The following is a 56393-nucleotide window of genomic DNA, read 5'->3' on the forward strand; positions in this document are numbered from 1 at the left end:
TCACGATGCCGGTCGAACTGCAATACGAGATCCTGGCCGCCGCGTTCGACACGCTGCGGCCGGGCGGGGTCTTCCTGCAGTACACCTACGGCCTGGCCGGTCCGCTGGACGAGACGGTGTGCGAGCGACTCCGCCTGCGCTGCGAGCGGATCGGATCGGCCTGGCGCAACCTGCCGCCCGCGCGGGTGTTCGCCTATTCGCGGCGCTGAGGCGATCCGGATCTTCCGGGCGTTGCCGCTCCTGCGGCATTCGGCATAGATGCTTGGATTGTGCCGGGGCGGCGGCGATAATCAGCGTTTCCCCAAGGCGCCTTCGCAATGACCGAGAAGACCGTACTCAACGACACCCATCGCGCGCTGGGCGCCCGCATGGTCGACTTCGGCGGCTGGGACATGCCGATCAACTACGGTTCGCAGATCGAGGAGCACCACGCCGTCCGGCGCGACGCGGGCATGTTCGACGTCTCCCACATGACGGTGGTCGACCTGCACGGTGCGCGCACCCGCGAATTCCTCCGCCATCTGCTGGCCAACAACGTCGACAAGCTGAAGGTGCAGGGCAAGGCGCTGTACTCGTGCATGCTCAACGAGCAGGGCGGGGTGATCGACGACCTGATCGTGTACTTCTTCGACGAGGCGCATTTCCGCCTGGTGGTGAACGCGGCCACCCGCGCGAAGGACCTGGCCTGGATCGAGCGGCAGGCTAAGGCGTTCGGCGTGGAAGCGAAGGAGCGCCCGGACTTCGCGATGATCGCGGTGCAGGGCCCCAATGCGCGCGCCAAGGTGATCGGCCTGCTGCACGAGGTGGACCGCCCGCGCATCGAGAAGCTCGGCAAGTTCGTGGCCGCCGCGGCGCAGGGGCCGCACGGCATGCCGCTGTTCATCGCGCGCACCGGCTACACCGGCGAGGACGGCTTCGAGATCATCGTGCCGGCCGAGCACGCGGTCGCCCTGTGGAATGCGCTGGCCGCCGCCGGCGTCGCGCCGGCCGGCCTCGGCGCGCGCGACACCCTGCGGCTGGAGGCGGGCATGAATCTTTACGGGCAGGACATGGACGAGACCGTGCTGCCCTGGGAAGCCAACCTCGGCTGGACGATCTCGCTGGACGAAGGCCGCGACTTCATCGGCCGCGCCGCGCTGGAGGCGCAGAAGGCGGCCGGCGTGCCGCGCGTGATGGTCGGCCTGGTGCTGGACGAAAAGGGCGTGCTGCGGCACGGCCAGAAAGTGCTGACCGCCAACGGCGAGGGCGAGATCCTGTCCGGCAGCTTCGCGCCCACCCTGAACAAGGCGGTGGCGTTCGCGCGCATCCCGGCGGGCGAGCCGGGCGAGGTGCGCGTGGACATCCGCGGGCGCGAGGTGCCGGTGCGCCTGGTGAAGTATCCGTTCGTGCGCGACGGCAAGGCCTGCGAAGGCATCTGAGGCCGCTTCGCCGCACGCCGCACGGAAGTGCCCCGCATACGAAGTGCCCGTACGACCGGAAGCGGTTAGAATCGCCGCTTCCACCCTTGCCGCTTCCACCCTTGGCTGATCCTACCTTGGCCGAACCCAACGACGACTGGACCCGATCATGAGCGAGATTCCCGGCGATCTGAAATTTCTCAAGTCCCACGAGTGGGCCCGCGTCGAAGACGACGGCCTGGTCCGCGTGGGTATCTCCGACCATGCCCAGGGCCAGCTCGGCGACCTGGTGTACGTCGAGCTGCCGGAAATCGGCGCCAGCGTGCAGGCCGGCCACGGCGCGGCCGTGGTCGAGTCGGTCAAGGCCGCTTCCGACATCTATTCGCCGGTTTCCGGCGAGGTCGTCGAGGTCAACGAGGTGCTGAACGACAAGCCGGAGACGATCAACGAGGACGCCTACGGCGACGGCTGGATCTTCGCCGTCCGTGCCAGCAACCGCGACGAGCTGAACGACCTGCTCGACGCGGATGCCTATGCCGAACGGATCGAGAACGACGACCACTGATCGCCGGAATCCCGTCGCATCGAAAAGCACCGGCCGCGCAAGCGGCCGGTGCTTTTTTTGGATTGCGGCCCGGCGGTGCCGGGCGCGTTTGCAGCGCGATAAATGGACGTCCAAACGCCGACGACGGATGGCCGCGGCGTTTCTCCGCGAGTGCGGCCGGCGTCTCCCGACTGCGTCGTCGAAGAGGTGGCCCGGTCGGGCGGACGACTTCCGCGGGCCTCTCTTCCAGGACGGCGGAGGGGGCATGCGGGGCGCTCCGCGTGAAATTTTTTTGGCCGCGAATCGTCGTTCCAGTCGATCCCCGTTCATCCGCCGGAAGTCGCCGCGAAGGGGGCGTGGCTTGCGCTCCTTGCCTGCATGTGCATCGCAGCGAATCGCGCGGGTTTTGCGCCGTTGTGTCGCAAAAGCCTTGTGGGATGCGGCTTTTGGCACGACTTGCGATTTTGTCGGCCGATTATGATTGGACGTATGGATGTCTATATATGATTTTAATGGATGGCCTTCCGGGCCTTGGTGGACGGGGGTTTGGAGGCTGAAGCGGGCGGGTGATCCGGCTTGATTTCATGGTTAAAATCAATTGACAGCCGAAATCTTCAGGAATAGCTTTCGCTCCAGATAACGGGAACGGGTTCCATAGCAATGTCGAAATTCATCAAGCCTTATATCGAGCACGGCGAAAAGGCCGGTGCGGTGCGCAAGATCACCGTATCGATTCCGCTGCATGTGCTGCGTCCGCTTTCGGATGAGCGCACCCGTCGTCAAGTCAACAATCTTCGGCACGCCACCAACAGCGACCTGCTGGTGGAGGCGTTCCTGCACGCTTTTACTGGGCAACCACTGCCAACTGATGAGGAGCTGAGACGAACCATGGCCACTGCCAAGAAAACCGCTGCAAAGAAGCCGGCCGCCAAGAAGGCGGTCAAGAAAGCTGCCGTGAAGAAGGTCGCCGCGAAGAAGTCGGCCGCCAAGAAGCCGGTAGCGAAGAAGCCGGCCGCCAAGAAGGCTGCCGTGAAGAAGGTCGCCAAGAAGGCTGCCGCCAAGAAGCCGGCTGCCGCCAAGAAGGCCGCCGTCAAGAAAGTTGCCGTGAAGAAGGTCGCTGCGAAGAAGGCAGCGCCGAAGAAGGCCGCCGTCAAGAAGGCTGCGCCGGCCAAGGTGGTGAAGGCCACCAAGACGTCCAAGTCCAAGAAGTAAGCCAAACAATAATAGTTGTATCGACTTCATCTCCCTGCGGTGCCCAGCGCAGGGAGATACTTCGAAAGCGATTCGTCCCGGCCCCGGCCGGGACGCTTCGTTTCGGGGTCGGGATTCCCGGCCGGCCCGCCTTCCCGGCGAACCCACCTAGACCAATTCGCACCGCGTCGCCGTGAAGCCATGCGCGATTTGCCGTGGTGCCCCAATACGGTTACCTTTCGCACATCCGCGCCGCGGCGGGCCTGAGGGGGACCGTCGCTCCTGGATCTACAGGGGGAAAAAGCGCGGGTATCTGACGCCACGCAGTGAGAGTCCATGGATACCCGAAACCGTCGTAATGCGCGCGCACGGGCGCGCGGGGCCGTCCGGCCCGTCACCGTCGCCGTGCTCGCCGTGCTTGCCCTGCTCGCCATCGCGGCATGGTTCCTGATCATCCAGCCGCACCAGCAACTGGTGATGCAGGATGCCGGCGGGCATCCTTCCTCGCCGGTCTCCGCCGGGCGCGCCGCCGCGCCGCCGGCGAACGTCGAGGCGATGGACCTCAACCAGCTCCTGTCCGAGGCGCGCAAGGCGATGAACGAACAGCGCCTGCTGGCGCCGGCGGGCAACAACGCGTACGAGTTCTACCTGAAGGCGCTGGAGAAGCAGCCGGGCAATTCGGTGGCTACCGACGCGCTGCGCGAGACGTTCCCGTTTGCCGCGACGTCGGCCGAGCAGACCATCAACCAGCGCGATTTCAACGAAGCCCAGCGCCAGATCGACCTGCTGGCCAAGGCCGACCCGGCCAACTACACGCTGACCATCCTGCGCTCGAAGCTCGACGCCCAGCGCAAGCTGCTCGACAAGGAGCAGCAGCTCGCCCTCGACCAGCAGAAGCAGGCGCAGTTGGCCGCGCAGAAGGCGGCGAACGACAAGGTCGAGGCCGACAAGCTGGCCGAGCAGCAGAAGGCGCAACTGGCGGCGCAGCAGAAGGCCGAGCAGGCGCGCGCCGAACAGCAGCGCCTGCAGGCGCAGCAGCAGGCCACGGCCGCGGCCAACCCGGCCCAGGACACGGCCGCCGTGGGCGCCTCCAGCCCCGCCATCCTGATCAAGAACGTGCTGCCGCGCTATCCCACCCAGGCGAAGCGCGCGAACCAGGAAGGCTGGGTGGACGTGGAGTACACCATCACCGTCGAGGGCGACGTCAGCGACGTGAAGGTGACCGGCTCGCAGCCGCGCCACGTGTTCGAGCGCGAGGCGACCGACGCGGTGGAGCGCTGGAAGTTCAAGCCGGCCATGCGCGACGGCACGCCGGTGGCGAGCCGCGGACAGAAGCGGATCCTCTTCAAGCTCAAGGAATGAGGCGGCGCGCCCAGGCGAAAAAAAGGCGGCGCATGCGCCGCCTTTTTTTGTCTGCCGCACCAGCGGCGACGCTCAGTGGCGCCGCCGCGAAGCCTTGGTGGCGCGACGGGGCTTGGCCTTCTTCGCCTTGGCCGGTGCGGCGCGCTTGGCCGCCGGCGCGCTTTCCACGTTCGCCCAATCCACATGGTTCAGGCCGAGCAGGCTGTCGAAGACCATCGGCATCAACCCCGAAGGCATCGGGCCGGTGGAGTTCCACAGGGTGACCACGCCGGCATGGTATTTCGGGAAGAAGCCGATCATCGTGCGGTAACCCTCGACCGCACCGGCGTGGTACACCAGCGTCTCGCCGCCGTACTCGAAGACGCGCCAGCCCAACGCGTAGTGCGCCGCCGTGAGGCGGGCCCGCCGCCACAGCGTGGAATGCAGTTCGACCGGCGTGGCGACGCCCGGCTTGTGCAGGGTGTCGAGCACGGATTGCGGCAGCACGTCCGGCCGGCCGCCCATCTGCGCGATCAGCCATTGCTCCATGTCGCGCACGCTGGCGTTGACGCCGGCCGCGGGGGCCACGCGGTAGTAGTTCTCCTTGGGCTCGAACGGCAGCCAGCCGTGGCCGTAGGCGCGATGCGGCCGCGCCCAGCTCTTGCTGGACTCCAGCGCGTCGCGGCCGTAGCTGGCGGTCTTCATGCCGAGCGGAAAGAAGAGCCGCTTGTCGACCAGGCGGTAGAAGAAGTCGCCGGTCATCGCGTAGACCACGTCGCCGATCAGGCTGAAGGCGACGTTCTGGTAGCCGTAGCACTGGCCCACGCCGCAGGTCATGTCGACCTCGTCCAGCTTGCGCACCAGCTCCTCGTAGGGAATGTCGTCCTCGAGCATGTTGTCGTAGGTGTTGCGCGGCAGGCCGATCCGCTGGCCGAGGATGTCGCCCACGGTGGCCTGCTCGGTGTCCGGCACGCTCTTGAGCTTGAAGAACGGCAGCACGTTGACCAGGCGGGTATCCCAACTGAGCTTGCCGTCGTGCACCAGCACGCCGGTGAGTGCGGTGGCGAAGGCCTTGGACAGGGAGGCCAGGCGGAACACCGTATCCGGCGTCACCGTTTCCTTGGTGGCGGCGTTGGCGTAGCCTAGGGTGTGCTCGAACACGACCTTGTCGTCGATCACCACCGCGGTCGCCAGGCCGGCCACGGCGTGGTGCTGGTCGAGCTGGTCCAGCCACTGCCGGTAGGCGGCGAGCGTTTCCTTGACGCGCTCGGCGGGCAGTTCCGCGCGCGGTGCGCCGGCCTGGGCGGAGCGGGCGGCTGCGGCCGCGGGAGCCGCCGGCAGCGACGGGCAGGCCAGGCCGAGCAGGCCTGCGATCAACAAGGGGAGTGTGCGAAACGGCATGCTTCTCAACGGTTCCGGCGTGGCGGCACGCCACGGTGGTGGAGCGCCGGCGGCGCGGGAGCGTCATCCATGACCGACCGATTGTCTTGCACTTTGCAGTACGCGACAACGAGGCGCGGCCGGTGTCGGGCGACAGGACTGGGACACGGCCGGGCGGCATGCGTTCACTGGAAGGGAGGTTTTCCTGGCGATCGCCATGCCGGCCGCCACGGTAGCCGGGACGCCGGCTGCGCATGCTAGGCTTGCCGCGCCCCATGCCGGATGCCCCCGTGAGCACGCGTCGCTATGCCTTAACCGTCGAAGGCGCCGCCCCGGCCCTGTCCGCGCTGGCCTTCTTCTTCATGATGGTCGCGTACTACATCATCCGCCCGGTGCGCGACCAGTTGATCGGCGCCCTCGGTTCGCAGTCGCTGCCGCTGTTCTACGGCGTGGTGTTCGTGGTGATGCTGCTGCTCATGCCGGTGTTCGGCATGCTGGTGGCGCATTTCCGGCGCCGCAAGCTGCTGGGCTGGAGCTACAGCTTCTTCATCCTGTGCCTGCTCGCCTTCGTGCCCGCGTTCGTGGCGCAGGACCGCATCGGCGCGCGCGAGCTGGGCGTGGTGTTCTTCGTCTGGGTCAGCGTGTTCAACCTGTTCGTGGTGTCGCTGTTCTGGAGCTTCATGGCGGACATCTTTTCCAGCGGCCAGGCGCGCCGGGTGTTTTCGCTGATCGCGCTGGGCGGCATGGCCGGCGCGATCTTCGGCCCGCTGGTGACCAAGCTGCTGGTGCAGGTGATCGGGGTGGCGCCGCTGTTGCTGGTGTCGGCGCTGGCGCTGAGCCTGTCGCTGGCCTTGCTGCTGCGCCTGTCCGACCGGAACGAGCGCGGCCCGGGCAACCGCGGCGACGAGGCGATCGGCGGTTCGCTGTGGGCCGGCGTCAAGGAGCTGTGGTCGCGTCCCTTCCTGCGCTACATGGCCTTGCTGATGCTGTTCGGCGACGGCATCGGCACGCTGGCCTACGCGCTGGTGGCCGACTACGCCAAGGCGAATTTCGCCGATACCGTGGCGCGCACGTCGTTCTACAACGACCTCGACCTCGCCACCAACCTGCTCGGCGCGGTATTGCAGCTCAGCGTGACGCCGTGGCTGCTGGTGCGCCACGGCGCCGGCTGGGGGCTGGTGCTGCCGTCGCTGGTCAACCTGGCCCTGCTGCTCGGGGTGGCGCTGCTGGGCGGCGGCAGTGTCACGTTCTTCGGCCTCGGCATGCCGCCGCTGCTGGCGGTGATGCTGGTCATCACGCGCGGTTTCGCCTTCGGCATGACCAAGCCCGCGGTGGACGCGCTGTACACCCGGGTGCCGCGCGAGACGCGCTACAAGGGAAAGAACTTCATCGAAACGGCGGTCTGGCGCTTCGGCGACCTGGTGATCACCAACGTGGTGAGCGGACTGCGCGCGCTGGGCTGGGGCGTCAGCGGGCTGGCCCTGCTCGGTGCCGGCGTGGCCGCACTGGCGGCGGTCGTATCCCGGCGCGCCGGCTGGTCGTCCGACCTGGTGCCCGAAGGACAGGCGCGCGCCGGCAACGGCGAGACGCCCCCGGCCTGAATCCGGTTTTACGCTTTCCCGAATCCCGAATCCCGAATCCCGAATCCCGAATCCCGAATCCCGAATCCCGCCCTAGCTGGTGATATAGCGCTGCAACTGCTCGATCTGCTCGGCCTGCGAATCGATCACCGCCTTGACCAGATCGCCGATCGAGATCACACCGATCACCGATTCGCCGTCCACCACCGGCAGGTGGCGCACGCGGCTGTCGGTGCACAGGCGCATGCAGTCGAAGACGTCGGTGTCGGCCGAGACGGTCAGCGCCGGGCTGCTCATGATCTCGGCGACGGCCGTCTGCGCCGAGGCGCGGCCCTGCAGGATCACCTTGCGCGCGTAGTCGCGCTCCGAAACGATGCCGACCAGCCGTTCGCCGCGCATCACCAGCAGCGCGCCGACCCGGCGTTCGGCCATGTGCTTGATGGCTTCCAGCACCGGCGCTTCCGGTGCGATCGCGTAGATCTCGCTGCCCTTGCTTTCCAGCAGATGCTTTACCTGGCGCATGTCGGCCTCCCGTGGCGACCGCGAACTGGCCGCGTGGAGCGAGTCTAGCGCCGCCGCGCGGGCGCCGTGTAGCCGTGGCGTGAAGCGCCGGCAGGGCTCAGGGCGAGCCGCGCGGCGGCTTCTGCTCGTCCACGAAATACAGCGGGCGCTGCTTGCTCTCGGCGTAGTTGCGGCCGAGGTATTCGCCGATCACGCCGAGCGCCAGCAACTGCACGCCGCCGAGGAACAGGATCACCAGGATCAGCGTGGGATAGCCGCGCACGGGGTCGCCGTACAGCAGCGCCTTGACCAGTACCCACAGGCCGTAGCCGAAGGCCAGCATCGCCGAGGCGAGCCCGGTCCAGGTCGCCAGCCGCAGCGGCGCGGTGGAGAACGAGGTGATGCCCTCGATCGCCAGTTGGGTCAGACGCCAGTAGTTCCACTTGCTGCGGCCGGCCTGCCGCGGTTCGCGCTGGTAGCACACGGCGGCCTGGCGGTAGCCGATCCAGGCGAACAGCCCCTTCATGAAGCGCTGGCGCTCGCGCAGTTGGGAAAGCGCGTCGAGCGCGCGGCGCGAGAGCAGGCGGAAGTCGCCGGTGTCGCGCGGGATCGCCGTGTCCGACAGCCTTTCCATGCCGCGGTAGAACGCCGCCGCGGTGAACCGCTTGAAGCGGCTCTCGCCGGCGCGCTCGCTGCGGGTGGCGTAGACCACGTCGTACCCGGCCTGCCATTGGGCGACCAGCTCGGGAATCAGCTCGGGCGGGTCCTGCAGGTCGGCGTCGATCAGCACCGCGGCGCCGGCCTGCACGTGGTCGAGCCCGGCGGTCATCGCCGCCTCCTTGCCGAAGTTGCGCGACAGGCGCAGCGCGCCGACGCGCGGGTCGCGCGCGCGCAGCGCCTCGATGACCGCCCAACTGTCGTCGCCGCTGCCGTCGTCCACGTACAGCACAGCGCACTCCAGCGGCAGGCCGTCCAGCACGGCGGCGAGCCGCCGGTGGAAGGCATCCAGCACCACGGCTTCGTTGTAGGCGGGAATGACGACGGTAAGCTGTGCCATGGCCGTGCCGGGAAGGGAGTCCACGCATGCTAGCGGACCGCCCGCGCCGCGGCGAGCGCCCCTCAGCGGCGGCCCGTGCGCGCGGGCGCGCGGCCTTGCAGGTAGCCCGGGCCGCCGAGCTGGCCCATCTGCCGCTGGATCCAGTCCGTGCGGCGCTGCACGTAGGCGCTCGGGCGGTCGGCGTGCAGGCGCCGCGGGCTGGGCAGCACGGCGGCCAGGCGCGCTGCCTGGGCCGGGCCGAGGCGTGCCGGCACGGTATGGAAATATGCTTCGCTGGCCGCGCCCACGCCATAAACGCCGTCGCCCAGCTCGGCGATGTTCGCGTAGACCTCCAGGATGCGCTGCTTCGGCCAGGTCAGCTCGATCAGCACGGTGAAGTAGGCTTCCAGCCCTTTGCGCACGAAGCTGCGGCCGTTCCACAGGAACAGGTTCTTCGCGGTCTGCTGGCTGATCGTGCTGGCGCCGCGCAGGCGCTTGCCGTCGTCGGCGTCGTCCATCGCGTCCTGGATGGAATCGAAGTCGAAGCCGTGGTGGAACGGGAATTTCTGGTCCTCGCCGGCGACCATCGCCAGCGGCACCGAGGGTGCCATCTCGTCCCACGGCACCCAGTGGTGGCGCAGCTGGAAATCGCGCTCGCCGTGCACCAGGGCGCCGAGGCGCCGCTCCATCATCACCGCCGAGGTCCACGGCGGCACGAAGCGCAGCACCAGCACCACCCACCAGCTCAGCGCCAGCCAGGCGACCGCGAGGATCGCCAGGGGCCGCAGCAGGCGGGCGAGCGGGCGTGGGCGCGTAGGGGACATGGTTGCCGCCGGATCGGGATCGCCGAAGTATAAAGGGCACGGGCCGGGCGTATTGCCCTGCCGGGGAGCCGCCCCCATCTGTGGGGCCTGTCCAGAGAGGTTGGCATTTCGTGGAAACCGTACTCGTCGAAGATGTGCTGCACCGGTTCCTGCTCGAACGCGCCGGCGTGCGCGGCGTACTGGTACGGCTGGGCCCGGCCTGGCGCGAAGTGGCCGGGCGGGCCGACTATCCGGCGCCGTTGCGCGCGCTGCTCGGCCAGTCGCTGGCGGCCAGCGCCCTGTTGACCGGCAACATCAAGCTCGACGGCGCCCTGTCGCTCGAACTCAAGAGCAGCGGGCCGCTGCGCCTGCTGTTCGCCGAATGCACGGAGCAGGGCCGCCTGCGCGGGCTGGCGCGCTGGACCGAGCCGCTGCCGGCCTCGCTGGAACTGTCCGCGCTGCCGGACGCGGTGATGGCGATCACCATCGGCCACGCCGAGCGGGGCCAGCGCTACCAGGGGCTGGTCGATCTCCGGCACGCGGATCTTCCGGCAGCGCTGGAAAACTACTTCACCCAGTCCGAGCAGCTTCCGGCGCGCATCCTGCTGGCGGCCGACGGCGAGCAGGCGGTCGGCCTGATGCTGCAGAAGCTGCCCGACCAGGGCGGCCATGCCGCGGCCGGCGACGCGGACGGCTGGGACCGGGTGCTGCACCTGACCGCGACCATGGGCGCGGCCGAGCTGCTGTCCACCGCGCCGGAACAGTTGCTGTACCGGCTGTACCACGAGGAAACCGTGCGCCTGTTCGAGCCGCGCCCACTGGCGTTCGGCTGCAGTTGCTCGCGCGAGCGGGTGGAGTCGATGCTGCGCTCGCTGGGCCGCGAGGAGGTCGAGGCGGCGCTGCATGCGCGCGGCGGCGAGGCCGAGGTGATCTGCGAGTTCTGCGCACAGCGCTACACTTTCGACCGCATCGACGCGGAGCACCTGCTCAGCGCGAGCGGCGTGACCGGCGCCCCGACCACGGCGCAGTAGGCGCGCGCCGGGCGGCTAGAGCGGGACGGTCGCGGGCCTGGCCGACGCGCCCGCCGGCAGCCAGGCGCTGGCGGCCTTCGGCACCGCGAACAGGAAACCCTGGCCGTAGCGGCAGCCGACCCGCAGCAGCGCCTGGCGCTGGGTCTCCAGCTCGATGCCCTCGGCGATCACCCGCATCTGCAGCGAGTCGGCCAGCACCTGGATCGCGCGGATGACGGCCAGGCCCTGGTTCTCGCCCTCGTCCGGCAGCTCGGTGATGAAGGAGCGGTCGATCTTCAGCGTCTCGAACGGGTACTGGTGCAGGTAGCTCAGCGAGGAGTAGCCGGTGCCGAAGTCGTCGAGCGCGATGCCGACGCCGTGGCCGCGCAGGTTGCCCAACATGCGCTTGACCTGTGCCGGGTTCTCCAGCAGCGCGCGCTCGGTCACCTCGATGCGGATGCACGGCGGCGGCACGCGGTGCTGCTCCAGCAGGGCGAGCAGGCGGGTGTCCAGGTCCGGCGAGCGGAAATGGCGGCCGGACACGTTGATGCTGATGAAGCCGTCGTCGCCGGCCAGTTGCGTGGCCTGGGCGAAGACCTGCTCGAAGATCTGCCAGTCGATGCTTTCGGCGCAGCCGCTTTCCTCGGCCACCACCAGGAAGTCGCCGGGCAGCAGCAGGCCGCGCTCCGGGTGGTGCCAGCGCAGCAGGGCTTCGTAGCCGACGATGCGGCCGTCGGCGAGCGCCACGATCGGCTGGTAGAACGGCACGAACTCGTTGCGGCTCAGCGCGCGCCGCAGGTCGCCCTCCATCTCCAGCAGCGACAGCGCCTCGCGGCGCAGGCGGTCGTCGAACAGCGCGGCGCGGTGCCGGCCGGCGTCCTTGGCGCAGTACATCGCCGCGTCGGCGTCGCGCAACAACTCCTCGGGCTTCTGGTAGTGCGGGCCGGCCAGGGCGATGCCGATCGAGGCGGAGGTGAAGATTTCCTTGGCGCCGAGCCGGAACGGCGCCTGCAGCTCGCCGATGATGCGCTCGGCGATCTGCACCGCCTTGTGCCCGTCGGTGATGCCGTCGAGCATCACCGCGAACTCGTCGCCGCCCAGCCGCGCCACCACGTCGCGGGTCTTCAGGCAGGCGCGGATGCGGCCGCCGACCTGGAACAGCAGATCGTCGCCGATCAGGTGGCCGACCGAATCGTTGATCACCTTGAAGCGGTCCAGGTCGATGAACAGCACCGCGAACAGTTCCTGCGGATTGGCGTGGTAGCGCTGCAGCGACTGTTCCAGCCGCTGCAGCAGCAGGGTGCGGTTCGGCAGGCCGGTGAGCGAGTCGTGCAGCGTCTCGTACTTGAGCCTGCGCTCGACCCGCTCGCGCTCGGCGATCTGCTCGCGCAGGTCGCGGTTGGCCAGCGCCAGCGCGCGGGTGCGTTCGGTGACCCGGCGCTCCAGCCCGGCGTAGGCCTGCTTCAGCGATTCGGCCGAGTGCTTGCGCTGCAGCGCGTTGGCGATGTGGTAGCTGACGAAGGTGAGCAGCTCCTGGTCGCGCTCGTTGTAGGTGTGCTCGGGGTTGTAGCTCTGCACCACCAGCACGCCCATCACCTGTTCGCCCCACACCAGCGGCACGCCCAGCCAGCACACCGAGCGGGCGCCGGTCTGGCTGATCTCGCCCAGGGCGACGAGCCGGCCCATCTCGCGCGGGTCGGCCAGCAGCGGCTTGCCGCTGCGCAGCACGTATTCGGTGGCGCCGCGGCCGTGCGAGCGGGGCGGGCGCACGTTGTCGATCTCGTCCACCGAATAGGGGAAGCGCAGTTGCCCGCTCTCCTCGTCGACCAGCGCGATGTAGAAATTGCGCGCATACAGCAGGCCGCCGATCACCCGGTGCACGGCGGCGTAGAAGTTGTCCAGGCCGTCGCTGGCGTTGGCCAGCTCGGCGATGCGGAACAGCGCGGCCTGCAGCCGTTCGCCGCGCTGGCGCTGCAGCACCTGCTGGCGCAGCACCCGGTTGGCCTCGCGCAGCGCCGCGGTGCGGTCGGCGACGCGCCGCTCCAGCTCGGCGTGGGCCTCGCGCCGTTCCAGCGCGGCCTGCACGTGCTGGGCCACGTAGCCGAGCAGCTCGCGGTCGTGCTGGGTGTAGTGGGTGTCCGGCCGGTAGCTCTGCATCACGATGCCGCCGACCACGCGGCCTTCGCGCACCAGCGGCACGCCGAGCCAGTGCTCGCAGTGCGGGCCGAGCGGGACGAAGCGCTCGTGCAGCAGCGCGGCCAGCTCGTCGATCGAGCCCATCAGCGGCTTGCCTTCCCACAGCAGCAGGTTCCAGGTCAGGCTGTGGCGGAGCTCCTCCAGCGGAATGCTGCGGTCGGGCGGCGGCGGGTCCTGGTCGACGGTGTCGACGTAGTAGGGAAAGCGCACGCTGCCGGTGGCCGGGTCGTACAGCACGATGTAGAAGTTTTCCGCGTACATCAGGCTGCCGACGATGGCGTGCAGCGAGCGCATCATCTCGGTCATGTTGTGCCCGGTGCCGGCCTGCTCTGCGATCGCATAGAGCGCGCGTTGCAGGCGTTCGGCGAGGGCGAGCCGGGAGATCGCCTCGTACAGCCGGGTCGTCTCGGCCTGCTGGCGCAGCCGCACCGTCGCCATCCGGCCCAGCCAGCCCAGCAGCGCCTGCTGCGTCGCGCTCAGCGGCGCATGGGCGTGTTCCAGCACCAGGGCGCGCAGGCCCTGCGGGTCCTCGGCCAGCTCGACCCGCCCGGTGGGCGGAGTCCCGGAATCGGCGCCTGCGGGCGTCCCCCAGGCCAGCCGGCCCTCGATCCCGCAGAGGGCCAGGATGGATTCGCAGCCCTCCATCACGCTGGCCGCGTCCGGAGCGCTGAACAACTGCTCGATCGCCCCGTGCAACTGCGCAAGATCCTCCGTCGCCTGGGCGGGCGGTGGAACGCGCGTGGGTGAGACGAAGCTCATCGAGGTCTGTCCGTCCGGCAGGCAGAGTGGCGGGGCCGACTATAGCTCGCGGCAATGTCGCATGGTTGCCGCCTGCCGGGGTGGAACCTGGGACATCGACCGGGGTCTGAACAGGCGGGATCTGTGGCCTGAGCCGCCTTTTCGGGCCAGTTCGGGGTGTTAGATAAAAGTAAAACGAGGTATGCTAGGGCCCGCATGCTCCCTGAGGGGGGAGCCCGAGCCTGTGTTCTCACCGGGGACGACTGTTCACCATGCGCCGCCTGCTTTCATTGCTGACCATGCTTATGCCGCTCGCCGCGGCAGGGCAGTCGCTGGGCGGTGACACGCATGCCATGGCGCAACGCCTGCTGAACCAGGCGCCGGACCAGGTGACCGAGGTCAGCCCGGGCGTGGTGGTGCCGCTGTGGCGCGGCGCCGACGGGCAGTGGCTGGCGCTCCGGGCCGACGAACAGACGCCGGCGTCCGCGCAGCGCAAGGACGCCCCGCTGTCGTTCCACGTGGTCGATGCGAGCAGCGTGGTCTCCACCGGCCTGAACTACGGGCTGGATCCGCACCTGCAATTGCATGCCGACGTGAGCCAGCGTTCGTGGATCAACCGCTCGCCGCGCGTCGTCGGCAGCGAGGTGGGCGCCACCTACAACAGCGGCCGCTACAGCCTGGGCCTCAGCGTGGGCGCGGCCAGCACGCCGAACAACAGCACGCTGCCGCGCGTGCTCCCCGGCGCGGCGCCAGGCGTCAACGGCCTGTACGACTTCGACAGCAGCGCCCATCTCAATGCGCGCGGCAGGCTGGCGCTGGACAGCAAGAGCGGGATCGACCTGGGCGCCAGCGTGGGCCGGATCCACCTGCTGCCCGGCAACGTGCTCGGCATCAACACACTGGACCAGAAGGCGCTGAGCTTCGGCGTCGACCATGGCCCGCTCAGCGGCTCGATCGTCGGCCGCACCATGCAGCCGACCATCCCGGGCGGCCTCAACGCGGACAAGCGCTGGACCAGCATCGACCTGGGCGTCACCTGGCGGCTGCCGTGGCAGGGCGAGCTGAGCATCGGTGCGCAGAACGTGTGGTCTTCCGGCAGCGGTGCGGTGAATACGCCGGCCGGCCCGGAGCCGGACCAGTCGCGCACGCCCTACGTGCAGTACCACCAGGATCTCTGAGAGCCTGTTCAGAGTCTCCCTGCCGGATTGGAATCCCCTTCACGCTTCCCTCGTCATCCCTGCGGCCTTCAACGGACGCACGGTTGGTCAAGCGGGGGCGCTTTTCAAAGCCGTGGGGCTGGTCATCCAGCGACTTTCCCCCCAGAACCCTTGGAGGCACTGGATCCCAGCTTTCGCTGGGATGACGCTTCGTAGGGGGATACCTGGGAGACTGGAATCTCCCTCACGTTCCCCGCTCGTCATTCCTGCGAAAGCAGGAATCCAGCGGCTTTCCCTTTCCCCCAAAGCCTAGAGGCACTGGATGACCAGCCCTACGGCTTTGAAAAGCGCCTCCTGCTTGACCGGCCCTGCGGCCGTTGAAAGCCGCTGGGATGACGCTTCATGGAGGGCACCTGGGAGGCTTTGAACAGGTTCTGACGGCGGTTCGCCGTTCGCCCGGATGAAAACGAAGACGCCGTCGCTATGCGATGGCGTCTTGCTTTCCGGGCCGGCGTTGCCCCTTGCCGGCAGGGCCGCTCAATCCTGCTTGCGCAGCCGCAGGTTGCCGCTGAAGGTCTCGATGTGGATCTTGCCGCGGCCGTCGCCGGCCTGGACGTCCAGCTCGCTGCCCGGGCCGTGCTCGTTCTTGCTCGGCGAGCCGAAATCGCTGCGCAGGTCGCCGCTGAACGTGCTGGCGTGGATGGCCGCGGAAGTCGCGGACGGCAACTGCAACTGCACGTCGCCGCTCATGTTGTCGATGGTGATGCTGCCCTCGGGGGCGAGGCCGCCGTTGAGCTGGACGTTGCCGGAGACAGAGCTGATGCTCAGTTTGCGCCAGGGGCCGCCGGTGGCCTGGATCCGCCCCGACACCGTCTGCAGCTCCGCTTCGCGGCCCAGGACGGGCGCCAGGATGTCGCCGCTGACGGTCTGCAGGTTGGCGCGTTCCGCGTGGCCGGCAAGCTCGACGCTGCCGCTGACGCTTTCGACGTCGAGCGAGGGCGTGCGCGCGTTGATGCGGGCGCGGCCGCTGACCGAGTTCACCTCGATGGTGCCGCCGTCGGTGCCGTCGATGCCGAGGGTCGCGCTGACCACGTCGACGTCGAGCGAGGCGGCCTTGGGCACGCGCAGTTCCAGCGCGCTGGCGCCCATCGCGTTGTCGCTGCCCCAGTTGAGCCAGCCGGACCTGCCCTGCGCCTCCACCTTGATCGACAGGTCGCCCTTGTCGCCGACGATCTCCAGCGGCTTGGCGCCGTCGCCGAGCCGGCCGGTGACCTGGACCTCGTTGCGGTCCCATGCGGTGATCGTGACCGATCCCTTGATGTTGCTCACGCTGACGTGCGCGTTGGGCGTCGCGTCGTGGCGCAGGTTGATCGGCGTGTCGGCCAGCGCCTGGCCGATGCACAGGCTGAGCAGCAGCGGGAGATAGCGGGCGGTTTTCATCGTGTTTCCTCGGGTGTTCAGCCGGCCTGGTCGAGACGGCGCAGATAGGATTGCTGCTGTTCGTTGCGGTTGAGAAGGCGCTGCAGCGCGCCGGAGTGGGGCGCCTGCTGAAGGGCCTGCTGCAGCTCCATGCGGGCGGCGTCCAGTTCGATGGCGGCGCCGGCCAGGCGCGGGTCTTCCGGCTTCCACGGCGGCACGCCCGCCGGAGCGGTGTTGGCGACCGGGGCGGAAGGCGCATGGCGGGTCTGCTGCAGCGAGAGTCCCAGCGCGAGCAGGGTCAGTCCCGCGAAGCCGGCGGCGAGCAGCCACGGCGACCGGTTGGAGGCGGGGCGGCGGGCGATGGGCGCGGCGGCGGGCGCCGGTTCGGCATCCAGCGCGGCTTCGATCTGCGGCCACAGGTCGCGGCGGGGCGCGACGGGGGCATGCAGGTCGCGCAGCTGGCGGCGCCACTCGAATTCGTTCATGAGCGTTCTCCAAGAATCTTGCGCAGCAGGCCGCGGGCGCGATGCAGCTGCGCCTTCGACGTACCCGTTGCCATGTCCAGCTCGGCGGCGATTTCCTCGTGCCGCCAGCCTTCGACGTCGTGCAGCACCAGCACCGCGCGCGCCCGCGGCGGCAGCCGGGCGATGGCGCGTTCCAGCTCCTCGCGCTCGGCCGCGCAGAAGGGGACTTCGCCCTGTTCCGGCAGGCTGTCCTCGTCCACGAAGCCGACCGGGTGGGCGTTGCGGGCGCGGATGTCCATCAGCGCCACGTTCACCGCGAGGCGATACAGCCAGGTGCCGAACGCGCTCTCGTGGCGGAATTCGCCGAGCTTCTGCCAGGCGCGCACGAAGGCGTCCTGGGTGAGGTCCTCGGCGCGCGCGTGGTCGTAGCCGGCCAGGCGGTAGAGCGCCCCGTAGATACGGTCGACGTGCAGCCGGTAGAGCCGCTGGAAGGCATGCCGGTCGCCGCCGGCGGCGGCACGGACGTCGTCGGTATCCGTGGGCAGCGCGTCGGGCGCTGGCGACATGGCGTTTCCGGTGGCTAGGCAGGCGCTGATCATCTTGCCAGCTTGGATGCCTTGGCAACCGGAAAGGTTTGAAACGGCGAAGCCGGTGGCGGGCCACCGGCTTCGCGTGCGCTGCGTCCGCGTTCAGGCCGTGGCGGCGCGCGGCTCGGCGGTGGCGGCCAGTGCGGCGGCGACCCGCTGCTGTTCCTGGCGCAGGCGCTCGGGCAGGCGCGGCGAGAAGCTTTCCAGGTACTCGCCGATGGCGTCCAGCTCGGAACGCCAGTTGGCCGTGTCGACTTCCAGCAGCTCGTCCAGCGCGCCCGGCGGCAGGTCGAGGCCGTCCAGCTTCAGCTCGCCGGCCGCGGGCAGGGTACCGATCGGCGTCTGCACGCCGCTGGCCTTGCCTTCGACGCGGCCGATCATCCACTCCAGCACGCGCAGGTTGTCGCCGAAGCCCGGCCACAGGAATTTGCCGTCCTTGCCCTTGCGGAACCAGTTGACGTGGAAGACCTTCGGCAGCTTCGAGCCCGGTTTGTCGAACGACAGCCAGTGCGCGAAGTAGTCGCCGTAGTGGTAGCCGGCGAACGGCTTCATCGCCATCGGGTCGCGGCGCAGCACGCCGACCGCGCCGGTGGCCGCGGCGGTGGTTTCCGAGCCCATCGCGGCGCCCATCAGCACGCCGTGCGCCCAGTCGCGCGCTTCCATCACCAGCGGCAGCAGCGAGGGGCGGCGGCCGCCGAACACGATCGCGCTGATCGGCACGCCCTGCGCGTCCTCGGCCTTCTCCGACCAGGTGGGGCACTGCCTGGCGCTCACCGTGAAGCGCGAGTTGGGATGCGCGGCCGGGCCGTTGGCCGGGTCGTAGGGCCGGCCCTGCCAGTCGGTGACCGGCGTGCCGGGCAGGCCTTCCCACCAGGGCTGGTTGTCGGCGGTGACGGCGACGTTGGTGAAGATGGTGTCGCGGGCGATGCTCTTGAGCGCGTTCGAGTTGGTCGCCGTGCTGGTGCCCGGCGCCACGCCGAAGAAGCCGGCTTCCGGGTTGATCGCGTACAGGCGGCCGTCGGCGCCGGGACGCATCCAGCAGATGTCGTCGCCCACCGTCCACACCTTCCAGCCGTCGCGGCGGTAGCCTTCCGGCGGGATCAGCATGGCCAGGTTGGTCTTGCCGCAGGCGGACGGGAAAGCGGCGGCGATGTAGTGCGTTTCGCCCTGCGGGTTCTCGATGCCCACGATCAGCATGTGCTCGGCCAGCCAGCCCTCGGTGCGGGCCTGGTGCGAGGCGATGCGCAGCGCATGGCACTTCTTGCCGAGCAGGGCGTTGCCGCCGTAGCCGGAGCCGTAGGACTGGATCGTCAGCTCCTCGGGGAAGTGCATGATGAAGCGGCGCTCCGGGTCCAGCTCGCCGGTGGAGTGCAGGCCCTTCACGAACACGCCGTCCGAGAGCAGGCCCTCGCGCTCGATGCGCTCCTGCGCGGCCTTGCCCATGCGGGTCATGATCTTCATGTTGGCGACCACGTAGGGGCTGTCGGTGATCTCCACGCCACAGCGCGACAGCGGCGAGTCGATCGGGCCCATGCAGTACGGGATCACGTACATGGTGCGGCCTTCCATGCAGCCGTCGAACAGCGCGTCCATCTTGGCGTGCGCTTCGGCCGGGTCCATCCAGTGGTTGTTCGGGCCGGCGTCGTCGCGGTTCCCGTGGCAGACGAAGGTGAGGTGCTCGACCCGGGCCACGTCCGAAGGGCTGGAACGATGCAGGTAGCAGCCCGGATGGGTCTGCTGGTTAAGCTCGATCAGGTCGCCGGTACCCAGCATCTGCTGCACGAGCTGCCGGTATTCGGCCTCGGAGCCGTCGCACCAGTGGACCTGCGCGGGGCGTGTCAGTGCCGCTACCTCGTTCACCCATCGCTCGAGCGCTTCCAGCTTGCTGGTCATTGTGTCCTCGTAAGGTCTTAGGAAAAAAAGTATCTGGAACGGTAATTTGCGTGCACTGGTATTGCAAGTCTGCATGCAGCAGAAAACGGCGCCGGATGGCGCCGCTGCAAGGTGTGCGCAGGGGAGCGGTTCCACGCGCGCCGCGGTTCGCGGAGCGCGCGGACAGGGGGCCTCAGGCCGGGATCAGGGTCGCGATCATGTGTTCCACGTAGGCGTCGAAGTCCTCGTGGCTGATCCGCGGCAGGCCCAGGGTGAAGTTCAATTGCAGGAAGCCGACGTAGGCGGCATAGGTGAGCCGGGCCCGGTTGACGGCCTCGGCCGGCGGCAGCCCGGCCTCGCGGAACGCGACGGTGAGGAACTCGGTGCGCCGCTGCGATACGCGCGCCATCACCGGCACCACCTGCGGGTGGTCCAGCGCCTTCAGCAGCGCGGCGTAGACGCGGTGCGGCTGCAGCTCGTGGGCGACCCGGCGGAACAGCTCGGGCAGGCGCACGCGCGGATCGGGGATCGATTCGATCTGGCTGATCACCTCGCGCTCGCCGTACTGCTCCCAGCGTTCCAGGGCGGCCTGCAGCAGCGCCTCGCGGGTGCGGAAGTGCCAGTAGAAGCTGCCCTTGGTCACGCCCAGCCGGCGGGCCAGGGCCTCGACGGCCAGGGCGCCCACGCCTTGCTCGGCGATCAGGACGAGGGCGGCGTCTTCCCAATCCTCGGCGGACAGGCGCGTGCGTTCCGGTTTGCTGCTGGCGTTCATTCGGCAATGGTAGCCCCAGTCCCCGGCTTTGCAATGCGAGCCGCCCCGGCCGGCCGGTTCCCCGCTCGATCGGGACAGGAGCGCAGAGCCGGGCAGGTCGTATTGACGGAGGCGGACGGCGCAATCCATACTCAAGCGTATGGTATCCTCGACATCCGCCAGTGCCTCCCTGGAAACGTATGCCCATGCCGCGGCCGACGGCCTGCCGCTGGCCGTCGAACTGCGCGGGCCGCAAGGTTCGCCCACGCTGCTGTTCGCGCACGGCTTCGGCCAGACCCGCGGCGCCTGGAGCGCTTGCGCCGCGGCGATGGCGGCGCGCGGCTGCCGCTGCGTGAGCTTCGACAGCCGCGGCCATGGCGAGAGCGGGCGCGTGCCCGGCGGCGGGTACCACATCGAACAGTTCGCCGGCGACCTGCTGCAACTGGCCCAGGCCCAGCCCGAGCCGCCGATCCTGGTGGGTGCCTCGATGGGCGGCCTGCTCGGCCTGGCGGTGGCGGGCGAGACGCGGCCGGCGCCGTTCCGCGCGATGGTGCTGGTCGACATCACGCCGCGCTGGGAGACGGCCGGGGTGGAGCGCATCCTCGCCTTCATGCAGGCGCATCCGGACGGTTTCGCCGACTATGCCGAGGCCGCCGAGCGGATCGCCGCCTACCTCCCGCAGCGGCGCGAGCGCAAGCGCGAGGAGCAACTGCGCCCGTTGCTGCGCGAAGGCGCCGACGGCCGCCTGCGCTGGCACTGGGACCCGGCCCTGCTCGGCGGCGTGGTGAGCGAGAGCGAGCGCTACCAGCCGCGCCTGCTCGCCGCCGCCGCCAAGGTGGACGTGCCGGTGCTGCTGCTTTCCGGCGAGCGCAGCGACGTGGTCTCGCAGGCCACGGTCAATGAGTTCCTGGCGCTGGTGCCGCATGCGCGCCACGTCGAGGTCGCGGGCGCCACGCACATGCTGGCGGGCGATGCGAACGACGCGTTCACGCGCGAGATCGCAGCGTTCGTCGGGTCGCTGGGCCTGGGATCGCCAGGACTGGCCCGCTCCAACCATGCCGGCGTCCCGCAGGACGCCGGTGTCGTGTAACCGCAACGAGGTGTCGAGATGTCCGTACTGCTGACCCTGCTGGCCGCGCTGATCGCGAGCGGCGCCTGTGCCTACCACCGCACCAGCCTGCGTACCTGGGCGATCGCGACGGTGGCGGCCACCCTGGTGGTGGGCCTGCTCGCGCATGCGCCGGTGACGATGGCGATCCTGCTGGTGATCGAGCTGGCCGTCGCGGTGCCGCTGCTGCTGGTGGACTTCCGCCGCAGGCAGATCAGCGCGCCGCTGCTCAAACTGTTCGCCAAGGTGACGCCGAAGCTGTCCGACACCGAGCAGACCGCGCTGGAGGCCGGCACGGTCGGCTTCGAGGGCGAGCTGTTCTCCGGCAAGCCGGACTGGCACGAACTGCTGAAGCAGCCCAGGCCCGAGCTGAGCGTGGAGGAGCAGGCCTTCCTCGACGGTCCGGTGGAAGAGCTCTGCGCGATGATCGACGACTGGCAGATCACCCACGAGCTGGCCGACCTGCCGCCGGCCGTGTGGGAGTTCGTCAAGAAGAACAGGTTCTTCGGCATGATCATCCCGAAGCAGTACGGCGGCCTGCAGTTCTCCGCGCTGGCGCATTCGGCGGTGCTGCAGAAGCTGTCCACGGTGTCGGCCACCCTGTCCTCCACCGTCGCCGTGCCCAATTCGCTCGGCCCGGCCGAGCTGCTGCTGCACTACGGCAGCGACGAGCAGAAGAACCACTACCTGCCGCGCCTGGCGGTGGGCGAGGAGATCCCCTGCTTCGCGCTCACCGGCCCGTACGCCGGTTCCGACGCCACTTCGATCCCGGACTACGGCATCGTCTGCAAGCAGGTGGTGGACGGCGTGGAGACGCTGGGCATCCGGCTCACCTTCGACAAGCGCTACATCACCCTGGCGCCGATCGCCACCGTGGTCGGCCTGGCCTTCCGCATGTACGACCCGGAGCACCTGCTGGGCGACAAGGACGACCTGGGCATCACCCTGGCCCTGCTGCCGCGCTCCACGCCGGGGCTGGAGATCGGGCGCCGCCATTTCCCGCTCAACATCCCGTTCCAGAACGGCCCGATCCACGGCAAGGACGTGTTCGCGCCGCTGTCCACGCTGATCGGCGGGCCGCAGATGGCCGGCCACGGCTGGCGCATGCTGGTGGAGTGCCTGTCGGTGGGCCGCGCGATCTCGCTGCCTTCCAACGCCACCGGCGCGATGCGCGGCTCGGCCGCGGCGACCGGCGCGTACGCGCGCATGCGCAAGCAGTTCGGCCTGGCGATCGCCCGCTTCGAGGGCGTCGAGGAGGCGCTGGCACGCATCGGCGGGCTCACCTACGCCACCGCCGCGCTGTCGCGCGCCACCGCGGCCGCGGTGGACCGCGGCGAGAAGCCGTCGGTGCCGTCGGCCATCGCCAAGTACCACGCCACCGAATGGGCGCGCCAGGTCGCCAGCGACACCATGGACGTGCACGGCGGCAAGGCGGTGCAGCTCGGCCCGAAGAACTACGCCGGGCGCGGCTGGTCTAGCGTGCCGATCGCGATCACGGTGGAAGGCGCCAACATCATGACGCGCAGCCTGATGATCTTCGGCCAGGGCGCGATCCGCTGCCATCCCTACGTGCTGAAGGAAATGCAGGCGCTGTCCATCGCCGACTACGGCGAGCGGCTGAAGAGCTTCGACCGCGCGTTGTTCGGCCACATCGGCTTCGGCTTCTCCAACGCGGTGCGCAGCTTCGCCATGGGCGTGTCCGGCTCGCGCCTCGGCGACAGCGCGGGCGACGCCTACACGCGCCGCTACTACCGCAAGCTCAACCGCTACTCCGCCGCGCTGGCGCTGTGCGCCGACGTGTTCATGGGCGTGCTCGGCGGCAAGCTGAAGTTCAAGGAGAAGCTGTCCGCGCGCCTCGGCGACGTGCTCAGCTACCTGTACATCGCCAGCAGCATGCTCAAGCGCTACGAGGACACCGGCCGCCCCGAGGCGGACCGCCCGTTCCTCGCCTGGGGCTTCCACGAGTGCATGTGGCTGACCCAGAACGCGCTGGACGGCGCGATCCGCAACTTCCCGGTGCGCCCGGTGGCGTGGCTGCTGCGCGCGCTGGTGTTCCCATTCGGCCGTCGCGAGGTGCCGCCGTCGGACCGCCTGGGCCGCCGCGTCGCCGCGCTGCTCACCGCGCCGAACGAGGCGCGCGCGCGCCTCACCGAATGGGTCTACCTGACCCCGTCGGCGAACAACACGGTGGGCCGCATGAACGCGCTGCTGCCTGACGTGATCGCCGCCGAGCCGGTCGAGCGCAAGTTCGGCAAGGCGCAGAAGGCCGGCCAGTTCAAGGCGCACGACTACCTCGGCCAACTCGGCGAGGCCGTGCAGGCGGGGGTGATCAGCCAGGCCGAGTTCGACCTGCTCGAGCGCGTGCGCAAGGGCGTGTTCGAGTTCATCTCGGTGGACGATTTCGACCCGTCCGAACTGGGCGCGGCGAGCGCCCGCGACGGCAAGGGCAAGCTCGCCGACGCGGCATAGGGCCGGCCATGGACGGCGAGACCCTGGTCCTGCTGGGCGGCGTGCACAGCCTGGGTTTCGCCGTTTTCCACATGGCGTTCTGGAAGCTGTTCGATTGGCCGCGGGCGCTGGCCTCGACCAGCGTGGCGACCCGCGCGGTGGCGCAGATCCTCAATCTTCGCCTGATCTACGTGTTCCTCGGCATGGCGGCGCTGTGCTTCTGCCTGTCCGGCGAGCTGCTGGGCACGCGGCTCGGCCACGCGCTGCTGGCCGGCATGTCGCTGTTCTGGGTCGGCCGCACCGTCGAGCAGTTCGTGTTCCTGCGCTACAACAAGGTTCTTGTCCACGTCCTGACCGTGCTGTTCGTTATCGGTGCGTTGCTGTTCGCCGCACCGCTGCTGCGGACCTGAAGCGGGGCGGCAGGGGCTGGCAGCGACGGATGCGACAAGTTTCCGCCGGCAGCGTCGCGGGCCGCATCGGCCGGTGTCCGGACCTTCAGGTAGGCGTGTCGGGCGCGTCGATGGTCAGCACGCAGCGGTTCTTGCCGGCGTTCTTGGCCTGGTACAGCGCGCGGTCGGCGGCCTGGATCAACTGCTCGTCGCTCTGCGCGTCGCCGCTCCACAGCGCGATGCCGATGCTGGCGCTGATCCGCGCCACGAAATCGCCCTGGCGGCTGTCCAGCGGGTAGGGCAGCGCGAGCATGTCGCACAGGTGCTGGCAGCGTTCCAGCAGCGCCGGCACTTCCACGATGTCTTCCAGGATCAGCGCGAACTCGTCGCCGCCCAGGCGGGCGACCGTGTCGTTGGCGCGCACGTGGCTGCGCAGCCGGGCGGCGATCGACTGCAGCAGCGCGTCGCCGGCGGGATGGCCGTAGTTGTCGTTGACCGCCTTGAAGCCGTCGATGTCGAGCAGGGCCAGCGCGAAGCCGTTGTCGCGGCGCGGCGCGCGCTGCATCGCGCCGTGCAGGCGGTCGTGGAACAGCGCGCGGTTGGGCAGGCCGGTGAGCATGTCGTGGGTGGCCTGGTGGCGCACCTGCGCCTCGATGCGCTCGCGTTCGGCGATCTCCTCCTGCAACTGGCGGTTGCGCCGGGACAGTTCGCCGAGCGCCTGCTGCAGTTGCATGCGCGCGTTGTAGAGGTCGAGGAACACGCGCACCTTCGACTGCAAAATGGTGTCGTTGACCGGCTTGGCGATGTAGTCGACCGCGCCGGAACGGTAGCCCTTGAGCCGGTTGAGGTCGTCCGCGTAGGCGGCGGTGACGAAGATGATCGGGGTGTCGCGCAATTGCTCGGCCTCGCCCAGCAGGGTGGCGACCTCGAAGCCGTCCATGTCCGGCATGTTCACGTCGAGCAGGATCAGCGCGAACTGGTGGTCCAGGCACAGCGCCAGCGCCTCGTTGCCGCTGGCGGCCTCGACGAGTTCGGCGCCGGCGTCCACCAGCAGGCGGCGCATCGCGACGAGGTTGGCGCGGGTGTCGTCGACGATCAGGATTTTCGGGAGCGCTTCGTTCATGGCAGGCACAGGCGGTTGAGCAGGGGCGCGATCGCTTCGAGCGTCACGCAGTGGTCGGCGCCGGCCCGGTCAAGCGCGGCCTGCGGCATGGCCGGCGCCTCGGCATCGGACGGCGACTGCACCACCGCGCAGCCGCCGAGCCGGCGCAACTGGCGCAGGCCGTCGGCGCCGTCGGCGTTGGCGCCGGTGAGCACCACGCCGACCAGCGCATCGCGCCAGACTTCTGCGGCCGACGTGAACAGCACGTCGATCGACGGGCGGGCGTGGCACACGCGCGGGTCGACCGACAGCGCGAAATGGCGGTCGGCCTCGACCAGCAGATGGTAGCCGGACGGTGCCAGTTGCACGGCGCCGCCGCGCACCGGCTGCCGCTCGAGCGCCTCGAACACCGGCAGCGGGCAGGCGCGCCCGAGCAGTTCGCACAACAGCTCGACGCTGTCCGATCCGCTGTGGCAGCAGACCAGCACCGCCTGCGGCAGTGCCGGGTCGAGGCCGCCGAGCAGGATCTTCAGGGCATCCAGCCCGCCGGCCGAACAGCCGACCACGACAGCCTGCGGCGCCGTCATGGCCGCCTCCACTCGCCGCCGGTCCGCCGGTAGATGCGCCGGGCCGCGTCGACCGGCGCGAAGTCGGTCGACGCGGCGGCGGCATCGATGCTCTCGCGCAGGCCGAGGCAGAGGAAGCCGCCGCGCACCAGGCTGTCGTGGAACAGTTGCAGGCAGTGGTCCTGCAAGGGGTTGGAGAAATAGATCAGCACGTTGCGGCACAGCACCAGGTGCGCCTCGCAGAACACCCGGTCGGAAACCAGGTTGTGCTGGGCGAAGGTGACGTGGCGGCGCAGCCGCTGGTCGAGCTTGAGCAGGCCGTAGCGCGCGCTGTAGTAGTCGGCCAGCGAGCGGCTGCCGCCGGCGGCCTGGTAGTTGCGCGACCACTGCTGCGCCTCGCGCACCGGGAAGATGCCTTCGCGCGCGTGCTGCAGCGCGCGCGTGCTGAGGTCGGTGGCGAAGATCTGGCTGCGCTCGTACAGGCCGGCCTCCTCCAGCAGGATCGCCAGCGAGTAGACCTCCTCGCCGTGCGCGCAGCCGGCCTGCCAGATGTTGATCTGCGGGTAGGAGGCCAGCACCGGCAGCACCTGCTCGCGCAGCACACGGAACACGGCCGGGTCGCGGAACATGTCCGACACCGGCACCGACAGCCCTTCCAGCAGCTTCGGCAGCAGCCCCGCGTCGTGCAGCGCGCGGCCGGTCAGCGCGCTGATCGTGCCGCAGTCCAGTTGCGTGGCGAGCTGGCGCACGCGGCGCTTCAGCGAGGCCGGCGCGTACTGGCTGAAGTCGTAGCCGTGCCGGCGCTGCATGGCGCGCACGAACAGTTCCAGCTCGATCTCCTCGATGCCCGGGTCGGCTGCGGCCGGTTCGGTCGCCTCGTGGCTCATGGCGGGCTCATCGGCGCAGCCAGACGCGGATCATCGACGCCAGCTTGTCGATGTCGACCGGCTTGGACAGGTAGTCGCTGGCGCCCGCCTCCAGGCATTTCTCGCGGTCGCCGCGCATCGCCTTGGCGGTCAGCGCGATGATCGGCAACTGGGCGTGCGCGGGCTGGGCGCGGATCGCGCGGATCGTCTCGTAGCCGTCCATGCCCGGCATCATGATGTCCATCAGCACCAGTTCCAGCGCGGCGTCCTCGGCCAGCATGGCCAGTGCCTTGTGGCCGTCCTGCGCCAGGCTCACCTGCAGCCCCCAGTCGCGCAGCACCTTGGACAGCGCAAACAGGTTGCGCATGTCGTCGTCCACCAGCAGCAGCCTGTGCCCCTGCAACTCGTCGTGCGCGCCGGGCGACGCCTGCAGGCGCGGCGCGGTGGGCCGGATGCTGTGCAGGAACAGGCTCACCTCGTCCAGCAGGCGGTCGGGCGAACGGGCGCCCTTGATCACGATGCTGTCGGTGTACTGGCGGATCTTCAGGTTTTCCTCGCGGCTCAGCTCGCGCCCGGAATAGACCACCACCGGCGGGATGCTGCCGCCGTCGGCCAGTTGCTCCAGCAGTTCCAGGCCGGACATGCCGGGCAGGCCCAGGTCGAGCACGATGCAGTCGTAGCCGGTGCGGCCGATCTGCTGCAGCGCCTGTTCGGCCGAGCCGGCCTCGTCGATCGCCACGTCGTCGCCCTGGTCGAGCAGGGCGCGCACCGCGCGGCGCGCGGCGGCATCGTCGTCCACCACCAGCAGGCGTCGGGTGCGGCCGGCGGCGAAGTGCAGCAGCCGCTCGAACGCCTCGTCGATCGCCTCGCGGCTGACCGGCTTGGTCAGGAAGCCCACCGCGCCCAGCTCGCGGCCGCGGCCGGCGTCGTCGTTGGCGGAGAGGAAGTGCACCGGGATGTGCCGGGTCGCCGGGTCGGACTTCAGCCGGTCGATCACCGCCCAGCCGTCGATGCCGGGCAGCATCACGTCGAGCAGGATGCCGAGCGGCCGGTAGCGCCGCGCCAGCGCCAGCCCGTTCTCGCCGTTCGCCGCGAGCAGGACGCGATGGCCCTTCTGGCGCACCATGTCGGCCAGGATGCGGGCGAAGGCCGGGTCGTCCTCGACGATCAGGATGGCGGTGTCGCCGGCGCCGATCCGCTCGCGGTCGTCCGACTGGTCGCCCGGCAGCAGGGCGGGCGCGACGACGGGGCGCGGGGCAGGGATCGCGGTCGTGGTCGCGGCGCCGTTCTCGGCGACGGCGGGACGCTCGGGCAGCAGCAGGGTGAATTCGCTGCCGCGGCCGCTTTCGCTGCGCAGCACGATGTCGCCGCCGAGCAGCTCGGCCATCCGCCGCGAGATGCTCAGGCCCAGGCCGGTGCCGCCGAACTGCCGGCTGGTGCTGGCGTCGACCTGCTCGAAGGCGTTGAAGACGCGCTCAAGCTTGTCGGCCGGGATGCCGATGCCGCTGTCGCGCACGCAGATCGCCAGCAGCGGCCGCCCGAGCAGGCGCTCGGGCAACGGCAGATCGCCGGCGGGGCGGCCGATGGTCACCTCCACCGAGCCGTGCAGGGTGAACTTGAATGCGTTGCCGAGCAGGTTGTTGACGATCTGCTCGAGCCGCACCGGGTCGGTGCGGATCCGCTCCGGCAGCCCGGGGGCGGCCGTCACGCGGTATTCCAGCCGCTTGTCGCGCGCGACGTGGTCGAAGTTGCGGCGCAGGCTGCGGGCGAGGTCCTCCAGCGGGTAGTCGTGCAGCGACAGCTCCATCTTGCCGGCCTCGATCTTGGACAGGTCGAGGATGTCGTTGATCAACCGCAGCAGGCTGCTGCCGGCATCGTGGATGATCCGCGCCGACTCGACCTGGTCGCCGTCGAGGTTGCCTTCGCGGTTCTCCGCCAGGCTGCGCGAGAGGATCAGCAGGCTGTTCAGCGGTGTGCGCAGCTCGTGCGACATGTTGGCGAGGAACTCGCTCTTGTACTGGCTGGCGCGGGCCAGCTCCTGGGCCTTTTCCTCGGTGTCGCGCTGCAGTTCCTGCAAGGTCTGCTTCTGCTCGTGCAGGGTGTCGGTCTTCAGCCGCAGTTCCTCGTTGGAGGCCTGCAACTCCTCGGCCTGCACGCGCAGTTCCTCTTCCGAGGCGAGCAGGCGCTGCGACTGCTCCTCCAGCTCCAGGGTCTTGTCCTGCAGGGTCTGGTTGCTCTGGCGCAAGGCTTCCTGCTGCTGGCGCAGGGTGATGCTGCTCAGGCGCAGTTCGTCGGCCTGCTCGCGGGTCTGTTCGAGCAGGTCCTGCGTGTTGACGGCGCGGTTGAGGTTTTCCAGGGTCAGCGCCACCAGCGGCATCAGCTCGTCGAGCAGTTGCCGCTGCAGCGGCGACAGCGGCCGGAAGCCGGCCAGCTCCAGCACGCCCAGCAACTGGTCGCGCAGCAGTAGCGGCAGGATCGTGATGCTGCGCGGCAGCGCCTCGCCGCTGCCCGATTCGATATGCAGATAGTCGTCCGGCACCTGGTCGAGCAGGATCGGCTGGCGCGACTGCGCGCACTGGCCGACCAGCCCTTCGCCCGGCACGTAGCGTTCCGCCGCGTGGCGGCCCAGGCGCAGGCCGTAGCTGCCGAGCAGGTCGAGCCGCTGGCTCGCCGCGTCGTAGCCGTAGAACATGCCCACCCCGGCCTGCAGCAGCGGCATCAGGGAGGCGGTCAGCCGCTCGGCGAATTCGCGGTGGCTGGTGGCCTGCTGCAACTGCTGCGAGAACGCGGTGAGCTGGCCCTTCAGCCAGGAGCGCTCGCGCGTCTCGATCGCCATCTGCTTGAACACCTGCAGCGCGCGGGCGATCTCGCCGATCTCGTCGCGCCGTTCCAGCCCGCGCACCTCGATGGCGTGGTCGTGGGCGGCCAGCCGGGTCATCAGGTCGGTCATGCGGCGGATCGGCCGGCTGACCAGGCGCGTGGTCAGCGAGATCACCAGCAGGCCCAGCAGCAGGCCGGCCAGGGCCAGGACCGCGTTGATCGCGCGGGTCATGTCGAGGTTGCGCTGCAGCCGCTGGCTGCGCTCCTGCAGCAACTGGCGCTCGGCCGCCGCCATCTGGTCGAGCACGGCGGTGATGTCCTCCACGCGCGCGGTGCGGTGCGACAGGTAGTTGAGCTGGATGCGCTTGATGTCGGGCGCCACCAGGATCGGATCGGCGTCCTGCAGCCGGCGCACCGGGTCCAGCGCAAGCGCCGTCACCTCGCGCTGCCACTGCTCGAACAGGGCCTGGATGCGGTCCAGCCGCGCCTGCTGCAGCGGGCTGTCCAGGGTCTGCTGGCGCAAGTGGGTGAGCGCGGCCTGCAGGGTGCGCTTCCCGGCCTCGAAATTGTCCAGTTCTTCCTTGCGCTGGCCCAGCATGTAGCCGCGCAGGCCGATCTGGCTGGTCTGTGCAGCGCGCTGCACCTGGTCCAGTTCGAGCAGCACGCTGTAGGTATGGTCGGCCCAGTGGCGGCTGTCGTCCTGCTTGCGCAGGGCGCTCAGCGTGACCACGCTGGTGAGCAGGAACAGGCCGAGCAGCAGGCCGATAGCCAGCAGGATCTTCCGCGAGATCGGCTGGTGGGCCAGCCAGGAGTAACGCCTGGGTTGGGGGTTTGCTTGAACGGCGGCCATGCGGAATCCCGGCGGGCAGGGGAGCGATCGTGCCGGGCGCGGACGTCCGGCGCGGGCAGCCGCGCCAGATTAGCCGGCCGCCGTCGGCGGCGGTAGCCGCCGGCGCGGCTTCACGCCACCCGGCGACGGTGCGAGGCGGGCACCATGCTGCCGCTGCGCAAGGCCCGGACCAGCAGGGCCAGCGTGCACAGCGAGCACAGGCCGAGCGCGATCACCGAGGCCTCGGCGCCGAACACGCCGCCGCTGAGCCAGTCCGGGCCGCTGCGCGTGGACACCAGCCAGCCGTCGGCGGACGTGCCAGACACCGGAATGCCGTACACCGTGCCCTGCATGAAATTCCAGGCGGCATGCACGCCCATGCACAGGTAGAGCGAGCGGGTGACGTGGTAGAGCAGGCCGAACAGCAGGCCGGCCTCGATCGCGATGGCCGCCGAGCTCCACAGCGTGGCGCCCGGGTTGGCGACGTGCGCGGCGCCGAAGAACAGCGCCGAGATGCCCAGCGCCCACCAGGTGCCCAGGCCTTCCTCGACGATGCGGAACAGCACGCCGCGGCAGATGATCTCCTCGCCGATGCCGGCGCCCAGCCCCACCGCCAGCAGCGCGGGCAGCCATGCCGCGTGCGGGTTGGTGCCGGTGACGTGGTAGCTGCCCAGCAGCCAAAGCACGCCCACCACCGCGCTGAACAGCAGGGCGCCGGCGAGCAGGCCGGCGATGCCCTGCGGCAGCAGACGGCGCGGCGACAGCTCGCTCACCGGCCGGCGCTCGACCAGCCGCACCAGCAGCAGGTAGGCCAGCAGCGCGGGCAAGGCGCGCAGGAGCAGTTGCGCCAGCGCATGCGACAGCGGCGGCGCGCCCTTGGCAGTCATGCCCGCCGCCGTCAGCGCGGTACCCGTGGCGAAGCTGAAGGCCGCGAGAAGCACGGCGAAGATCGCGATGCGCGCCAGCGGCGAATAGACCAGCAGGCGCTTCCAGCGCGGCTCGGCGGCGGGCGTGACGAAGGCGAGCGGCGTATCGGGCATGGCGATGGCTCCCCGTTGGAAAGCCCGCACGCTAGCAGTGCGCCGGGGTGGCGCCTAGTGGCGTGTGGCGGTTCGATTTTGTCTCGAGCCCTTTGCGCGCATGTAATGGCGTATCGGACGAGGTCGCAGGAGAAAGCCGTAGGCGGGCCCGTGGCTGGTACGGCGGAATGTTGCGAAACGAAGGTATGCGGCGCGGTCGCGCCGACAAGGGGTTCGAGCATCTGGTCGGCTGGCTTTCCGGAAGAAGCCGACAGGCCAGAGCCCTACCTGTCTTACGGTTCAGGGAATGCGTTCGGCCCTGGCGAATACGCCCAGGTAGTCGAACTCGACGTGGTTTTCGTCGAGCCAGAAGACGGGAATGCAGTTATCGCTTTGCAGGGTCGCTACCTTGGCCGGGAGCCGGGCGGCTTCAGGGCGGGCGCCGGCCTGTTCGTCCAGAAAGGATGCCGATTCGATCTCGCCTACCCTGAAGCCGGTATGCGCCGTGCAGCCCCATCGGTCGAGGTTCAAGCTCATCTCCGCAGCGGATACGGTCAGTACCTTGCCCATCAGCTGCTTGCCTAGCGGCTCGCCGCCGCCCATGTCGGCGTAGCCGACGACAGCGGCCACTTTCCATTGGCCGTGGAAGTCGTCGGCTGACACCGGCGGTTTCTGGGCATGACAACCAACGGTAGCGAACGCTGTCGCCAAGGTCAGCAGCATCTTGCATGAAATCATGGCGTGCCCCGGACGAAGGGGGCCGATTCGCGCGTGCGTCGATTGACCAGGCCTGGATTGATTCGCCCCGGGCCGATCCGATGGCCTTGTGGATCGCGTGGAATGACCATGACATTGCGCATCATGGCCCGTGCCGTACCAGCCAGGTCGCCACGATCCGCTGGAGCGAGTGCGGCCTGTACGTTCACGGTACGGGAGTTGTAGGCAAACGATACCGCTGCATCGAATTGCGCCTGGGCCAGCGCCTGGTTCCGCACGGATGCTTTCACGATGCGCTCCGCTTCACGGACCCTTGCATCCAGGATCGCATTGACCTGCGCGGGAGTCACCGTGCGTTGCAGCTCTTCGGCAGTGCATGGGCCGTAATGCTCCAGCGTGCCCACTCCCCATGTGCAGTTTCCGTTGACGCGGGCGTCATGGTAGCAGCCCATCACGACGCCTTCGTTGCGCCGAAGCGCGGCGTAGCCAGTGGCGCTCAGGTGCATGTCCTCGTTTGCCATGGCGACCTTTCCTTGGTCTGCGGCGACTGGCTGACCATAACGTGCCGAACCATGGTTCCATCATGACGGAATTCACCAAATGGCGAGCCAACTGGATCAGGTTCACCGCCTTGGTTCGCCGCACAACCCTACGTCGGACCGCCAGATTGCGATCTTTCTCGATTGCGGCTGCGCTGAGCCGTACGGCGAGAGCGTGTCCCCGATGAGAGCGGGGACGGCCAAGGTCGGACCTACAGCTCCACCGACGCCGCATGCTCGCGGGTGGCCGAGAAGCGCACCTGGGGCCAGCGTTCCTGCGCCAGTTGCAGGTTGACCCGCGTCGGCGCGATGTAGACCAGTTCGCCGGCGGCGTCCAGGGCGAGGTTCATCGCGTTCTTCTCGCGGAATTCCTCGAACTTCTTCGGGTCGTCGCAGTGCACCCAGCGCGCGGTGGTCACGGTGACCGGCTCGAAGCTGGCGTCGACGTTGTATTCGTCCTTGAGGCGGTACGCCACCACGTCGAACTGCAGCACGCCGACCGCGCCCAGGATCAGGTCGTTCGACATCAGCGGGCGGAAGAACTGGGTGGCGCCTTCCTCGCTGAGCTGGGCCAGGCCCTTCTGCAGCGCCTTCATCTTCAGCGGGTCGCGCAGGCGCGCGCGGCGGAACAGCTCCGGCGCGAAGTTGGGGATGCCGGTGAAGCTCACCGGCTCGCCTTCGGTGAAGGTGTCGCCGATGGTGATGGTGCCGTGGTTGTGCAGGCCGATCACGTCACCGGGGTAGGCGGTCTCGACGATCTCGCGGTCGCTGGCCATGAAGGTGAGCGCGTTGGCGATGCGCACCTCCTTGCCGGTGCGCGTCTGGATCATCTTCATGCCGGCGGTATAGGTGCCCGAGCACACGCGCATGAAGGCCACGCGGTCGCGGTGCGCCGGGTCCATGTTGGCCTGGATCTTGAACACGAAGCCGCTGAGCTTCTCCTCCTCCGGCTGCACCTCGCGGGTGAGCGTGGCGCGCGGTCGCGGCGAGGGCGCGTGTTCTACGAAGAAGTCCAGCAGCAACTGCACGCCGAAGTTGTTCACCGCCGAGCCGAAGAACACCGGCGTCAGCCTGCCGGCCAGGTATTCGTCCAGGTCGAACGGATGCGAGGCGCCCTGCACCAGCTCCAGCTCGTCGCGCAGCTCCTGCATCGCCTCCGCGCCGACCGCCTGGGCCAGGCCGGGCGCGTCCAGGCCCTTGAAGATGGTCGAATCCTGGCGGGTGAAGTTCTTGCCCGGCTCGAAGATGTGCACTTCGTCGAGCAGCAGGTGGTACACGCCCTTCAGCCGCTTGCCCATGCCGATCGGCCAGGTCAGCGGCGCGCAGGCGATGCCCAGCACCGACTCCACCTCGTCCAGCAGCTCGATCGGCGAGCGGCCCTCGCGGTCGAGCTTGTTGACGAAGGTCATGATCGGCGTGTCGCGCAGGCGGCACACCTCCATCAGCTTGATCGTGCGCTCCTCCACGCCCTTGGCGCAGTCGATCACCATCAGTGCCGAGTCCACCGCGGTGAGCACGCGGTAGGTGTCCTCGGAGAAGTCGGCGTGGCCCGGGGTGTCGAGCAGGTTGACGATCTTGCCCTCGTACGGGAACTGCATCACCGACGAGGTGACCGAGATGCCGCGCTCCTTCTCCAGCGCCATCCAGTCGGAGGTGGCGTGGCGTGCCGCCTTGCGGCCCTTCACCGAGCCGGCCATCTGGATCGCGCCGCCGAACAGCAGCAGCTTCTCGGTCAGCGTGGTCTTGCCCGCGTCGGGGTGGCTGACGATGGCGAAGGTGCGGCGGCGACGGGTTTCTTGGAGGTGGGCGGACATGGAGAGGGGCGGTAGCGGCGCGAACCGGCAATTGTAGCGTGAATTGGTGCATGGCCTTTCCGCCGGTTGCTTTGCGTGTCTGTTCAGGCCGGTGGGAATCACTGGCAGGTAGGCCAGTCCTGTCGTGGAATGTGGGCGTTATGCATTGATTGCCGGCAATTCGGCATGCCGGGATTATCGAAATTGCTTGCCCTTGACAGCGTTGCGGGTCGAGGATGAACATCTGTCTTATATTTGCTGGGTCGCGCTGCTGGTTGGGCTTGTCGGACAGTACGCGACAAGGCGATCCATGAATGCGTATGCCATCCATCGTCACTGCTTTGCACAACGCGTCACAGTAGATAAATCGAATACCGCCATAGTTCTCCTATATCGAAATACTCGTCGGCAGGCCCGTGATGGCTTTACTTCTGGCGTGCCGCGGATGGAAGTGCCTCTATTCATGCTTCGGTGCGGCTAGGAAGATGCGTTGCATGTGCGCCTCGTCATGCAATGTCTGCTGAGAAAACGAGGCCAACGTGTATCTGTACAGGAAGGACAGACGACCATGAAAAATACCATTCGCGGCCTCCTCGCCATGTTGGTGCTTGCCAGTACCAGTGTGTTCGCGGATTCCATCGGCAATGAGGCGATTAAGGCATTGTCGGTGTGGACCAATCAGAACGGTTCCACTTTATACATCGACTCGATATCGGATGCGGGGCAGATATCGGGACGTTACATCAATCGCGCGACTGGTTATAATTGCCGGGATATTGCATATCCGGTGGTTGGATGGATTTATGGAACGGCAATATCCTTTGCAACTTTGTGGCAGAGTCAGACTGAATCGTGCAACTCAATCACCTCGTGGACTGGATTTTATTATAAAGGCCAAATATCCACCCTTTGGCAACTGACTATCAATGGTTCGACCAGCCCCAAGCAGATACTGAAGGGGAGCGATATATTCAAGCAGGCGGCAAAGAGTGACAAGAAATCCCTGGTTCGGTAAAAACTAAAGCCGGGGCTGTCAATTTGTGTGGCCGGGAGTGTCGTGCGTCGTTGCTGCGGCACTCTCGGTCGCCGCTCGTATATAAACTTGCCGGCTATTGTTTTCGATCATTTCCCCTGATGCTTGGGGTGGGATCGCTTCGGGCTGGATAGATAAAATTGATCTACGTGCACTGTGTCTTCGGTAATGCTGGCTTTCCGTTTTGGTCGGGCGGTGCGTATCGGCGTGAATCGGTCAGGTGGCCTGATTGCTGTTGCCACAATTTTAATGTGGTCGGGGCTTCATGTTCGATGCGTACTTGCATGCATATCTTCTGATGCGGAAATGCTTGGCCCTAACGAGCTTGCAGCCATGATCTGACATGGCGACACTCGATTCGTCGAGGACGACTTTATGCCCGGTGAGCAACCCAAAATAAAAAGGCAAAGCGTTACGACAAAATACGACTCTAGCATCGGCATTTGTCCGCTTTGATTGATTGAATGCGTCAGACATCCGCGCTCGCGAGTAGCCATTGCCTCTTTTCGTCGAATTGTCCTTGGCCGGTCGCGTGTGGACACGCATGTTGCGCAGTGTTGGTAGACACAGGCAATTGCCGGGTCTGCATCGGCGGTCCGGATGTCTCGGGTATTGGTTCCAAATGAAAAAGCCCGAGGCTATGCCTCGGGCTTTTTTACTTTCGGAGCCATCCTTCGATGGCGAGGCGGAACCTTACTTCGCCTCCTTCTCCATCAGCTTCTCCACCAGGTTCGCCGGCACTTCCTCGTAGTGGTCGAATTCCATCGAGAAGGTGCCGCGGCCGCGGGTGGCGGAGCGCAGGAAGTTGATGTAGCCGAACATCTCGGCCAGCGGCACGAAGCCCTGCACGAAGGCCTGGTTGCCTTTCTGGCCCTGGTCGCTGACGGTGCCGCGGCGGCGGTTGATGTCGCCGATGACGTCGCCGAGGTAGTCCGCCTCCATCACCACTTCGAGCCGCATGATCGGTTCCAGCAGCTTCGGCCTGGAGAGCTTCTGCGCCTCGCGGAAGCACTGGCGGGTGGCGATCTCGAAGGCCAGCGCGGAGGAGTCGACGTCGTGGTACTTGCCGTCGACCAGGCGCGCCTTGAAGTCGACCACTTCGTAGCCGGCGATCTGGCCCTGCAGCGATTCGACCTTGACCGCGTGTTCCACCGCCGGGATGTACTCGCGCGGCACGCGGCCGCCGACGATCTCGTCGGAGAAGATCACGCCGCTGCCGGGTTCGCCGGGCTCGAAGATCATCTTCACCTCGGCGAACTGGCCGGAGCCGCCGGACTGCTTCTTGTGCGTGTAGGTGTGCTCGACGGTGCGGCCGAACGCCTCGCGGAAGCTGACCCTGGGCTTGCCCATGTTGGCCTCCACGCCCAGCTCGGTGCGCATGCGGTCCACCGTCACTTCCAGGTGCAGCTCGCCCATGCCCTTGAGCACGGTCTGGCCGGTCTCCTTGTCCACTTCGAGCTTCAGCGACGGGTCGGCCTTGACCATCTTGTAGAGCGCGGTGGACAGCTTGTCGACGTCGTTGCGGTTCTTCGGCTCCACCGACACGCTGATCACCGGGTCGGGGAAGCGCATGCGCTCCAGCAGCGCCGGGTGTGCCGGGTCGCTCAGCGAGTCGCCGGTCTCGGTGTCCTTCATCGAGACGAACGCGCAGATGTCGCCGGCGCGAACCTCGTCGATTTCCTTGGTGTCGTCGGCCTGCACCTCGACGATGCGGCCCACGCGCTCCTTCTTGCCGCGGGTGACGTTGAGCAGGGTGTCGCCCTTGCGGATCACGCCGGAATAGACGCGGCAGAAGGTGAGCGTGCCGAACTGGTCGTTGATCACCTTGAACGCCAGCGCGCGCGCCGGCGCGTCGTCGGTGACTGCCTGCTCGCCGACGACGTTGCCGTCCTCGTCGACCATCGCGATGCCGCCGTTCTCGCCGGGGTAGGGCAGGTAGTCGACCACCGCGTCCAGCAACTGCTGCACGCCCTTGTTCTTGTACGACGAGCCGCACAGCACCGGCACCAGCTCGCCGGTGACGGTGCCCCTGCGGATGCAATGCTTGAGCACGGCGGGATCGAACTCGCCGGTTTCGAGCAGGCGCTCGAAGGCGTCGTCGTCCAGCGCGAGCGCGGTTTCCAGCAGCTCCTGGCGCAGCTTCGGCAGGTCGGCGATCCATTCGTTGTCGGCGCTGGCGCCGAAGCTCAGCTGTCCCTTGATCTCGTCCAGCGGCACGGTCTCCCACACGCTGTCCTTGTCGTCGGAGGCCCACAGGTAGCCCACGCCGGCGACCAGGTCGGCCATGCCGACGAACTCGTCGCTGCTGCCCAGCGGCACCTGGCACAGCAGCGCGTTGGCGCCGAGGCGCTCGCGGATGCCCTTCACGCAGTGCGCGAAGCTGGCGCCGATGCGGTCCATCTTGTTGACGTAGCAGATGCGCGGCACCTTGTACTGGTCGGCCAGGCGCCAGTTGGTCTCGGTCTGCGGCTCCACCCCGGCGACGCCGTCGAACACCACCACGGCGCCGTCGAGCACGCGCAGCGAGCGGTTCACCTCGATGGTGAAGTCGACGTGTCCGGGGGTGTCGATCACGTTGATCCGGTGGCCCTTCCACTCCGCGGTCACCGCCGCCGACTGGATCGTGATGCCGCGCTTGCGCTCCTGCTCCATGTAGTCGGTGGTGGTGGAGCCCTTGCCGTCCTTGGTGTCGTGCACGTCGACGATCTGGTGCTTGCGGCCGGTGTAGTACAGCACGCGCTCGGTCGTCGTCGTCTTGCCGGCGTCGATGTGCGCGATGATGCCGATGTTGCGGTAGAGCTCGAGCGGTTTGTGTCGGGGCATGGCAGGGGTTCCGTTCCAGGTGTCGTGCGTGGCCGGTGGCCGGGTGTCCGCTTGGCGCCGGCGGTCGTCGCGCCCTCCGGAAGCGTCGTCCCTGGTACGGGGCGGCGCATGGCGGCAAGCGATGCCCGGCGCGCAGCGGAATCCGCCGTAGATGTGGGCGCGACGGCTACGGGGCAAGAGCGGGCGGCGGTTTCCGTGACGCGGCGCCCGGTTGGGTGCCCCGGTGCGTGGCGGCGCCGTGCGGAGCCTCACGCCCGATCGGTCAGCAGGTCCTCGTAGAACGCGCCGAACGGTTCGGTCGGGTGCGCGATCTGGATCTCCAGGATCCACAGGCCGCTGGAAGCGCGGGCATCCAGCCCGCCCAGGCTGCCGGCCTTGTGCACGGCATGGGGAAAGTCGCCCACGCGGTGCCCCTTGATCTCGTGGTTGAACCGCCAGCCCATCGCCTGGGCGCGCTCCTCGGCGAACGCATACAGCGCGCGGCCGCTCAGCCCCTGCGTGCGCCAGGCGCCGGCCACTTCGTGGAACAGGGCCCGCGCCGCGTCCGCGCAGGCCTGCCGTTGCGGGGCGTGGCCCGTCACGAAGGTGTCGCCGGCATCGCCCTCGTGGCCGTCGAAGACCAGGCCAAGGTCGATGAAGTAGCTGTCGTCCTCGCCCAGCCGCACGCCCGGCTCGGAAGGCTGGCGGAAGGTGCGGGTGGTGTTCGGGCCGATCCGGACGATGACCGGATGCCACAGGCGCTCGACGCCCAGCGCGCGGAACACGTCGGCGGCCTCGGCCCTGGCCTCGTCCTCGCCGATGCCGGGGCGCATGCGCTCGCGGATGCCGTGCAGCGCCTGCCAGGTGCGTTCGCGGGCGCGCAGCATCAGCGCGGGGTCGAAGCGCGCGCCGACCGCTTCCTTCCCGCCCGTCATGGGCGGGCCCCGCGGCTGCGCCGGGCCGTTCGCGGCTTCATCCGGCGGCCAGCACCAGCGCGAGCCCTGCGGCCGCCGGTAGCGCCTGGATCCACAGGATCTTCCGGCTGGCGGTGAGCCCGCCATAGACGCCGGCCACCAGCACGCAGGCGAGGAAGAACAGCTTGACCGCGCGGCCGTCCGCGCCGAGCCACAGCCCCCAGGCCAGGCCGGCGGCGAGGAAGCCGTTGTAGAGCCCCTGGTTGGCGGCGAGCGTCTTCGACTGCGCGGCGAATTCGGCGCTGGTGCCGAAGGCGCGGCGCCCGGCGGGACGGTCCCACAGGAACATCTCCAGCACGAGGAACCATGCGTGGAGCAGGGCGACCAGCACGATGACGGCGTTGGCGGCGACGGCCATGGACGGTTTCCGCGGATGGATGGCCCGGCAAGTGTTGCAGCGTGCCGGGCCCGCGTAAACGGGCGGCGGCGCAGCCGGTTCAGGCCGCCGGCGCAGCCCTGAACGTCACCACCAGCACGTCGCGGTGCGCCGGCCGCGACGGATCCAGCGGGGTGACCGCGGTGACCCCGTGGCAGACGCGCGCGTCGTCGACCAGGGCGGCGTCGAGCGGGTGGGTGAGGGTGAAGCTGCCGAGCAGGGCGCCGTCGTCGGCATGGATGGTGGTGGTGCCGCTCTCGATGTTCTCGCGGTCGACCAGCAGCACCAGCACGTAATCGACGCCGTCGCGGTGCACGCCTTCCGGGGTCGGCTCGCCGGGCTCGCCGCGGCGGGCCTCGATGCGGAACTGGTGCACCTCGACGTGCCAGCGCGGCGTGGCCGGCGCCAGCGCGCCGAAGAAGCGGTGGCAGAAGTCGAGGATGCCGCGCAGGCTGGCGCCGTCGCCGATGGCCGGCAGGACCGGCTCGAACCAGCGCTCGATGTCGCCCTGCAGCGGGTTGTACTTGAGGCTCTGGTAGTGCGGCTGGTGCGGCTCGCGGTGCACCCCGCTGGCGGCCGTGGCGGAGTAGGTCGCATGGCGCCGGCGGCGCTGCCGGCCGCGCGCGGCGAGGTAGGCGTCCGGGGCCAGGTCGTTCCAGCTGGCGACGAAGCCGGCCCAGTCGTCCAGGCGGCGCCGGGTCTCCAGCAGGTCGCGCATGGCCTGGCCGGCGACGAAGGCGAAGCCGTCGCGCTGGAGCCGGGCCTGCAGGGCCGCGGCGGTGGTGTCGGGAGGGAGTGTCATGGCAGGCGGGGTGGTGGGGTACGCAAAGCATAGCGCCTGCGGGGCGTTCCTTGCGGCCCGGGGCAGGCTGCCGGTCCTGGCAGGGCATCGGCGGCCGGCAGGCGCCGGTCTTGCTGCGCTATGGATGTGTAGACGTATAGACGTCTATTGACATGCGATTTACTCGCCACTAGAGTTCGTCGAACTCATCGAGACCGGCGGAGGGATAGGCCCTTTGATGCCGGGGCAACCTGCGGGAAGCGTTCCCGTCACGGTGCCAATTCCTGCGGAGGCGCCACGGCGCCGCCGAGAGATGGGCGTCATCCCTGCCGCGGCTTCGCTGCCGGCGAGTGCATGACTCCCCTCCGGCGCATCCCCAGGCGATGCCGACCGGAGAACCGCATGACCTGTCAGCCGCTGCCCCTGCCTTCCTTCGCCGCCACCGGCTCGCCGGCGCGCGCGCGGACGGACCTCACCTCGCAGCGCAGCACGCGTCGGCTCGCGGTCACCCCGAAGTACGGCCAAGGCCCGCGTCAGGTCGACGTGCGCTACCTCTGGTGCGGCGCCGCCGATGCGCCCACGCTGATCGTGCAGGGCGGCATCTCGGCCAGCCGCGACGTGGTCGCGCTGGACGGCGAGCAGGCGCCCGGCTGGTGGCAGGCCCTGGTCGCCGCCGGCGGCGCGATCGACCTGGACCGCTACCGCGTGCTGTCGATCGACTGGCTGACCCCGGCCGAGCTGGGCGCCGGGGCGGTCTCCAGCGAGGACCAGGCCGATGCGCTGGCCGCCCTGCTGCGCGCGCTGGGCATCGTGCAGGTGCACGCCTTCGTCGGTTCATCCTATGGCGCAATGGTGGCGCTGGCATTCGCCGCGCGGCATCCGCGCGCGGTGGACCGGCTGGTGCTGCTGGCCGGCGCGCACCGGCCGCACCCGCTCAGCACCGCGCAGCGCAGCATCCAGCGCAACATCGTGCGGCTGGGCCAGGCCACCGGCCAGGCCGACGAGGCGCTGGCGCTGGCGCGCCAACTGGCGATGACCACGTACCGCGGCAGCGAGGAGTTTTCGCGCCGCTTCGGCGCGGCGCCGGAGTTCCGCGACGGCCGCTTCCATTTCCCGGTGGAGGACTACCTGGAGCACCAGGGGCGCCGCTTCGTCGCGCGCTTCGACGCCGACCGCTTCCTCGCCCTGTCCGAGTCGATCGATCTGCACGACGTGACGCCGGAACAGGTGCCGGCCCCGGCCACCCTGATCGGCTTCCCGTCCGACCGGCTGGTGCCGCTGACCGACCTGTGCGAACTGCAGCGCCGCCTGCATGGCGCGGCCACGCTGGAGGTGGTCGATTCGCCGTACGGCCACGATGCCTTCCTCAAGGAACCGGCCCAACTGGCGCCGCTGCTGCGCGAGGCGCTGGCCTAGGCCGGCCCGGGCAGCGCCGCGGCCGAAGCCGTTCCCGCCTCACCCCGCCCCATCCGCATTGCCACACAACAAGACGAAGTCCGGAGAAACCCCATGAGCGATACCCCCGCCCCCTGTACCCGCGCGGTGCGCGCCGGCATCGAATCGGACACCCAGCACGGTGCCGTCGTGCCGCCGCTGCACCTGTCGACCAACTACAGCTTCACCGGGTTGGGCGGCAAGCGTCCCTACGACTATTCGCGCAGCGGCAACCCCACGCGCGACCTGCTCGGCGGCGCGCTGGCGGAACTGGAGCAGGGCGCGGGCGCGGTCGTCACCGCCAGCGGCATGGCCGCGGTCGCGCTGGCGCTGGAGCTGGTGCCGGCCGGCGCCACCGTGCTGGCCGCGCACGACTGCTACGGCGGCACCTGGCGCCTGCTCGACGCGTGGGCGAAGAAGGGGCGCTTCAGGCTCGAGTTCGCCGACCTCACCGACAGCGTGGCGCTGGCCGCCGGCCTGGCGAACAAGCCGGCGCTGGTGTGGGTGGAGACGCCGTCCAACCCGCTGTTGCGGATCACCGACATCCGCCACGTGGCGCAGGCCGCGCACGCGGTCGGGGCGCTGGTGGTGGTGGACAACACCTTCCTGTCGCCGGCCCTGCAGCAGCCGCTGGCGCTGGGCGCCGACGTGGTGGTGCATTCCACCACCAAGTACGTCAACGGGCACAGCGACGTGGTCGGCGGCGCGGTGGTGGCGCGCGAGCCGGCGGTAGCCGACCAGCTCAAGTGGTGGGCCAACTGCAACGGCCTCACCGGCGCGCCGTTCGACAGCTTCCTCACCCTGCGCGGCCTGCGCACCCTGTCGGTGCGGCTGCGCCAGCACCAGGAGAACGCGACGCGCATCGCCGAGCGGCTGGACGCGCACGCGGCGGTGCGCAAGGTGTACTACCCGGGCCTCGCGGCGCATCCGGGCCATGCGCTGGCCGCGCGCCAGCAGCAGGGCTTCGGCGCCATGCTCAGCTTCGAGCTGGAAGGCGACGTGGCGCAGATCGAGGCCTTCGTCGACGGGCTGGCGTACTTCTCGCTGGCCGAATCGCTGGGCGGCGTGGAAAGCCTGATCGCGCATCCTGCCTCGATGACGCATGCCGCGATGGCGCCGGAGGCGCGCCGCGCCGCCGGCATCGCCGACGGCCTGCTGCGGCTGTCGGTGGGCATCGAGGACGGCGACGACCTGCTGCGCGACCTGGATGCCGCGCTGGCGCGCGCGCAGGCGGTGGGCTCGAAACGCCGGGTGAGCGCATGAGCGCGGTGCTGGCCGAAGGCGCGGCGACGGCCGCGGTCGCTCCGCAGGCCGGGAGCGTGCAGGCGCCGACCATTGCGCTCGTGCTGCTGGGCACCGGCGTGGTCGGCGGTGCCCTGCTCAAGCTGCTCAACACGCCGGCGGCGGCGTCGGTGCGGCTGGTCGGCGCGGCTAATTCGCGCCGGCAGCAGGTCGATCCCGTGCTGCTGGCCCAGCGCGGCCTGCGCGAGCAGCTCAAGAGCCAGGGTAGCGTGCGCGACAACGCCGCGCTGCTGGCCGCGCTGGATGCCAGCGGGGCCGCGGCGAAGGTGATCGTCGACGCCACCGCCAGCGCATCGCTGGCCTCGCGCCATGCCGAGTGGCTGGCGCGCGGCTACCACGTGGTCACCGCCAACAAGGCGCTGGCCGGCGGCGAGCTGCCCGGCTGGCGCGCGCTGCAGGCGGCTGCCGCGAGCGGCGCCAGCTATGGCGACGCGGCCACCGTCGGCGCCGGCCTGCCGGTGCTGTCCACGCTGCGCCGCCTGCGCGGCTGCGGCGACAGCCTGCTCACCCTCGAAGGGGTGTTCTCCGGCTCGCTGTCCTACCTGTTCAACCAGTACGACGGCAGCCGCCCGTTCTCGGTCCTGCTGCGCGAGGCGCGCTCGCTCGGCTATACCGAGCCGGACCCGCGCTCGGACCTGTCCGGCGAGGACGTGGCGCGCAAGCTGCTGATCATCGCCCGCAACGCCGGCTTCGCGCTCGGCAGCGACGAGGTGGAGGTCGAGAGCCTGGTGCCGGAGGCGCTGCGCGAACTGGACGCCGACGGCTTCCTCGCCCGCCTGGAGGAACTGGACGAGCCGCTGGCTACCCGCCACGCCGAGGCCAAGGCGCGCGGCAGCGTGCTGCGCTTCCTCGCCCGCCTCAACCAGCGCGGCCGCGCCCGGGTCGGCCTGGTCGAAGTGCCGGCCACCCATCCCGCGGCCCGCCTGTACGGCACCGACAACCAGTTCGCGCTCACCACCACCCGCTACAACACCCAGCCGCTGGTGATCCAGGGCCCGGGCGCCGGGCCGGAAGTGACCGCGCAGGCCCTGCTGGGCGACGTGCTGGCGCTGGCATGACGGCGGATGGCAGCCAGGTAGTCGCGGATGATCGCGTGGTCATTCGTGTACAAGCGGGAGGCGCTTCTCGCAGTCGGGAGACTGGTCGTTCGGTAATGTTGAAAGGCGCTGGATGACGCCCTTCGACTGTTGAAAAACGCCTCCTGCTTGACCGGCCCTACGGCCTTATAATGGCCGTAGGGCCGGTCAAGCAGGACAAAAGCGAGCCTTGCGAGCGTTGAACAGCCGAAGGCTGGCCCCGAAGGGACGAGCGCAGCGAGTCATCCAGCGACTTTCCCCTTCTCCAAAACCTAGAAGCTCTGGATCCCAGCCTTCGCTGGGATGACGCTTCGTAGGGGATGCCTGGGAGACTTTGAACAAGCTCCAAGGGACGAGCGATCAGACGGGCGATCTGCCCGGCAGAGAATTTCAAGGCGCGTTCGAACGGCGCAACCATGGCTTCTTGGTTGCCTGTCCGACAGCGAGCTAAGGCACGCCGAACTCGCCCGGTACGCCAGTTCCTTGACGGCCTGCCCAGCCTCAGTCCGTCTTGCCATGTCCATCCGCAGGCACGCGCGGCACGATGCCCACGCGCATGCCGAACGGTGCGAATACCGCGTTGAGCGTGCGCACGGTCGGGTTGCCCTGGTCGTATTCCAGTTGCTGCAGCGTGTTGAGCGAGATCCGGCACATGCGGGCGAACTGGTCCTGGCGCAGGCCGGTCAGCTCGGTGCGCAGTCGGCGCACGGCTGCGCCGATGCTGGTGCGGCCGTCCAGCAGTTCGGCCTGCAACTGGGCCAGCAGAGCCTGGCGTTCGGCGAGGGAGGCGCTCATGCCAGCAGCTCCCAGCGGCGTAGGCGCGCGTCGAGGTTGCCCAGCGTGATGCGCGGGTGCTCGAACACCGCTTGCGGCAGGTCGAGGTCGCGCAGCAGGTCGGGCAGGGCGCGCAATGCTTCGGCATCCGCGCGCAGGTCTTCGAACAGGCGCTGCGGGTCGCCCCACGGCCGCAGCGCCTCGCAGGCGGCGTGCCAGTTCACCTCGCCGGCACGCTCGGCCGGTTCTCCCCACTTAGTGGTGCGTATGATGCCTTCCTCGTCCATCACCATCGGCGCGAGGTCGTAGATCGGCGCCAGCTCCAGCCGGTCGGCATGGCGCAGCACGGCGGTATTGCGACCGTGGTTGTCGCTGTTGCCCAGCAGCAGGTTGAGCAGGTCGCGGCGCAGGTAGTCGCGCAGCAGCGCCGGCACCTCGCCGGCTTGGCCGGCGGCGGTCCAGGCCGAGGCCAGCGCGGCGACTGCCTGCGGATGGGTCATGTAGCTGCCGGGGCGGGTCACGCCGGCCAGCGAGTAGACCGACTCTACCGCGGTGCGCCGCACGTTGCCGTCTACGATGACGCGGTCGAAGCGCGGCAGCCACAGGCTGGGGCGGGCCGCTTCCTCCAGCCGCATCGCGTCGCCGCCGACCGCAGCGATGCCCAGCTTCTCGAGGGCGCGGTAGTAGCAGTATTCCGCGCGCAGGATCGCCTGGTCGGTCGGCCCGCCGTTGCCGCGCGGGAACTTCACGAACCAGTGCCGGCGCGCCTGTACGTCGTCCAGCGTGGCATCGGGGTGCAGCAGGCCGCCTGCGTCTTCGGTGAGCAGCAGCTTGGGCGCCTCGCCGCCAGCGCCGGTGGCGCCGCCGATCGCCGCGCCCTGTTCGTAGGCGTACTCCAGGAAGCGCGCGTCGCGGGCCACCACTTCGGCCGCCGGGAAGCCGACCGGCGCACCGGCCAGTGCCTCGAACGCGGACTTGATGCGCAGGTGGCCGACCGGCGCCGGCGTGCACTGCGCCAGCAGCCGCAGATCGGTGGCGCCGTCGCCGGCCTGTGCCGGAAGGGCCAGGCGCTGCAGCAGGAAACGCCGCGCCGCACCGCTGGGCTCGATGTCGAACAGGAACGCCGGCCACTGAGGTTCGGTGCGGATGGTCCAGTTCAGCGGCAGCGTGGCGCTGGCTGCCGCCGCCGTGACGGTGTCGAGCCGGTCCAGGTGCGCCACGACGTAGTCGCCCAGGTAGCCCAGCGTGCAGGGGCTGGCATGGCCATCAGCCGGGCGCAGGAAGCCCAGTTCCACGGCGTCGTGCCAACGGCCGTCCAGGTGGAGTTGCACGATGAGGGTTTCCACGCGGGCTCCGCTACCCAGTAAAACAGGTGAATTCTAGCTCCTGCGGGCCTGAATAACTATTAAAATATGCTTTTTCCCCAAGGACGGCCGAAAATACCTTATATAAAATGTTCCGGCCGCCACCTCTCCCGGTCAGCGCGCCGTGGGGCCTGCCTGCTGGATCGCTTCCACCTGGATGCGCAGCGTCACGTCCATCCGGAAGCCGTAGTCCTTGCCGGCGGCCATGCCGAAGTCGTCGCGCCTGAAGGTGGCCAGCGCGTCGGCGCCGCAGACCTCGCGCTTGAGCATCGGGTGCGGCATGCACTTGAAGCTGTCGATCTTGAGCGTCAGCGGGCGGGTCACGCCGTGCAGGGTCAGCTTGCCCACGACCTCGCCCGGCGCGCCGTCGGCGAATGCGGCGAGCTTGCCGACGTAGTGCGCGGTCGGGTACTTGTCCGACTCGAACAGCTCGGTGCCCTGGGCGCCCTTGTTCAGCGCGTCCTGGCCGAAGTCGCCGCTGCGCATGTCCACGGTGACGTCGACCGTGCCGGTACCGGCGGCCTTGTCCAGCGTTACCTTGCCGGTGGTGTGGTTGAACTTGCCGCGCCATACCGACAGGCCGCCGAAGTGGTCCGCCTCGAAGCTGGGGTAGGTGTGGTCGGGGTCGATGTCGTAGGTCGCCGTGGCGGCCGCGGCGGCGCCGGCGGCGAGCGACAGCAGCGCGATCGCGCCGAGGCGGCGGGACAGGGAACGGAGCGTGGCGGGCATGGGTTTTCCTCGTCGGGTTCGGTGGGCTGGATGCTGACAGGTGGAGCGAGGCTCAGGCCGGGCGGCAAGCCGGCGCGGGGGGCGGGTCGAGCGGATCGGACAGGTGCTCGTGGGCGACCAGCCAGCGGTCGCCGATGCGCTGCAGGCCCATCGTCACGCGCACCCGCAGGTCGACCGGCATGCCGCTGGCATTGGTGCCGCTGAAGCGTTGCAGGAACCGGGCGCAGGCGGTATCGCCGGCAGCCGAGATGTCTGGTTCGCCGGCCTCGCAGCCGAGCGGGCCCGAGAAGGCGGCGAACCAGTGTTCGAGCCGCTCCCGGACCGTGGCGGGGTCGCACCGCGGCAATGGCGCGACGATGCCGAAGGTGCGCATGTGCGGTGCGTTGCACGCCATCACCGCGTCGGCATCCTTGCGGCGGATGGCTTCGGACTGCGCATGGATGACGCGGCGGATCGCATGCACGACCCCGGCGTCGGCTGGCGAGGGCGCGTGTCCGCCGATGGCGCCGGCGCGGCAGGAGTGCCGGCCGTGCGCGCCGGGCGCGTTCCACGCTGCGATGGTCGATGCATGCATCCTCGTTCTCCTGGGCATGGATGCCCGTGGCGGGCTCATGCAACAACGACGAACGGGTGCGCGGATTTTCGACAGGCTGCCGCGGAAACGAAAAACGCGCGGCTCGCGCCGCGCGTTTTCCAGTCCCGCCGTCGACCGCGGCTCAGCGCCCGGTGATGCGCTCGGCGGTTTTCTCGTCCGGCGGCACCAGCGGCGATACCGGATCGATCTGCGCCTCGAGCTGCGCGGCCTCCACCGACGGCGTGCGCCAGCCGGACTTCACGCCCCACAGGTAGAACACCAGGCCGATCGCCGCCACCACCGCCAGGTCCACCCCGTACGACAGGTAGCCCTTGCCGCCGAAGGTGGTGCTGCCGGCCCACGACACCAGCGCCAGCGTCGGCAGGTAGAACACCAGCCACCAGGCGCCCTTCATCTGGCGGCCGAAGTCGTGCCAGCCGGACTTGGCCTGGTAGTACAGGTACACCGGCAGCGCTACCACCATCAGCAGGATGATCTCGCCGGTCAGCGGCCACTTGGCCCAGTACAGCAGCTCGGTCGCCATGATGAAGGCGACGCCGGCGAGCACCGGCAGGCCGGCGATGCGCAGCGGGCGGTGCAGGTCGGGCGCGGTGCGGCGCAGGGTCATCGCGCTGACCGGGCCGGTGAGGTAGGAGATGATCGTGGCCACCGAGATCACCGCCGCCAGCGTGCCCCAGCCACGGAAGAAGAACAGGAACAGGAACGACACCGCGAGGTTCACCCACATCGCCGGGCGCGGGATGCCCCACTTCGGATGCAGCCGGCCGAGCACCTTCGGCAGCGTGCCGTTGCGCTCCATGCCGTAGAGCATGCGCGAGGTGGTGGCGGTGTAGGTGATGCCGGTGCCGCTGGGGCTGATGAAGGCGTCGATGTACAGCAGCATCGCCAGCCAGTGCAGGTTGACGATGATCGCCAGCTCGGCGAACGGCGAACGGAAGTCGATGCCGTGCCAGCCGGCCTTGGCCAGCAGGTCCGGCGGCACCGCGCCCAGGTAGGCCACCTGCAGGATCACGTAGACGATGGTGGCGAGCACGATCGAGCCGATCACCGCGAACGGGATGCTCTTGCCCGGGTTGTGCGCCTCGCCGGCGAGGTTCACCGGGCTCTGGAAGCCGTTGAAGCTGAACACGATGCCCGCGGTGGCCACCGCGGTGAGCACCGCCGCGAAATCGATCGCGTGCGCGTCGCCGTGGATGCCGACGTGGAAGTTGCCGCTGTGGAAGCCGCTGGCGATCAGCGCCAGGCCGGTGGCGGCCGGCACGATCAGCTTGAACACGGTGATCGCGGTGTTGGAGCGGGCGAACAGCTTCACGCTCCAGAAGTTCAGCAGGAAGTACACGACCACCAGCATCGCGGCGATCGCCAGGCCCGGCGGGGTCAGCTCGCCGTGGCCGTCGGGCATGTGCACGTACATGTCCTGCGCCCATTGCCACGGCCACGAGGCCATGTACTGCACCGAGGCCTCGGCCTCCACCGGGATCACCGAGACGATCGCGATCCAGTTCGCCCAGGCGCCGATGAAGCCGACCAGCGAACCGTGCGAATAGTGGCTGTAGCGCACCATGCCCCCGGATTCGGGGAACATCGCCCCGAGCTCGGCATAGGTCAGCGCGATCGTCATGATGATCGCCGCGCCGAGCACCCATGCCCAGACCGCGCCGGGACCGGCCAGGCCGGCCGCACGCCATGCGCCGAACAGCCAGCCGGAACCGATGATCGAACCCAGGCCGGTCAGCATCAGGGCAAAGGGGCCGACTTCGCGTCGGATCGGACTCGATGAGGACATGCGGACTCCGGAAGCAGTGGATCGAGGTGCCACCTCCCCCGGCGACACAAGGGGCCGATGATGACAGACCCTTGTCGGGGCTGTCAGCCCGCGAAGGTCATGGGTGGCGGGCATCGGGCATGCTGCGGCGCGTCAGCCACGGCCATGCTGCGATGATGCCGTGGCGCGGACGTGCGCGGCGATGGGCGGAGCCTGTCCATCGCTTTCTTTGGGGCCTGTTGGCGATCCATCCGCGGTTCAAGCGGCTCCTCGTCATTTTTAGTGCCTCCTCCTCGTCATTCCTGCGAAAGCAGGAATCCAGTGACTGTCCCTCGAAAATTCAACGACACTGGATCCCAGCTTTCGCTGGGATGACGTTTCATAGGGGGCACCCGGAGATCGTGAATAGGCTCTGGTATCCGCTTGTGCTTCGCGGCTCACCTGTCCGCCTGCGCGGGGCGTCGTCTGCCAGCCGTGGACGGATGCTCGCTTTCCGCTCGTCGAAGCGGGTTCATCCGCCACGTTGGCCGTGTCCGTCCCCCGCCCGCGGGCAGGCGGGTGAAGGCTTGGACAGGCGCCTGGGACGGAGCTGGTCTCCCACCGGGCAGGCGCCGGCAGGCCGGCCTTTTCGAGAGCGCCCAGCGGCCCGACCTAGGGAAAGCCCCAGGCCGAAACCTAGGGGCAACCCGAGCTGACAGGCGCCGCCACCGCAGGGACACTCCGGGGTACGGGCCATGCGCGGAGGGGCGCAGGCCCGGCCTTCAGGCATCCGCCCTTCGGTGAATGGGAGATCATCATGTCCTTCCTCAGTGGCGTCAGCCATTTCCTCGGCAACACGCTCGGCTCGTCGCTCGGCCTGGCCCTGGGCGGCCCGCTCGGCGGGATCCTCGGCAAGTTCGCCGGCAACCTGCTCGGCGACCTGTTCGACAAGGTCACCGACTTCTTCCTGGACAAGGTGAGCGATCTGGCCTCCAAGTTCCTGCCCAACGGCGAGGCGCGCGACCTGTTCGAAGACGCCTACCAGAGCGCCTTCAAGACCTCGCTGGCGATCTGAACCATGGACGGCGAACGCGGCGCCGGCCGCCGCGGCTGGCTCGACATGCTCGGCCTGTGGCGCAGGGAAGCGCTGATCGACCAGTCCGACGAGATGGCGCTGGCCCGGCACTACGACGAGCGCACCCGCGACCTGGAAGAGACGATGGCGCGCATCGGCCCGGAATACGACCGCCGTCTGCGCGAGGACGGCCGCGAGCAGGCGAATGCCTGGCTGGTGGAGCAGGCCGAAGCACTCGGGCGCGCCGACGGCGAGGCGACCAGGCAGGCCTTGTCGAGTACTCGCTAGCTTCGGCTCCGATGCTTTCCGTGCCTGGTTGTGGCGAGGGCACGGGCGGCTTCGCAGCCATGGGCGGCGTCGCGGCGCCACATGAACTCGTACGTGCATCCCGTGTCCCCGCGATTCGGTGTTGCGATGCGGCTTTGGAGCCTGTTCACGATCCATCCGCCGTTCCAACCGCCTCTTCGTCATTCCTCCGAGGCGCTTCTCGACAGCCGAAGGGCTGGTCAAGCAGGAAGCGTTTTTCAACAGCCGAAGGGCTGATCATCCAGTGACTTTATGCTCCAACGCTCAAAGGCGCTGGATCCCAGCTCTTGCCCCCTTTTCGGGGTTCGCTGGGATGACGTTTCATGGGGATGCTTGGAATCGTGAACAAGCTCTATGCATGCCGAGGCACGCAGCATGAAATGCTTTTCGCCGTGACGCCGTGACGCCGTGACGCCGTGACGCCGTGACGCCGTGACGCCGTGACGCCGTGNATAGCGCCGTTACCCCGGCACCCTTTTCCGTCTTTCATCGCATGGCCCGGCATCAACCGGCCGCGCGTCGCATCACCGCGCCACGTAACCAGCACGCAATCGCGCGAAAGCCAGCAGCTCGCCCAGCCGGGCGCCGCGCCGCCGGCCGTGGTCGAGCGGTACGCCGCCCAGCGGCGCGTAGAACCAGGAGCGCATGTCGCGCAGTATCGAGGGCAGCGCATTGATCCGTTCGCACCAACCCATTGCGGCATGCAGGCGGGCCGCGCCGGGGCGCGGGCCGTGCAGTTCGACCAGGTAGACCGCCGGCACCGTCGCCAGGCGCACCAGGAAGTCGGGCCGCCATGCCGCCGGGCCGCCTTCGTCGTCCTGGTAGCGCAGGCGCAGCAGGCCGTGCCGGCCGCCGATCCGGCAGAACGCATCCACGCCGGGATCGGCCTGGGCCCAGTCGAGGAAGGCGCGTTCGCGCGCCGGGTCGCGCAGCGCGACGGGCAGGCGCGGGTAGATGCACTTGTCCACCGCCACCGAGGCGTCGAGCCGCATGCGCAGCGTGCGTATCTCCGACAGCCGGCGCAGCCGGGCGGGAGCCGCCGTGCGGCGCAGCCGCGCTTCGAGGAAGGAGCGCGCGATGCATCCGGCCATGCGCGGCTGGGCGAGCATGCGCAAGGCCTGGTCGGTATCCAGGGGCATGCCGGCCTGCGACAGGCCGCGGATGTGCCGGTCCAGCGCCTGCACCAGCGCCGGCCGGCCGACGGGTGTCTGAGGCGGGGAACGCCAGGCCGGATGGTCCGGTACGGGCAGTGCGCCGGCGACGCGCCGGGCCAGGCAGCGCAGCCGTGCCTCGTAGTCGCGCATGGCTTGCGGGTCGGCGGGGCGCAATCCCGGTGGGCCGGCATCCAACGGACAGGGGGCCACCCGGAGCGGTTCGGGCGGCAGCAGGGGAACGGCGAAGTCGTAGCGGGCGTAATCCGCGCGCAGGAGGACGTCGAGCTTGTCGTCGTCGGCGGGGAAAGGGGAATGGAGGAGGCGGGGTTCGCGCATCGATGCGATCCATCGCAAATCGTACTTTCAATGAAAGCAAAACTTTGAATAAAAAGAAAGCTATGCTTGCCTGAGGCGACGGGCGATGGACCTACCGTCCATCGCATGAAGAAAGAACACGACGCGTTCGCCGCGCGCCTGCACGCCGCACTGAAGAACGCGGGCATCGAGCCCCGGCCGGTCGTGCTGGAGAAACTGCTCGCCCGCCGCGGCGTGGCCGTGACCGCGCAGGCTATCTCCGGCTGGTTGCATGGGCGCTACATGCCCAAGCCGGCGGCGATGCGCGCGCTGGCGGTCGTGGTCGGGCTGGAGCCGTACCAGTTGCAGTACGGCGGCCGGACCGAAGGCGTGCGGGACGACCACGATGCCTGGCCGACGCGGGTGAACGGCCGCGACCGGCTGGCCTTCGAGGAATTCCTGGGCCTCCCGGAGGCGCAGCGCGAACTGGTGCGCGGCCTGATCGCGGCGCTGGCGGACGGCATGCAGCGCAAGCGGCGGTAGGCGCGGCGGGCAGGCGCCTGCCGTATGCGCATGCGGGGCATGCCCATAAGAGGCTGTTCGATCTATTGGCCGGTCCAACTGCTCTGTCGTCATTCCTGCGAGGCGCTTTTCAACAGCCGAAGGGCTGGTCAAGCAGGAAGCGTTTTTCAACAGCCGAAGGGCTGGTCATCCAGTGACTTGATGCTCCAAGGCTCAAAGGCGCTGGATCCCAGCTCTTGCCCCCTTTTCGGGGTTCGCTGGGATGACGTTTCAGGGAGAGATGCCTGGAGATCGTGAGGAAGCTCTATGGGGCCGGCCGGGACGTACGGGCTTTCCCATGTCGCGTCGGTTCGCATCGCTTCGGCCGTCTGCGTTGCTTCGGGGCGGATAGCCCGGAAAAAGAGAGCCGCCGTCGCGCCAGCCTCGCCACCATGCCATCGGCATCCGGCATGCCGTGCCTTTTTGTCCGTCGTCCGCATGATCGTCCCCGCCCCGGCGCGCCATGGAGGCCCGCCTCGTCCACGGACGCTATCGCGTGGAAAGGTCGGGCGCAGGGTCTCCCGCGCCGCGCGCCGTGTACGCGCATGCCGCAGGAAGGCGCGGGCGGACGGGTGGCCGGGCGTGGGCTTGGCGGCTGAGGCTTGCGCGGGGCCGCATGCGGCGTGCGCCGCTCAGCACTCGATCACGTTGACCGCGAGGCCACCGCGCGAGGTTTCCTTGTACTTGTCCTTCATGTCGCGGCCGGTGTCGCGCATGGTGGCGATCACCTTGTCCAGCGAGACGCGGTGCTTGCCGTCGCTCTTGAGCGCCATGCGGCTGGCGTTGATCGCCTTCACCGAACCCATCGCGTTGCGCTCGATGCAGGGGATCTGCACCAGGCCGCCGATCGGGTCGCAGGTGAGGCCGAGGTTGTGCTCCATGCCGATCTCGGCGGCGTTCTCCACCTGCCAGATACTGCCGCCCAGCGCGGCGGTGAGGCCGCCGGCGGCCATCGAGCAGGCCACGCCCACCTCGCCCTGGCAGCCCACCTCGGCGCCGGAGATCGAGGCGTTCTCCTTGTAGAGGATGCCGATGGCGGCGGCGGTGAGCAGGTAATCGACGATGCCGTTTTCGTCCGCTTTCGGGCAGAAGCGCAGGTAGTAGTGGCCCACCGCGGGCACGATGCCGGCCGCGCCGTTGGTGGGCGCGGTGACCACGCGGCCGCCGGCGGCGTTCTCCTCGTTCACCGCCAGTGCGTAGAGGTTGACCCAGTCGAGGATGGTGAGCGGATCCTTCAGCGCGGCTTCGGGCTGGTTACGCAGGTCCTCGGCCATCGCCGGGGCGCGGCGCGCCACGTGCAGTCCGCCCGGCAGGGTGCCCGGCGAGCGCAGGCCGCGGGCGACGCAGTCCTGCATGGCCTTCCAGATCGTGAGCAGGCCGGCGCGGGTCTCGGCCTCCGGGCGCCACACGCTTTCGTTCGCCATCATCAACTGGGCGATGCTGAGGTGGTGCTTTTCGCACAGCGCCAGCAACTGGTCGCCGGTGGTGAACGGGTAGGGCTGCTCGGTGGTGTCGGCGACGATGCGGTCTTCCGCCGCCTCGTCGGTGTTCACCACAAAGCCGCCGCCGACCGAGTAGTAGTCGCGCGTGGCCAGCTCGTTGCCGTCGGCGTCGTAGGCGGAGAAGCGCATGCCGTTGGTGTGGAAGGGCAGCTTCTGGCGCTTGTTGAACACCAGGTCGCGCTTTTCCTCGAATGCGACCTCGTGCCTGCCGAGCAGGCGCAGGCGCTGGCTGGCGCGGATGCGTTCGAGCGCGGCGGGGATCAGGTCCGGATCGACGGTGTCCGGGTGCTGGCCTTCCAGCCCCAGCAGCACCGCCTTGTCGGTGCCGTGGCCGCGGCCGGTCATCGCCAGCGAGCCGTACAGCTCGGCGCGCACGCGCACGACGCGGTCGAGTACGCCTTTCTCCTCCAGCCAGTGCTCGCAGAAGCGCGCGGCGGCGCGCATCGGTCCCACCGTGTGCGAGGAGGAGGGACCGATGCCGATCTTGAACAGGTCGAATACGCTGACGGCCATGAGTTGCGCTGCTGTATGAAGTGAACGGGTTATTCTACGCGCGCCCTTCCCGTTTGGCAGTCCGTCCGCCCGCGCATGGCCCAGCTCGTCCTCTACCAACGCGACTATTGCCACCTGTGCGACCGGGCGCTCGCCGTGCTGGCCGAGGCGCGCGCGCCGGATTTCGACAGCGTATGGGTGGACGACAGCACCGAGCTGGAAGCGCGCTACGGCGTCCGCGTGCCGGTGCTGCGCGACGGCCGCGACGGCCGCGAGCTGGACTGGCCGTTCGATGCCGAGGCGGTGCGGCGCTTCCTGCGCGCCGCGCAACCGGCCGATGGCACCAAGGGAACGCCCTAGCTGAGACGGCGGCGGCCGGCCGCGCATACTGCGTGGCGCCGGGCAGCCGCCTTCCGCCTGCGATCCGATGCCATGCGCCGTTCCCTGTTTGCCGCCTTGCTGGGTCTTTCCGCCATGACCGCGACGCCCGCCGGGGATGCCGCCCACGTGCCGCCGCCGGGTTCGCCGGAACGCGCGGCGATCCTCGATGCCGCGCGGGTGCCGGTGGCGCGCGAGCTGGGCCGGCCGGTGCGCTTCGTGGTGAAGCGGCTGCAGGTGCTGGACGGCTGGGCCTTCCTGCACGCGTCGATGCTGGGCGCCGGCGGCCAGCCGGTCGACTACCGCGGCACGCGCTACCAGGAGGCCGCCGCGCGCGGGCACAAGTCCGACCGCTACGCGGCCCTGCTCAGGCAGCGCCAGGGCGCATGGCAGGTGCTGGCCTACAGCGTCGGTCCCACCGACATGGCGTGGGCGGACTGGAACACGCGCTACGCCGCGCCGGTGGCGCTGTTCCCGGGCCTGGACGGGGAGTAGTCGCGCCGTCGAGCGCGGGCCGGCCTAAAGATGGCCGGTCTTGCCGGGCTACGTCATGGCGGCGGCCGGCCCTCGTGAAGCACCGCCGCCACCGACGTTCGATGCGCTCCGGCCAGGGCAGGCCAGTGCCTGCCTCCGGCCGGGCTGCCGGACCTTCCGCTCAGGGCGGCGCCAGGATGTAAGAGCCGCCGATGCCGGCCGAGTAGGTGTCGTAGTTGATCTGCTGGTTGCTGCGTACCGGATGGTTGTTGGAGCCGATCAGGGTGATGTGGCCGTGGCCGTCGTTGCTGGCGACGATCTCGGTGTGCGACTCGCCGTGCGCGCCGTCGCACACCCACACGTCGCCCGGCTTCGCGCTGGCCAGGCTCACCTTGTGCCAGCCGTGGTTCTGCAGCCCCGTGCTCATGGCGTGCACGTTCACCCGCTGCGCGAAGGAGAAGCCCGAAGGCAGCTTGCCGGACTGCTTGAGCATCGCGGTGACGAAGTTGGCGCAGCTCTCGCTGGTGTCGCAGCGCAGGGTGACGCCGGCGTTCTGCAGGTCCGACTCGTAGCGGCCCAGGTACTTCTTCGCCATTGCCGCGGCATCGGTGCCCTTGACCGGCCCGCCGCCGTCGACCGGGCCGCTGCCGCCGGTGCCGGGAATGTGGATCACCTGGCCGATGCCGATGCGGTTGAAGTTGGCGATCTGCGGGTTGGCGCGTTCGAGCGCGGCCAGCGACACGCCGTAGCGGGCGGCGATGCCGGACAGCGTATCGCCGGAGCGCACGGTGTAGTCGTGCGTGCCCGGCTTCGGCGCCGGGGCGGGGGCCGGTGCGGGTGCCGCCCCGGCGCCGGGGACGTGGATGACCTGTCCCGGATAGATCAGGTTGGCGTTCTTGACCTGCGGGTTGGCCGCGCGCAGCGCCGCCAGCGAGACGTGGTTCTTGGCGGCGATGCCCGACAGGGTGTCGCCCGATTTCACCGTGTAGCTGTGCGTGCTCGGCTTGGCC

Annotated in this window: 50 protein-coding genes and 1 riboswitch (2 of these 51 cut by a window edge); of the genes, 20 read left to right on the plus strand and 30 right to left on the minus strand. The window is 69.1% G+C overall.

Annotated features, from left to right (window positions below; translation table 11 throughout):
- From ASG87_RS03570 to ASG87_RS03590, 5 genes are all read left to right on the plus strand, one after another.
- Positions 1-209 carry the 3' portion of a methyltransferase domain-containing protein gene (locus tag ASG87_RS03570; protein WP_056000945.1) on the plus strand. 373 nt of this gene lie to the left of the window's left edge, so 209 of the gene's 582 nt are visible here — the last part of the coding sequence; its start codon lies beyond the left edge, outside the window; it ends in the stop codon at positions 207-209.
- A gap of 108 nt (positions 210-317) precedes the next feature.
- Positions 318-1418 (plus strand): glycine cleavage system aminomethyltransferase GcvT, encoded by a 1101-nt coding sequence (gene gcvT, locus ASG87_RS03575; RefSeq protein WP_056000947.1) that lies wholly within the window; start codon positions 318-320, stop codon positions 1416-1418.
- Between the two features lie 148 nt (positions 1419-1566).
- The gene (gene gcvH / locus ASG87_RS03580; protein ID WP_056000950.1) at positions 1567-1962 is read left to right on the plus strand and encodes a glycine cleavage system protein GcvH; all 396 of its coding nucleotides are present in this window, start codon (positions 1567-1569) and stop codon (positions 1960-1962) included.
- 639 nt (positions 1963-2601) lie between these two features.
- A complete protein-coding gene (gene metJ, locus ASG87_RS21285) occupies positions 2602-3153 on the plus strand; it encodes a met regulon transcriptional regulator MetJ (protein WP_082582729.1) in 552 nt (183 codons plus the stop codon).
- Positions 3154-3468: 315 nt separating this feature from the next.
- A complete protein-coding gene (locus ASG87_RS03590; protein WP_056000953.1) occupies positions 3469-4494 on the plus strand; it encodes an energy transducer TonB in 1026 nt (341 codons plus the stop codon).
- Positions 4495-4566: 72 nt separating this feature from the next.
- On the opposite strand, the gene ASG87_RS03595 is transcribed toward ASG87_RS03590, so the two are convergent.
- Positions 4567-5874 (minus strand): serine hydrolase domain-containing protein, encoded by a 1308-nt coding sequence (locus tag ASG87_RS03595; RefSeq protein WP_056000956.1) that lies wholly within the window; start codon positions 5872-5874, stop codon positions 4567-4569.
- Positions 5875-6143: 269 nt separating this feature from the next.
- Here ASG87_RS03595 and ASG87_RS03600 point away from each other — a divergent pair, with 269 nt between their 5' ends.
- Positions 6144-7454: an MFS transporter gene (locus ASG87_RS03600; protein WP_268761795.1), complete on the plus strand. Its 1311-nt coding sequence runs from the start codon at positions 6144-6146 to the stop codon at positions 7452-7454.
- A gap of 72 nt (positions 7455-7526) precedes the next feature.
- On the opposite strand, the gene ASG87_RS03605 is transcribed toward ASG87_RS03600, so the two are convergent.
- From ASG87_RS03605 to mtgA, 3 genes are all read right to left on the minus strand, one after another.
- Complete coding sequence (locus ASG87_RS03605; protein WP_056000959.1) at positions 7527-7955, minus strand: CBS domain-containing protein; 429 nt, start codon at positions 7953-7955, stop codon at positions 7527-7529.
- Between the two features lie 97 nt (positions 7956-8052).
- On the minus strand, positions 8053-8991 hold the full coding sequence (locus ASG87_RS03610) for a glycosyltransferase family 2 protein (protein WP_056000962.1): 939 nt from the start codon (positions 8989-8991) through the stop codon (positions 8053-8055).
- Between the two features lie 62 nt (positions 8992-9053).
- Complete coding sequence (gene mtgA, locus ASG87_RS03615; RefSeq protein WP_056000965.1) at positions 9054-9794, minus strand: monofunctional biosynthetic peptidoglycan transglycosylase; 741 nt, start codon at positions 9792-9794, stop codon at positions 9054-9056.
- A 110-nt stretch (positions 9795-9904) separates the two neighbouring features.
- On the opposite strand from mtgA, the gene ASG87_RS03620 reads away from it, so the two are divergent.
- A complete protein-coding gene (locus ASG87_RS03620; RefSeq protein WP_056000968.1) occupies positions 9905-10804 on the plus strand; it encodes an Hsp33 family molecular chaperone HslO in 900 nt (299 codons plus the stop codon).
- A gap of 15 nt (positions 10805-10819) precedes the next feature.
- Here ASG87_RS03620 and ASG87_RS03625 read toward each other — a convergent pair whose 3' ends face one another.
- Complete coding sequence (locus ASG87_RS03625) at positions 10820-13738, minus strand: EAL domain-containing protein (protein WP_056000971.1); 2919 nt, start codon at positions 13736-13738, stop codon at positions 10820-10822.
- A gap of 251 nt (positions 13739-13989) precedes the next feature.
- On the opposite strand from ASG87_RS03625, the gene ASG87_RS03630 reads away from it, so the two are divergent.
- Positions 13990-14895, plus strand: a complete 906-nt coding sequence (locus ASG87_RS03630) for a hypothetical protein (protein ID WP_056000974.1) — start codon at positions 13990-13992, stop codon at positions 14893-14895.
- Between the two features lie 516 nt (positions 14896-15411).
- Here the strand turns inward: ASG87_RS03630 and ASG87_RS03635 are convergent.
- The 5 genes from ASG87_RS03635 to ASG87_RS03655 all read right to left on the minus strand — a co-directional run bounded on the left by ASG87_RS03635 (position 15412) and on the right by ASG87_RS03655 (position 19988).
- Positions 15412-16314: a DUF4097 family beta strand repeat-containing protein gene (locus ASG87_RS03635; protein ID WP_056000977.1), complete on the minus strand. Its 903-nt coding sequence runs from the start codon at positions 16312-16314 to the stop codon at positions 15412-15414.
- A gap of 17 nt (positions 16315-16331) precedes the next feature.
- Positions 16332-16778: a hypothetical protein gene (locus ASG87_RS03640; RefSeq protein WP_056000980.1), complete on the minus strand. Its 447-nt coding sequence runs from the start codon at positions 16776-16778 to the stop codon at positions 16332-16334.
- Positions 16775-17323 carry a sigma-70 family RNA polymerase sigma factor gene (locus ASG87_RS03645; RefSeq protein WP_056001176.1) on the minus strand — a complete coding sequence of 183 codons (549 nt, stop codon included), beginning with the start codon at positions 17321-17323 and terminating at the stop codon, positions 16775-16777. The genes ASG87_RS03640 and ASG87_RS03645 overlap by 4 nt, the downstream gene beginning before the upstream one ends.
- 123 nt (positions 17324-17446) lie before the next feature.
- The gene (locus tag ASG87_RS03650) at positions 17447-19237 is read right to left on the minus strand and encodes a phosphoenolpyruvate carboxykinase (GTP) (protein WP_056000983.1); all 1791 of its coding nucleotides are present in this window, start codon (positions 19235-19237) and stop codon (positions 17447-17449) included.
- 172 nt (positions 19238-19409) lie between these two features.
- On the minus strand, positions 19410-19988 hold the full coding sequence (locus ASG87_RS03655; RefSeq protein WP_056000986.1) for a TetR/AcrR family transcriptional regulator: 579 nt from the start codon (positions 19986-19988) through the stop codon (positions 19410-19412).
- A gap of 139 nt (positions 19989-20127) precedes the next feature.
- On the opposite strand from ASG87_RS03655, the gene ASG87_RS03660 reads away from it, so the two are divergent.
- The 3 genes from ASG87_RS03660 to ASG87_RS03670 are packed head-to-tail and all read left to right on the plus strand — an operon-like array spanning position 20128 to position 23933.
- Positions 20128-21057, plus strand: a complete 930-nt coding sequence (locus ASG87_RS03660; protein WP_056000989.1) for an alpha/beta hydrolase — start codon at positions 20128-20130, stop codon at positions 21055-21057.
- An 18-nt stretch (positions 21058-21075) separates the two neighbouring features.
- A complete protein-coding gene (locus ASG87_RS03665; RefSeq protein ID WP_056000992.1) occupies positions 21076-23544 on the plus strand; it encodes an acyl-CoA dehydrogenase in 2469 nt (822 codons plus the stop codon).
- Positions 23545-23552: 8 nt separating this feature from the next.
- Positions 23553-23933, plus strand: coding sequence for a hypothetical protein (locus ASG87_RS03670; RefSeq protein WP_056000996.1), 381 nt, complete (start codon positions 23553-23555; stop codon positions 23931-23933).
- Positions 23934-24018: 85 nt separating this feature from the next.
- Here ASG87_RS03670 and ASG87_RS03675 read toward each other — a convergent pair whose 3' ends face one another.
- The 8 genes from ASG87_RS03675 to ASG87_RS03705 form a co-directional block, all read right to left on the minus strand.
- A complete protein-coding gene (locus tag ASG87_RS03675) occupies positions 24019-25035 on the minus strand; it encodes a diguanylate cyclase (protein ID WP_056000998.1) in 1017 nt (338 codons plus the stop codon).
- Positions 25032-25601 carry a chemotaxis protein CheB gene (locus tag ASG87_RS03680; protein WP_056001179.1) on the minus strand — a complete coding sequence of 190 codons (570 nt, stop codon included), beginning with the start codon at positions 25599-25601 and terminating at the stop codon, positions 25032-25034. The genes ASG87_RS03675 and ASG87_RS03680 overlap by 4 nt, the downstream gene beginning before the upstream one ends.
- Complete coding sequence (locus tag ASG87_RS03685; protein WP_056000999.1) at positions 25598-26467, minus strand: protein-glutamate O-methyltransferase CheR; 870 nt, start codon at positions 26465-26467, stop codon at positions 25598-25600. Before ASG87_RS03685 ends, ASG87_RS03680 begins: the two co-directional genes overlap by 4 nt.
- Before the next feature lie 7 nt (positions 26468-26474).
- A complete protein-coding gene (locus tag ASG87_RS03690; RefSeq protein WP_056001001.1) occupies positions 26475-30116 on the minus strand; it encodes a response regulator in 3642 nt (1213 codons plus the stop codon).
- 110 nt (positions 30117-30226) lie between these two features.
- Positions 30227-31135: a CPBP family intramembrane glutamic endopeptidase gene (locus tag ASG87_RS03695; protein WP_056001005.1), complete on the minus strand. Its 909-nt coding sequence runs from the start codon at positions 31133-31135 to the stop codon at positions 30227-30229.
- A gap of 279 nt (positions 31136-31414) precedes the next feature.
- Positions 31415-31837, minus strand: coding sequence for a hypothetical protein (locus ASG87_RS03700; RefSeq protein ID WP_056001008.1), 423 nt, complete (start codon positions 31835-31837; stop codon positions 31415-31417).
- A gap of 11 nt (positions 31838-31848) precedes the next feature.
- Positions 31849-32352 carry a lysozyme gene (locus tag ASG87_RS19130; protein WP_082582732.1) on the minus strand — a complete coding sequence of 168 codons (504 nt, stop codon included), beginning with the start codon at positions 32350-32352 and terminating at the stop codon, positions 31849-31851.
- A gap of 230 nt (positions 32353-32582) precedes the next feature.
- Positions 32583-34184, minus strand: coding sequence for a peptide chain release factor 3 (locus ASG87_RS03705; protein ID WP_056001011.1), 1602 nt, complete (start codon positions 34182-34184; stop codon positions 32583-32585).
- Between the two features lie 547 nt (positions 34185-34731).
- On the opposite strand from ASG87_RS03705, the gene ASG87_RS19135 reads away from it, so the two are divergent.
- Positions 34732-35178 carry an avidin/streptavidin family protein gene (locus tag ASG87_RS19135; RefSeq protein WP_162258311.1) on the plus strand — a complete coding sequence of 149 codons (447 nt, stop codon included), beginning with the start codon at positions 34732-34734 and terminating at the stop codon, positions 35176-35178.
- 711 nt (positions 35179-35889) lie between these two features.
- Here ASG87_RS19135 and fusA read toward each other — a convergent pair.
- The 4 genes from fusA to ASG87_RS03725 all read right to left on the minus strand — a co-directional run bounded on the left by fusA (position 35890) and on the right by ASG87_RS03725 (position 40150).
- Positions 35890-38019, minus strand: a complete 2130-nt coding sequence (gene fusA, locus ASG87_RS03710) for an elongation factor G (protein ID WP_056001014.1) — start codon at positions 38017-38019, stop codon at positions 35890-35892.
- 248 nt (positions 38020-38267) lie between these two features.
- Positions 38268-38933 (minus strand): M24 family metallopeptidase, encoded by a 666-nt coding sequence (locus tag ASG87_RS03715; protein ID WP_056001017.1) that lies wholly within the window; start codon positions 38931-38933, stop codon positions 38268-38270.
- 37 nt (positions 38934-38970) lie between these two features.
- Positions 38971-39330, minus strand: coding sequence for a DUF1304 domain-containing protein (locus tag ASG87_RS03720; RefSeq protein ID WP_056001022.1), 360 nt, complete (start codon positions 39328-39330; stop codon positions 38971-38973).
- 79 nt (positions 39331-39409) lie between these two features.
- Positions 39410-40150, minus strand: coding sequence for a 2OG-Fe dioxygenase family protein (locus ASG87_RS03725; RefSeq protein WP_056001025.1), 741 nt, complete (start codon positions 40148-40150; stop codon positions 39410-39412).
- 182 nt (positions 40151-40332) lie between these two features.
- Positions 40333-40449: riboswitch (SAM riboswitch) on the plus strand.
- An 82-nt stretch (positions 40450-40531) separates the two neighbouring features.
- On the opposite strand from ASG87_RS03725, the gene ASG87_RS03730 reads away from it, so the two are divergent.
- The 3 genes from ASG87_RS03730 to ASG87_RS03740 all read left to right on the plus strand — a co-directional run bounded on the left by ASG87_RS03730 (position 40532) and on the right by ASG87_RS03740 (position 43923).
- Positions 40532-41545, plus strand: a complete 1014-nt coding sequence (locus tag ASG87_RS03730) for a homoserine O-succinyltransferase (RefSeq protein WP_056001028.1) — start codon at positions 40532-40534, stop codon at positions 41543-41545.
- 93 nt (positions 41546-41638) lie between these two features.
- A complete protein-coding gene (metB, locus tag ASG87_RS03735) occupies positions 41639-42826 on the plus strand; it encodes a cystathionine gamma-synthase (protein ID WP_056001031.1) in 1188 nt (395 codons plus the stop codon).
- Positions 42823-43923, plus strand: a complete 1101-nt coding sequence (locus ASG87_RS03740; protein ID WP_056001034.1) for a homoserine dehydrogenase — start codon at positions 42823-42825, stop codon at positions 43921-43923. The genes metB and ASG87_RS03740 overlap by 4 nt, the downstream gene beginning before the upstream one ends.
- A 519-nt stretch (positions 43924-44442) precedes the next feature.
- Here ASG87_RS03740 and ASG87_RS03745 read toward each other — a convergent pair.
- From ASG87_RS03745 to ASG87_RS03765, 5 genes are all read right to left on the minus strand, one after another.
- On the minus strand, positions 44443-44736 hold the full coding sequence (locus ASG87_RS03745) for a helix-turn-helix transcriptional regulator (RefSeq protein ID WP_056001037.1): 294 nt from the start codon (positions 44734-44736) through the stop codon (positions 44443-44445).
- On the minus strand, positions 44733-46061 hold the full coding sequence (locus ASG87_RS03750) for a HipA domain-containing protein (protein WP_056001040.1): 1329 nt from the start codon (positions 46059-46061) through the stop codon (positions 44733-44735). Before ASG87_RS03750 ends, ASG87_RS03745 begins: the two co-directional genes overlap by 4 nt.
- Before the next feature lie 132 nt (positions 46062-46193).
- A complete protein-coding gene (locus ASG87_RS03755; RefSeq protein ID WP_056001043.1) occupies positions 46194-46808 on the minus strand; it encodes a YceI family protein in 615 nt (204 codons plus the stop codon).
- 52 nt (positions 46809-46860) lie between these two features.
- Positions 46861-47382: a nuclear transport factor 2 family protein gene (locus tag ASG87_RS03760; protein ID WP_056001046.1), complete on the minus strand. Its 522-nt coding sequence runs from the start codon at positions 47380-47382 to the stop codon at positions 46861-46863.
- A gap of 142 nt (positions 47383-47524) precedes the next feature.
- Positions 47525-49189: an APC family permease gene (locus ASG87_RS03765; RefSeq protein WP_056001049.1), complete on the minus strand. Its 1665-nt coding sequence runs from the start codon at positions 49187-49189 to the stop codon at positions 47525-47527.
- A gap of 775 nt (positions 49190-49964) precedes the next feature.
- Here ASG87_RS03765 and ASG87_RS03770 point away from each other — a divergent pair.
- Positions 49965-50222, plus strand: coding sequence for a hypothetical protein (locus ASG87_RS03770; protein ID WP_056001052.1), 258 nt, complete (start codon positions 49965-49967; stop codon positions 50220-50222).
- A 3-nt stretch (positions 50223-50225) separates the two neighbouring features.
- Entirely contained in the window at positions 50226-50510 is a 285-nt protein-coding gene (locus ASG87_RS03775) for a hypothetical protein (protein ID WP_056001055.1), read from the plus strand.
- Between the two features lie 542 nt (positions 50511-51052).
- Here ASG87_RS03775 and ASG87_RS03780 read toward each other — a convergent pair.
- Entirely contained in the window at positions 51053-52018 is a 966-nt protein-coding gene (locus ASG87_RS03780; protein ID WP_056001058.1) for a hypothetical protein, read from the minus strand.
- A gap of 105 nt (positions 52019-52123) precedes the next feature.
- Here ASG87_RS03780 and ASG87_RS03785 point away from each other — a divergent pair, with 105 nt between their 5' ends.
- Positions 52124-52519 carry a hypothetical protein gene (locus ASG87_RS03785; protein WP_056001062.1) on the plus strand — a complete coding sequence of 132 codons (396 nt, stop codon included), beginning with the start codon at positions 52124-52126 and terminating at the stop codon, positions 52517-52519.
- A gap of 650 nt (positions 52520-53169) precedes the next feature.
- Here the strand turns inward: ASG87_RS03785 and ASG87_RS03790 are convergent.
- Positions 53170-54552, minus strand: coding sequence for an L-serine ammonia-lyase (locus tag ASG87_RS03790; protein ID WP_056001065.1), 1383 nt, complete (start codon positions 54550-54552; stop codon positions 53170-53172).
- Positions 54553-54627: 75 nt separating this feature from the next.
- Between ASG87_RS03790 and ASG87_RS03795 the strand changes: the two genes are divergently transcribed.
- Together ASG87_RS03795 and ASG87_RS03800 are read left to right on the plus strand one after the other, a co-directional pair.
- Positions 54628-54891, plus strand: coding sequence for a glutaredoxin family protein (locus ASG87_RS03795; protein ID WP_056001068.1), 264 nt, complete (start codon positions 54628-54630; stop codon positions 54889-54891).
- Between the two features lie 72 nt (positions 54892-54963).
- Positions 54964-55404: a hypothetical protein gene (locus ASG87_RS03800; protein WP_157510869.1), complete on the plus strand. Its 441-nt coding sequence runs from the start codon at positions 54964-54966 to the stop codon at positions 55402-55404.
- Between the two features lie 160 nt (positions 55405-55564).
- On the opposite strand, the gene ASG87_RS20565 is transcribed toward ASG87_RS03800, so the two are convergent.
- On the minus strand, positions 55565-56393 hold the final stretch of the coding sequence (locus tag ASG87_RS20565; protein WP_056001074.1) for a LysM peptidoglycan-binding domain-containing protein. It continues 1088 nt past the right edge of the window; the window shows 829 of its 1917 coding nt (coding positions 1089-1917); its start codon lies beyond the right edge, outside the window — the gene reads right to left on this strand; the stop codon is at positions 55565-55567.

Source organism: Frateuria sp. Soil773, assembly GCF_001428405.1.
GTDB lineage: Bacteria > Pseudomonadota > Gammaproteobacteria > Xanthomonadales > Rhodanobacteraceae > LMSL01.

Coding starts and splice junctions, on each gene's coding strand:
- gcvT (WP_056000947.1), top strand. CDS start 318: ATGACCGAGAAGACCGTACTCAACGACACCCATCGCGCGCTGGGCGCC.
- gcvH (WP_056000950.1), top strand. CDS start 1,567: ATGAGCGAGATTCCCGGCGATCTGAAATTTCTCAAGTCCCACGAGTGG.
- metJ (WP_082582729.1), top strand. CDS start 2,602: ATGTCGAAATTCATCAAGCCTTATATCGAGCACGGCGAAAAGGCCGGT.
- ASG87_RS03590 (WP_056000953.1), top strand. CDS start 3,469: ATGGATACCCGAAACCGTCGTAATGCGCGCGCACGGGCGCGCGGGGCC.
- ASG87_RS03595 (WP_056000956.1), bottom strand. CDS start 5,874: ATGCCGTTTCGCACACTCCCCTTGTTGATCGCAGGCCTGCTCGGCCTG.
- ASG87_RS03605 (WP_056000959.1), bottom strand. CDS start 7,955: ATGCGCCAGGTAAAGCATCTGCTGGAAAGCAAGGGCAGCGAGATCTAC.
- ASG87_RS03610 (WP_056000962.1), bottom strand. CDS start 8,991: ATGGCACAGCTTACCGTCGTCATTCCCGCCTACAACGAAGCCGTGGTG.
- mtgA (WP_056000965.1), bottom strand. CDS start 9,794: ATGTCCCCTACGCGCCCACGCCCGCTCGCCCGCCTGCTGCGGCCCCTG.
- ASG87_RS03625 (WP_056000971.1), bottom strand. CDS start 13,738: ATGAGCTTCGTCTCACCCACGCGCGTTCCACCGCCCGCCCAGGCGACG.
- ASG87_RS03630 (WP_056000974.1), top strand. CDS start 13,990: ATGCGCCGCCTGCTTTCATTGCTGACCATGCTTATGCCGCTCGCCGCG.
- ASG87_RS03635 (WP_056000977.1), bottom strand. CDS start 16,314: ATGAAAACCGCCCGCTATCTCCCGCTGCTGCTCAGCCTGTGCATCGGC.
- ASG87_RS03640 (WP_056000980.1), bottom strand. CDS start 16,778: ATGAACGAATTCGAGTGGCGCCGCCAGCTGCGCGACCTGCATGCCCCC.
- ASG87_RS03645 (WP_056001176.1), bottom strand. CDS start 17,323: ATGTCGCCAGCGCCCGACGCGCTGCCCACGGATACCGACGACGTCCGT.
- ASG87_RS03650 (WP_056000983.1), bottom strand. CDS start 19,237: ATGACCAGCAAGCTGGAAGCGCTCGAGCGATGGGTGAACGAGGTAGCG.
- ASG87_RS03655 (WP_056000986.1), bottom strand. CDS start 19,988: ATGAACGCCAGCAGCAAACCGGAACGCACGCGCCTGTCCGCCGAGGAT.
- ASG87_RS03660 (WP_056000989.1), top strand. CDS start 20,128: ATGGTATCCTCGACATCCGCCAGTGCCTCCCTGGAAACGTATGCCCAT.
- ASG87_RS03665 (WP_056000992.1), top strand. CDS start 21,076: ATGTCCGTACTGCTGACCCTGCTGGCCGCGCTGATCGCGAGCGGCGCC.
- ASG87_RS03670 (WP_056000996.1), top strand. CDS start 23,553: ATGGACGGCGAGACCCTGGTCCTGCTGGGCGGCGTGCACAGCCTGGGT.
- ASG87_RS03675 (WP_056000998.1), bottom strand. CDS start 25,035: ATGAACGAAGCGCTCCCGAAAATCCTGATCGTCGACGACACCCGCGCC.
- ASG87_RS03680 (WP_056001179.1), bottom strand. CDS start 25,601: ATGACGGCGCCGCAGGCTGTCGTGGTCGGCTGTTCGGCCGGCGGGCTG.
- ASG87_RS03685 (WP_056000999.1), bottom strand. CDS start 26,467: ATGAGCCACGAGGCGACCGAACCGGCCGCAGCCGACCCGGGCATCGAG.
- ASG87_RS03690 (WP_056001001.1), bottom strand. CDS start 30,116: ATGGCCGCCGTTCAAGCAAACCCCCAACCCAGGCGTTACTCCTGGCTG.
- ASG87_RS03695 (WP_056001005.1), bottom strand. CDS start 31,135: ATGCCCGATACGCCGCTCGCCTTCGTCACGCCCGCCGCCGAGCCGCGC.
- ASG87_RS03700 (WP_056001008.1), bottom strand. CDS start 31,837: ATGCTGCTGACCTTGGCGACAGCGTTCGCTACCGTTGGTTGTCATGCC.
- ASG87_RS19130 (WP_082582732.1), bottom strand. CDS start 32,352: ATGGCAAACGAGGACATGCACCTGAGCGCCACTGGCTACGCCGCGCTT.
- ASG87_RS03705 (WP_056001011.1), bottom strand. CDS start 34,184: ATGTCCGCCCACCTCCAAGAAACCCGTCGCCGCCGCACCTTCGCCATC.
- ASG87_RS19135 (WP_162258311.1), top strand. CDS start 34,732: ATGAAAAATACCATTCGCGGCCTCCTCGCCATGTTGGTGCTTGCCAGT.
- fusA (WP_056001014.1), bottom strand. CDS start 38,019: ATGCCCCGACACAAACCGCTCGAGCTCTACCGCAACATCGGCATCATC.
- ASG87_RS03715 (WP_056001017.1), bottom strand. CDS start 38,933: ATGACGGGCGGGAAGGAAGCGGTCGGCGCGCGCTTCGACCCCGCGCTG.
- ASG87_RS03720 (WP_056001022.1), bottom strand. CDS start 39,330: ATGGCCGTCGCCGCCAACGCCGTCATCGTGCTGGTCGCCCTGCTCCAC.
- ASG87_RS03725 (WP_056001025.1), bottom strand. CDS start 40,150: ATGACACTCCCTCCCGACACCACCGCCGCGGCCCTGCAGGCCCGGCTC.
- ASG87_RS03730 (WP_056001028.1), top strand. CDS start 40,532: ATGACCTGTCAGCCGCTGCCCCTGCCTTCCTTCGCCGCCACCGGCTCG.
- metB (WP_056001031.1), top strand. CDS start 41,639: ATGAGCGATACCCCCGCCCCCTGTACCCGCGCGGTGCGCGCCGGCATC.
- ASG87_RS03740 (WP_056001034.1), top strand. CDS start 42,823: ATGAGCGCGGTGCTGGCCGAAGGCGCGGCGACGGCCGCGGTCGCTCCG.
- ASG87_RS03745 (WP_056001037.1), bottom strand. CDS start 44,736: ATGAGCGCCTCCCTCGCCGAACGCCAGGCTCTGCTGGCCCAGTTGCAG.
- ASG87_RS03755 (WP_056001043.1), bottom strand. CDS start 46,808: ATGCCCGCCACGCTCCGTTCCCTGTCCCGCCGCCTCGGCGCGATCGCG.
- ASG87_RS03760 (WP_056001046.1), bottom strand. CDS start 47,382: ATGCATGCATCGACCATCGCAGCGTGGAACGCGCCCGGCGCGCACGGC.
- ASG87_RS03765 (WP_056001049.1), bottom strand. CDS start 49,189: ATGTCCTCATCGAGTCCGATCCGACGCGAAGTCGGCCCCTTTGCCCTG.
- ASG87_RS03770 (WP_056001052.1), top strand. CDS start 49,965: ATGTCCTTCCTCAGTGGCGTCAGCCATTTCCTCGGCAACACGCTCGGC.
- ASG87_RS03775 (WP_056001055.1), top strand. CDS start 50,226: ATGGACGGCGAACGCGGCGCCGGCCGCCGCGGCTGGCTCGACATGCTC.
- ASG87_RS03780 (WP_056001058.1), bottom strand. CDS start 52,018: ATGCGCGAACCCCGCCTCCTCCATTCCCCTTTCCCCGCCGACGACGAC.
- ASG87_RS03785 (WP_056001062.1), top strand. CDS start 52,124: ATGAAGAAAGAACACGACGCGTTCGCCGCGCGCCTGCACGCCGCACTG.
- ASG87_RS03790 (WP_056001065.1), bottom strand. CDS start 54,552: ATGGCCGTCAGCGTATTCGACCTGTTCAAGATCGGCATCGGTCCCTCC.
- ASG87_RS03795 (WP_056001068.1), top strand. CDS start 54,628: ATGGCCCAGCTCGTCCTCTACCAACGCGACTATTGCCACCTGTGCGAC.
- ASG87_RS03800 (WP_157510869.1), top strand. CDS start 54,964: ATGCGCCGTTCCCTGTTTGCCGCCTTGCTGGGTCTTTCCGCCATGACC.